This window comes from uncultured Pseudokineococcus sp., assembly GCF_947499845.1.
Taxonomy (GTDB): domain Bacteria; phylum Actinomycetota; class Actinomycetes; order Actinomycetales; family Quadrisphaeraceae; genus Pseudokineococcus.
Window position 1 is genome coordinate 1 of the sequence record NZ_CANMPM010000002.1, and the last position, 57671, is coordinate 57671.

The following is a 57671-nucleotide window of genomic DNA, read 5'->3' on the forward strand; positions in this document are numbered from 1 at the left end:
GCCATGCTCCGCAACGCCACCCTCTACGAGCCCCGCCCCGCCCGCGCGGCTTGACCAACCTCATAGGGACACCCCCCCCCCCGGGGCGGTAGGGCGGGAGGGCGGGAGGGCCCGCCGGCCCGGCGCCTAGGCTCGGCGCATGGCGCGTGACGACTCCCCCGCGGCCGCCGGCGCGACGGCGGGCGACCTCTCGGACCTCCCGGCGCCCTCGACCCTCGGGTACGAGCAGGCGCGCGACGAGCTCGTGCGCGTGGTCGCGGCCCTCGAGGCGGGCGGCACGCCGCTGGAGCGCTCGCTGGCCCTGTGGGAGCGCGGCGAGGCCCTCGCCTCGCGCTGCGAGGAGCACCTGGACGGCGCCCGCCGCCGCCTGGACGAGGCGACCGCCGCCGACGCCGACCGGGGCTGACCGCCGCTCCCGGCGCGGGCAGCCCGGACGCGGCCCGCAGGGCCCCGGCCGTCAGCCGGCCGGCGCGGCCTGCACGGCCGCGGCCAGCTCCACCAGCTCGGGGAACTCCGCCGTGCCGAGCACGGCGGTGGTGGTGCCGCCCTCCTCGCGCACGAGCGCCCGCCGCGGCGGGTCGGACCGGCGCTCGGGCGCGGCCGAGAAGACGCGCCACTCCCGGCCGTCGACGTCCTGCACGCCCTCCTCGGTGCCGGCGGAGGTGACGTCGCGCACCCACCGCTCGGTGGCCGAGCCCGCGACGCGCAGGCCCGCGTACTCCTCCGACGGCGTCACCCAGCCGACGACCCACGTGGTGACGCCGTCGGGCCCGCTGTCCACGCGCGCGGCGTTGGGCGTCCAGCCGTCCGGGACGGCGGGCACGGGCACCGGGAAGTCGACGCGCTGCTGGGCCCCGGCGGCGGCGCCGGCGACGTCGACCGGCGGCTGCTCGACCGCCTGGGGGCGGGGCAGGAAGAGGAGCACGACCGCGACGCAGGCGAGGATGACGCCGAGCGAGATGACCATGTCCCGCGCCGTCTGCCGGGGTCGGGGGCGGCGGGGCGGCGGCTGGGGCGGGCGCTCCGTCGACGCGGCGACGGGCCGCCCGGGCTCGGGCGCGGCGGTGCTCACGCTCCCCATCATCCCCCGGCGTCGCGGCGCCCGACCCTCGCCCCCGGTGGTCGCGAGGAGCGGCCGCCGCCCGCCGTCCGACGTGGCGCACCTCTCCCCGCGGGCGCCGGTCCCGCGCTCCCCCCGCCGCTAGGCTCGCGCCGCCGGCGGCCGCCCCTCCTCGGGGACCGCCCGCGCCCACCCGCCGCGACGACGGAGGCCCCGTGACGCAGAGCTCGCTGCCCGCCTCGCTGGTCGTGGACCAGCACTCCCCCGACCGCAACCTCGGCCTCGAGCTCGTCCGGGTCACCGAGGCGGCCGCCATGGCGGCGGGCCGCTGGGTGGGCCGCGGGGACAAGGACCGCGCCGACGGCGCCGCCGTCAACGCCATGCGCCGCTTCATCAGCACCGTGGCGATGCAGGGCACCGTCGTCATCGGCGAGGGCGAGAAGGACGAGGCGCCCATGCTCTTCAACGGGGAGCAGGTGGGCGACGGGACGGGCGCCGAGTGCGACGTCGCGGTCGACCCCATCGACGGCACGCGCCTGACCGCGCAGGGCATGCCCAACGCGGTCGCGGTGCTCGCCGTCGCCGAGCGCGGGGCGATGTACGACCCGAGCGCCGTCTTCTACATGGACAAGCTCGCCACCGGCCCGGAGGCGGCGGACGTCGTCGACATCCGCCTGCCGGCGGCCGAGAACATCCGGCTCGTCGCCCGCGCGAAGGGGCTGCGCCCCGAGGACGTCACGGTCGTCGTCCTCGACCGCCCCCGCCACCGCGCCCTGCTCGACGAGGTCCGCGACGCCGGCGCCCGCGTGCACCTCATCGCCGACGGCGACGTCGCCGGCGCCATCATGGCGGCGCGCGGCGGCACGGGCATCGACCTCATGCTCGGGATCGGCGGCACGCCGGAGGGCATCATCGCGGCCTGCGCGCTCAAGGCCCTCGGCGGCTCGCTGCAGGGGCGGCTGTGGCCGACGGACGACGTGGAGCGCCAGCGGGCGGTCGACGCCGGGCACGACCTCGACCGGGTCCTCACGACCGACGACCTCGTCCGCGGGGACAACTGCTACTTCGTCGCCACCGGCATCACCGACGGCGAGCTCGTCAAGGGCGTGCGCTACTCCCCCGGCGTCGTGCGGACGCAGAGCCTCGTCGTGCGCTCGAAGTCGGGCACCGTGCGCGTCGTCGAGAGCGAGCACCAGGTGGCCAAGCTGCAGGCCTACGAGGCCGACCTCGGCCGGCCGCGCTCCGCGGAGCGGGCGGCGGAGCCCGCGGAGCCCCGGGCGTGAGCGCGGCGGACGGGCGCGCGGCGCTGGTCGTCGGCGAGGCCCTCGTCGACGTGGTCCACCGCGAGGACGGCGCCGGCGGGGCGACGACCCGCGAGCACCCGGGCGGCAGCCCGGCCAACGTCGCCCTCGGCCTGGCCCGGCTCCAGCGGCGCGCGACCCTCCTCACGCGCCTCGTCGACGACGAGCGCGGCCGCACCGTCCTCGCGCACCTGCGCGGCTCGGGCGTCGAGCTCGCCGCCCCGCTGCTGCCCGCGGAGGGCGGCGCCCGCACGTCGACGGCGCAGGCGCACCTCGACGCGGACGGCGGCGCGCAGTACGAGTTCGACCTCGAGTGGTCGCTGCCGGAGGAGGTCCTCGCCGACGTCCTGGCCGCCGGCGAGCGCCCGCTGGTCGTCTGCACCGGGTCGCTCGGCACGGCCCTCGAGCCCGGGGCGGCGCAGGTCTCGCGCCTGCTCGACGCCCTGCGGCCCACGACGACCGTCGTGTACGACCCCAACCTGAGGCCGAGCATCATCGGCACCGCGGAGGCGGCCCGCCCCGGCGTCGAGGCCCTCGTCGCGACGGCGGACGTCGTCAAGCTGAGCGCCGAGGACGCCGAGTGGCTGTTCCCGGACCGCGCCCCGGAGGAGACCGTCCGCTCCTGGCTGGGCCTCGGGCCGTCCGTCGTCGTCCTCACCCGCGGCGGGGACGGCGCGCTGGCGGTCTGCGCGGCCGGCGAGGTGGACGAGCCGGGCCGCCGGGTCGAAGTGGCCGACACCGTCGGGGCGGGCGACTCCTTCACCGGCGGCCTCGTCGACGCCCTGTGGTCGGCCGGCCTGCTCGGCGCCGAGCGCCGCGGCGCCCTCGCCGGGGTCGACCTCGAGGTGCTGCGGGGGTGCGTGGCCGCGGCCACGGACGTCTCCGCCGTCACGGTCTCCCGCCCCGGCGCCGACCCGCCCACGCGCGCGGAGCTGGAGCGCCGCTGACGCCGCCGCCCGCGCCGGGAGGCGCGCGCGGCGGCGACGGCTCGGCGGTCAGGCGGGGGCGCCCTCCCTGGTGTGCTCGCGCGAGCGCTCCAGCGCCTGGCGCCGGACCTCCTCCGTGTCGGCCTGGATGGCGCGCGCCCGCTCCTCGTCCCGGGTGAGGCTCAGCCCCGAGGACGGGTCGAAGAGGTGCAGGCTCGCCGGGTCGAACCAGAGGCGGGCCCGGTCGCCGTCGCGCACGCGGCTGCGGGCGTCGAGGGTGACGACCATCTGGTGGCGCATGCTCTCGCCGTCGAGCTCCTTGTCGAGCTCGGCGAGCTTGGCGGCGACCCGCTCGTCCGGGCTGAAGGGCACGTAGGCGTAGAGCTCGTTGCCGAGCCACTCGGTGACGTCCACGTCGACCTCGAAGGTCGTGCCCCGCTCGCGGCGCGGTCCCTCGAGGGTCTCGGCGTCCTCCACGTGCTCGGGGCGCAGGCCGGCGATGAGGAACTCCGAGCCCTCCGCCCGGCGGGCGACGTCCGGGCTGATCTCGACGTCCCCGAAGGGCAGCGAGAGCGTCGTCCCCGACAGCTGCGCGGGCAGGAAGTTCATCGGCGGAGAGCCGATGAAGCCCGCGACGAAGAGGTTGACCGGCTCCTCGTAGAGCTCGCGGGGGCTCGCCACCTGCTGCAGCTCGCCCTTGCGCAGGACGGCGACCCGGTCGCCGAGCGTCATCGCCTCGGTCTGGTCGTGGGTGACGTAGACCGTCGTCGTCCCGAGGCGGCGCTGCATGCGCGCGATCTCGGTCCGCATCTGGCCGCGCAGCTTGGCGTCGAGGTTGGACAGCGGCTCGTCGAAGAGGAAGGCGTCGGCCTGCCGGACGATCGCCCGCCCCATCGCCACGCGCTGGCGCTGGCCGCCCGAGAGGTTGGCGGGCTTGCGCTCGAGGTGGTCGCGCAGCTCGAGCAGGTCGGCGGCGTCCTGCACGCGCCGGTCCACCTCCTCGTCGGAGTGCTTGCCCTTCGCCAGCCGCAGCGGGAAGGCGATGTTCTCGTAGACCGACAGGTGCGGGTAGAGCGCGTAGTTCTGGAAGACCATCGCGAGGTTGCGGTCGCGGGGGGCCTTGTCGTTGACGCGCTTCCCGCCGATGGTGAGGTCGCCGTCGGTGATGTCCTCCAGGCCGACGATCATCCGCAGGAGCGTGGACTTCCCGCAGCCGGACGGGCCGACGAGGATGACGAACTCACCGTCCTTGATGTCGAGGCTGACGTCGTTGACGGCCGGGAAGCCGTCGCCGTACTTCTTGACGATGTGGTCGAGGGTGATGGTGGCCATGGCGCTCTCCTTGTCGGTCTGCGGTCGCGGGCCGGGGCGCTCAGCCCTTGACGGCGCCGTTGGTGAGGCCGGCGACGATCCGGCGCTGGAAGACCAGGACGATGATGACGACGGGGATGGTGACGACGACGGCCGCGGCCGACGTCGCCCCCGTGGGCTCCTCGAACTGCGAGGCGCCCGTGAAGAAGGCCAGGGCGGCGGGGACGGGCCGGGACGCGTCGGTCGACGTCAGCGAGATGCCGAAGACGAAGTCGTTCCAGGCCAGGAAGAAGGCGATGATCGCCGTGGTGAAGACGCCGGGGACGGCCAGCGGGACGATGACCTTGGTGAAGGCCTGCCAGGTCGTGGCGCCGTCCACCTGCGCGGCCTGCTCCATGTCCCAGGGGATCTCGCGGAAGAAGGCCGACAGCGTCCAGATGGCCAGCGGCAGCGTGACGGCGAGGTAGGGGATGATGAGCCCCGGCCAGGTGTCGTAGAGCCCGACCGTCCGCCAGATGTTGAAGAGGGGCGTGACGATGGAGATGACGGGGAAGATCGCCACCGCGAGCGCCGTCGTCAGCAGGAGCTTCTTGCCCGGGAACTGCAGCCGCGAGACGGCGTAGGCCGTGAGCGTGGCGAGCACCACCGCGATGAGGGTGGCGATGAGGGCGATGCCGATGGAGTTCCGCAGCGCCGGGAGGAAGAGGTCGGAGGCGTCGCCGGTGATGATGAGCCGGTAGTTCTCCCACGTGACCTCGCCCGGGAGGAAGCGGTTCTCGGTGAGGCCGGCGTTCGTCTTGAGGGACAGCGAGAGGATCCAGGCCACGGGGAACAGGGCGTAGACGACGATCGCCGCCCCCGCCACGTACCAGAGCACCTTCTCCCGGGTCGACATGCGCGCACCCACGGTCACTCCCCCCTCTGCCGGGACAGGTCCACCTTGAACACCTTGACGAAGAGCACGGCGATGAGGACGACCAGGAGGAACAGGAGGACGGAGATCGCCGAGCCGAGCCCGACCTCCTGGCGCTGGATGGTCTGGCGGTAGGCCAGGAAGGCCAGCGTCTCAGTCCCGTTCGTGCCGGCCGTCATGATGAAGACGTTGTCGAAGATGCGGACGGCGTCCAGCGTGCGGAAGAGCAGCGCCACCATGATGGCGGCCTTCATGTTCGGGAGGGTGACCTTCCGCAGCCGCTCCCAGAAGGTGGCCCCGTCGACCCGGGCCGCCTCCTGCAGGTCCTCGGGGACCTGCGCGAGGCCCGCCAGCAGGAGCAGCGAGATGAAGGGCGTCGTCTTCCAGATCTCCGAGAGCATGATGACGACGAGGGAGCTGCCCCGCTCCGCGAACCAGTTGAAGTCCTCGCCCACGAAGGGCAGCCACTGGTTGACGAAGCCGGAGTTGAGGTCGAACGCGTAGAACCAGGCGAACGCCGAGACGACGGTGATGATGGCGTACGGGATGAGGATCGCCGTCCGCAGCACGGGTCGCAGCGTGGTGATCGCGCGGTGCATCACCATCGCCAGCGCGAAGCCGATGACGAGCTCCACCGCCACCGTGATGACCGTGATGTACGCCGTCGTGGTGAAGGCCCGCCACCACAGCGGGTCGGTGAGGATGGTCGTGTAGTTCTGCAGCCCGATGAACGCCCTCTGGTCCGGCGCGGTGAGCCGGTAGCTGAAGAGGGAGTCGTAGACGGCCAGCAGCATGGGGTAGGCGACGACGCCGATCATCACGAGGAAGGCGGGCGCGACGAGCAGCAGCCCGAGGTTGCGCTCCCCCCTGGCGCGGTCCGTCAGCGGCTGCCGGCCGCCCGCGCGCCGCGCCCGGCCCTCCTGCCGGCCCGTGGGCCGCGGGTCGACCGCGTCGCGCCCGTCGCCCGTCGCGTCCGCCCCGGCGCGGGAGGCGCCGCTCGTCGTGGGCCTCGTGGCGCTCACAGCAGGGCCTCCCCGCGCAGGACCTCGGTGATGAGCTCGGCGGACCGCTCCGGCGTGGTCTCCGGGTCCGCGGTCTCGGGGCGCCAGGTGCGCTGGATGCCCGTCGAGACGACGTCGTAGAAGGGCGTCTGCGGCCGGGGCGCGGCGAGCTGCGTCGACTCCTGGATGGTGGGCGCCATCGGGTAGTCCTCCAGCAGGCTCTCGTCGTCGAAGGCCGCCGCGTTCGACGGCGGGTTGCCGTTGCTGAGGAAGTAGTACGTCTGGTTCTCCACCGACGCGATGCACTGCGCCGCCTCGTAGGCGAGGTCGGGGTCGTCCGTGAAGGCGCCCACGCCGAGGTTGATGCCGCCGTAGGGGGTCGCCGGCTCGACGTCGGCGTCGACGCGCGGGTAGAGGGTCCAGCCGTAGTCGTCGAGGACCGACTGCTCGAGGCTGCCCTGCTCGACGAGCGTCTGGCCGCGAGCCCAGACGTACGGCCAGTTGACCATGAAGCCGCCGGCGTCGGACTCGAAGAGCGCGGCGCTGGCGTCCTCGTCGGCCGTCGACAGCTGCGGGCCGCCGACGCCGGCGTCGGCGATGCGCTGCATGATCGCCGCGGCCTCGCGGCCCTCCGGGCTGTCGAGGTCGACCTCGATCTCGGCCGCCGGCGCCTCCGGGTTGGCCAGGACGTCGCCGCCCTGGGAGACGACGAGGGCGTTGACCCAGACCGTCATCGACTCGGCGGCGCGCCCCTGCACGCCGACGGTCGTCCCCGTCTGCTCGGCCGCGTCGATGATCTCGTCCCAGGTGACCGGGCCGCTCATGTCGAGCCCTGCCTCCTCCGCCACCGACTGGCGGTACCAGAGCAGCTGGGTGTTGGCCCAGAAGGGCACCGTCACCAGCTCGTCGGCGTAGGTGGCCCCGGCGAGCGCGCCGTCGAGGACGCCCTCGCTGACGGCGTCGGCCACCTCCGGCGGCATCGGCGCGAAGAACCCGGCCTCGCTGAACTCCGGGATGAAGGGCGGGTCGAGGCTCATGATGTCGACCGAGGAGTCCCCGGCGACGAGGCGCCGCACGAGCTGCTCGCGCTGGCCCTGCGGGTTGTTCGGCAGGATCTGCACGTTGAGGGCGAAGCGCCCCTGGTTCTCCTCGGTGCAGCGGCGCGCGATCTCCTGCTGACCGCCGGAGTCCGGGTTGATGTACCAGTTGAGGACGGGGGTGCCGTCGGCGGTGACCTCCTCGCCCTCGGAGCCGCACGACGCGAGCAGCGCCGCCGCGACGACGACCGCCGCCGGGGCCGCTGCCCCGGCGCTCCCCGGGAGGCGACGCCGCCGGCGTCTCCCCGTGCGCGCGCTGCCGGACGGGTCTCGCGGACGTGGGCCCACGGCGGTCTCCTTCGTCGTCGAAGAGGATGCGTGGGCGAAGCGTGCCCCCACCCCGGACCCCCCGCCACCGGGAGATCGCCGACATGTCGGACGCGTCACCCCGGCGGCCGCCCGGCAGCGGTCACCGGCCGCGGCACGGCACGATGTCGGCCATGACGGACGACACCCCGACGACACCCGCCGGCAGCGCAGCCCCCGAGGGCTTCCGGGTCGAGCACGACACCATGGGCGAGGTCCTCGTCCCCGCCGACGCCCTCTACCGGGCGCAGACCCAGCGCGCGGTCGAGAACTTCCCCATCAGCGGGACGACGCTCTCGCGCGTCCACGTCGAGGCCCTCGCCCGGATCAAGAAGGCCGCGGCGCAGGCCAACGCCGAGCTCGGCGTCCTCGACCAGGACGTCGCCGACGCGATCGCCGCCGCCGCGGACGAGGTCGCCTCCGGCGCCCACGACGACCAGTTCCCCGTCGACGTCTTCCAGACGGGCTCCGGCACGTCGTCGAACATGAACACCAACGAGGTCCTCGCGACGCTGGCGACCCGCCGCCTCGGCCGCGACGTGCACCCCAACGACCACGTCAACGCCTCGCAGTCCTCCAACGACGTCTTCCCCACCTCGGTGCACGTGGCCGCGACGTCCGGCGTCGTCCACCAGCTGCTGCCCGCCCTCGAGCACCTCGCGGACGCCCTGCAGCGCAAGGCCGACGCCTGGGCCGGCGTCGTCAAGGCCGGTCGCACCCACCTCATGGACGCCACGCCCGTGACGCTCGGGCAGGAGTTCGGCGGCTACGCCCAGCAGGTGCGCTACGGCGCCGAGCGCGTGCGGGCCGCCCTCCCGCGCACGGCCGAGGTCCCCCTCGGCGGCACGGCCACCGGCACCGGCATCAACACGCCCGCGGGCTTCCCCCAGCGCGTCATCGAGCTGCTGGCGCAGGACACGGGCCTCCCCGTCACCGAGGCGCCCGACCACTTCGAGGCGCAGGGCGCGCGCGACGGCCTCGTCGAGCTGTCGGGCGCGCTGCGCTCGGTCGCGGTGAGCCTCACCAAGGTCTGCAACGACCTACGGTGGATGGGCTCGGGGCCGAACACCGGCCTCGGCGAGCTCCGCATCCCCGACCTGCAGCCGGGCAGCTCCATCATGCCGGGCAAGGTGAACCCCGTCGTCCCCGAGGCCGTGCTCATGGTCTGCGCCCAGGTCGTCGGCAACGACGCCGCGACGGCGTGGGCGGGCGCGAGCGGCTCCTTCGAGCTCAACGTCGCCATCCCCGTCATGGCGCGCAACGTGCTCGAGTCCGTCGTCCTGCTCGCCAACGGCTCGCGGATCCTCGCCGACCGCACGGTCGAGGGGCTCGAGGCCGACGAGGAGCGCGCCCGCGCCCTCGCCGAGTCCTCGCCGTCCATCGTCACGCCGCTCAACCGCGTCATCGGCTACGAGGCGGCCGCGAAGGTCGCCAAGCACGCCGTGGCCCACGGCGTCACGGTGCGCGAGGCCGTCGTCGCCCTCGGCTTCGTCGAGCGCGGCGAGGTCACCGAGGACCAGCTCGACAGCGCCCTCGACGTCCTCGCCATGACGCGGCCGCCGCAGCGCTGACGCGCCCGACGCACGAGGGGCCGCCACCTGCGTCGCAGGTGGCGGCCCCTCGTACGTCACCCCTCAGGCGGACTTCGTAGCCTTCTTCCGCCGGACGAGGCCCCTCACACGGACTTCGTAGCCCTCTTCCGCCGGACGAGGCCCCTCACACGGACTTCGTAGCCTTCTTCCGCCGGACGAGGCCCTCCACGCGGAGTTCGTGGCCTTCTTCCGCTACGGGGCTCAGTACCAGTTCGTGGCCTGGCTGTGGCTCCAGGCGCTGCACGGGGTGCCGTAGACGTCGGCGATGTACTGCAGGCCCCACGTGATCTGCGTGACCGGGTTGGTCTCCCAGTCGGCGCCGGCGCTCGCCATCTTGCTGCCGGGCAGGGCCTGCGGGATGCCGTAGGCGCTCGACGTCGGGTTGTCGGCGTCGAACTGCCAGCCGCTCTCCTTCGTCCAGAGCTGGTCCAGGCACGACATCTGGTCCGAGCTCCAGCCGCGGTCGGCGACCATCGAGGCGGCCACGCCGCGGGGGTCGCGCTGCGCGCTGCGGCTCGCCGCCGCGGCCTCCGCCTCGCGCTCCGCCCGGGCCTCCTCGGCCGCGCGGGCGGCGGCCTCCTCGTCGGCGCGGCGCTGGGCCTCCTCGGCCGCGGCGCGCTCGGCGGCCTCGCGCTCCGCCGCCTCGCGGGCGGCCGCCTCCTCGGCCGCGCGACGGGCGGCCTCGGCCTCCTGGGCGGCCCGCACCTGCGCGCGGTGCTCCGACGCCTCGGCCCGCTCCGCGCGCAGCTCACCGGGACCGTCGTCCGGGAGGTCGAGTGCGGCGTCCGCCGACGCGGGCGCCAGCAGGGGCGTGCTCGACCCCTCCGCGGTCGTCGCCGGGCTCGAGGCGGTGACGGCGCCCGTGCCCGCGGCGACGACCCCGCCGGCGAGGAGCACGGCGGTCGTGACGCGCCCGACGCGGCTGAGCAGGGCGCTGCGGGCGCTGCCCGCCGCGCGGGCGGCGGCGTGCCGGGCGGGCCCCCTCCGCACGGCGGGGCGGGCGGTGGGGTGAGCGGAGGTGCGTGCGGTCGGGCGGCGTCGCTGCCACGGTGCTCGGTCGGTCTGGCGGTGGCGGCCCACGGTGCGGACGACCTCTCCTCGGGCGCACCCGACGGGCGCGCGGAGGAGCCACCGTGCATCACGGAACGGTCACGGGTCAAAACACGCGGCGCTACCGGCGCGCGCCTGTGCTCCCGCTGTGCTACCCGCCGTGACGACGGCGGTCGCCCCGCGGCCCGGACGGCGGGCCCGCCGGCGCCTCCGCGTCACCGCTCGTGACGACGGGGCGGCCGCCGCCCGCGCCGGCCTCAGGGCTCGAGCCCCTCCAGCAGCTCGGTGACGAGCGCGGCCACGGGCGAGCGCTCCGAGCGGGTGAGGGTCACGTGCGCGAAGAGCGGGTGCCCCTTGAGCTTCTCGATGACCGCGGCGACGCCGTCGTGCCGGCCCACGTGGAGGTTGTCGCGCTGCGCGACGTCGTGGGTGAGGACCACGCGGCTGCCCTGCCCGATGCGCGACAGGACGGTGAGCAGCACGCCGCGCTCGAGGGACTGCGCCTCGTCGACGACGACGAAGGCGTCGTGGAGGCTGCGGCCGCGGATGTGGGTGAGCGGCAGCACCTCGAGCAGGTCGCGGGCCATGACCTCCTCCACGACCTCGGGGCTGACGAGCGCCCCGAGGGTGTCGAAGACGGCCTGCGCCCAGGGCCCCATCTTCTCCGCCTCGGTGCCCGGCAGGTAGCCGAGGTCCTGGCCGCCGACGGCGTACAGGGGCCGGAAGACGACGACCTTCTTCTGCGTCCGGCGCTCGAGCACCGCCTCGAGGCCCGCGCACAGGGCCAGGGCGGACTTGCCCGTCCCCGCCCGCCCGCCGAGGCTGACGATGCCGAGGTCGGGGTCCAGCAGCAGGTCGACGGCGACCCGCTGCTCGGCGCTGCGGCCGCGGACGCCGAAGACCTCGCGGTCGCCCCGGACGAGCCGCACGGACTTGTCCGCCGCCACCCGCCCCAGCGCCGACCCGCGCGGGCTGAGGAGGACGAGGCCCGTGTGGACGGGCATCTCGGCGGCCCGGGGGTCCTCCAGCCGCTCCTCGCCGTAGAGCTGCGCCATCGCCGCCTCGTCGAGCTCGAGCTCGGCGAGGCCCGTCCACCCCGAGTCCACGGCGGCGTCGGCGCGGTACTCCTCGGCGGGGAGCCCGAGGGCCGACGCCTTGACCCGCATGGGGGTGTCCTTGCTGACGACGACGACGTCGCGCCCCTCGGCCGACAGGTTGCGCGCGACGGCGAGCACCCGGGAGTCGTTGTCGCCGAGGCGCAGCCCGGCCGGCAGGGAGGTCGGGTCGACGTGGTTGAGCTCGACGTGCAGCGTGCCGCCGTCCGCGCCCACGGGCACCGGCCCGTCGAGGCGGCCGTGGCGGGCGCGCAGGTCGTCGAGGAGCCGCAGGGCGGTGCGCGCGAAGTAGCCGACCTCCGGGTGGTGGCGCTTGGCCTCGAGCTCGACGACGACGACGAGCGGCAGCACGACCTCGTGCTCGGCGAAGCGCAGCATCGCGTGCGGGTCCGAGAGGAGGACGGAGGTGTCGAGGACGTACGTGCGCGCGGGGGTGGTGGCCACGAGGTGCTCCTCACCCGCCCGCGCGCAGCCGCGCGGGCGGCTACTCGACGGGCTGGGCCGGTGGGGCGAGCCGTGCCGCGAGCGCTCCCCCGGCCCCGCGGCGGGCGGGCGCGGCGGCGGCCGGCTCCCCGTCCACGGGTGCTGCTGGGGCGTGCGCCACGTCCGACCTCCCGGGGCGACGGGTCGGTCCGCCGCCGTCCCCGACGCTAGACCGCAGGGCCCGCCGCGCCGGGGAGCGCCCGGGCGCGTCGCGCGGACGGGTGAGCGGCGCGCGCGACGCCCGTGTCGGGTGAGGACGACGAGGCTCGTGGGACGGCGAGATCCCTCAGGCGACGAGGGGGCCCCGGGGACGACGAGGCTCCTCAGGCGACGGTGCGGAGGACGCGGCGCCGGTCGTCGACGGGGGTCAGGAGCCGTAGCGGCGCTCGCGCGCGGCGTAGGCGCGCAGGGCGCGCAGCAGGTCCACGCGCCGGAAGGCGGGCCAGAGGGCCTCGCAGAAGTAGAACTCGCTGTGCGCGCTCTGCCAGAGGAGGAAGCCGGAGAGCCGCTGCTCGCCGGAGGTGCGGATGACGAGGTCCGGGTCGGGCTGGCCCTTGGTGTAGAGGTGCTCGGCGATGTGGTCGACGGTGACGACCTCCGCCAGCTCCTCCACGGTGCGTCCGGCCGCCGCCTCCTCGCGGAGCAGCGAGCGCACGGCGTCGGCGATCTCCTGGCGGCCGCCGTAGCCGATGGCGACGTTGACGTGCAGGCCGCCGTCGTCGCGCGTCGAGGCCGCCGCCGCGGCGAGCCGCTCGGCCGTCTCCGGGGGCAGCAGGTGGAGGGCGCCGATGGGGTGCACGCGCCAGCGGCCGGTGGCGACGAGGCCGAGGACGGCGTCCTCGATGATGCCGAGGAGCTCGGAGACCTCGTCCGGGTCGCGCCGGAGGTTGTCGGTCGAGAGCAGGTAGAGCGTGACGACGCGGACGCCCGCGTCCTCGCACCAGCCGAGGAAGTCGATGATCTTGTCGGCCCCGCGGCGGTGGCCCGCGTGCGCGGCGAGCCCCGACTGGCGCGCCCAGCGGCGGTTGCCGTCGAGGATGACCCCCACGTGGTGGGGGCTCTCCGGGCTGCGGCCGACGGACGCCACGAGGCGTCGCTCGTAGGCCCGGTAGAGGAGGTCACGCAGGGCCACGCACCGCACGCTACTCCGGCGCCGCCCGGCGCTCCTCGCCGACGGCGGACGCCCGCCCCGGGCACGTCTACGCTCGTCCGGTCGTCCTGCGGGGAGGGCGGGTGCGACAGCACGGGCGGACGCCGGCGGCGCCCGCCGACGCGGGTGCGGAGGAGGCCACGTGGACCAGGCGCGCAGCGGCAGCGGCCGCGGAGGTGCCCCGGCGGCGCCCGACCCCGGCGACGACGGGGCGCTGCGCTCCGCGGACCCGGGCCGCCCCGAGGAGGTGCGGACGGCGCCCACCGCCGGCGACGGCGGGCGGCGCGGGCCGGGCGGCGCCGTCAAGCCCCTGCTGCGGGGCTGGCTGCACCTCGGCATGTTCCCGCTCGTCCTCGCCGCGGGGATCGTGGCCGTCAGCCTCGCGCCGACGACCGAGAGCCGCTGGGCGATGGCGGTCTTCGGGCTCACCGCGGCGATGCTCTTCGGCGTCAGCGCGCTCTACCACCGCGGACGCTGGTCGCCGCGCACGCAGGTGCTGCTCAAGCGGTTCGACCACTCGAACATCTTCCTCATCATCGCGGGCACCTACACGCCCTTCGCCGTGCTGCTCCTGCAGCCCGGACCCCAGCGCGTCCTCCTGCTCGTGGCCTGGATCGCCGCCCTCGTCGGCATCGCGTTCCGCATCTTCTGGGTGGGCGCGCCGCGCTGGCTCTACGTGCCCGCCTACGTCGCCATGGGCTGGGTCGCCGTGGCCTTCCTCCCGCAGTTCCTCGAGGGGGGCGGGCCCGCCGTGCTCGTCCTCGTCGTCGTCGGGGGCCTGCTCTACACCGCCGGCGCGCTCGTCTACGGCCTCAAGCGGCCCGACCCGAGCCCGCGCTACTTCGGCTTCCACGAGATCTTCCACGCGCTCACCGTCGTGGCCTTCGTCTGCCACTACGTCGCGGCCTCGCTCGCGCTCTACAGCGGGGACCTCCCGACGTCCTGACGCCGGACCGGGGCGGTGCCGCGCCGTCCCGGCGCGGAGCCGCGGCCCCTCCGCCCGCGCCCCGCAGGCCATGTGTGGCCATGTCGCCCCTGCGGGGGACGTCGGCGGGGCGACATGGCCACACATCGCCCCTGGCCCACGCCCCGACGGCGACATGGCCACACGTCGCCCCCCGCAGGGGGCGCGGTCAGCGGCGGGCGCCGACGGCGGCGGCGAGCACCGCGGGGTCGGTGGTGGGGGCGTCGCAGACGTGCCCCCGGCACACGTAGGCGGTGGCGCGACCGCCCGCGAGCCCCCGGCCGCGCAGCAGCGGGGGCTGGTCGGCCCCCGGCCGTCCCCGCGTGACGACGAGCCCGGGCGCCGTCCCCGCGAGGGCGGTGCGGTGCAGCTCGTCGGCGGCGGCGCGCCCCTCGGGGTCGTCGGCCGCGGAGGTGCCCACGACGGCGACCTCGCGCGGCCCGTCCACCAGGGCCTCCGCGACGGCGAGGGCCCACCCCGCGAAGCGCGGCGCGGTGGCGGCGAGCGCTCCCGCGGGCGCCAGGGCGCGCTCGGCCGCGGCGCGGAACGCGTCGGAGCCCGTGAGGGCGGACACCGCGAGCAGCGCCCCCGCCGCGGCGCTCGTGCCCGAGGGCGCCGCGCCGTCCGTGGGGTCCGCAGCGTGGCCGAGGCGGGCGAGCACGGCGTCGTCGGACGACGCCGGGACGTCGGCGAGCGCGCCGTCGTCGCCCGCGTGCTCGGCGAGGACCTCGGCGCACAGGGCCTCGGCCGTCTCCGCCCAGGCCGGGTCGCCGGTCGCGGCGTGGAGGGCCAGCAGCCCCTCGGCGAGGTCGCCGAGGTCCTCCAGGACGGCGCGCGAGGGTCCGGCCCGACCGTCGCGGGAGGTGCGCCGCCAGCGGCCGTCGTCGTCGAGGTGCACGGCGAGCAGGAGGTCGGCGCAGCGGACGGCCGCCGCCAGGAGGTCGGGGCGCTCGAGGAGCACCCCCGCCTCGGCCAGCGCGGCCACCGCCAGCCCGTCCCACGCGAGGACGACCTTGTCGTCGCGCCCCGGCTGCGGGCGCTGCGCGCGGGCGGCCCGGAGCCGCGCCCGCACGTCGGTCCACCGCGCGGCCTCGGCGGGGTCGACCCAGGGGTCGCGCACGAGCCGCGCGGTGGAGGTGCCGTGCTCGAAGGTGCCCTCGGGCGTGACGCCGAGCAGCTCGGCGGCCCAGGCGCCGTCGTCCTCGCCGAGGACGTCGACGAGCTGCGACGGCGTCCAGACGTACGTGGCGCCCTCGACGCCGCCCCTGCTCCCGTCGGGCCGCTCGACCGTCGTGTCGGCGTCCAGGGAGGAGGCGAGGCCGCCCTCGGGCGTGCGCAGCGCCGCGAGCATCCAGTCGCAGATCTCCGCGGCCACGCGCGCTCCGGTCGGCTCGCCCGTGAGGCGCCACCAGTGCAGGTAGGCGCGGGCCAGCTGGGCGTTGTCGTAGAGCATCTTCTCGAAGTGCGGCACGACCCAGCCGGCGTCGACGGCGTAGCGGGCGAAGCCGCCCGCGACCTGGTCGTACGTCCCCGAGCGCGCCATCGCCGTCAGCGTGCGACCGGCGAGGCCGAGCGCCTCCCCGGCGGTGGGCGCCCCGCTCGCGGCGTGCCGCAGGAGCCACAGGCAGGCCGCCGACGGCGGGAACTTCGGGGCGCCGCCGAAGCCCCCGTGCGCCCGGTCCTCCTCCGCGGCCAGCGCGCGGACGGCGGCCTGCAGGGCCGCCGCGTCGGGCGGGGCGCCGTCCGCGGTCGCCGCGGCGCGGGCGCGCTCGGCCAGCGCGCTCGTGATCCGGGCGCTCTGGCCGACGACCTCCTCGCGCCGGTCGGTCCACGCCTGCGTGACGGCGTCCAGCAGCTGGCGGAAGCTCGGCAGCTGCGGGTGGGGGCGCGGCGGGTAGTACGTGCCGGCGTGGAAGGGCTCCCCGTCCGGCGTGCAGAGGACGGTCATCGGCCAGCCGCCCTGGCCCGTCAGCGCCGTCGTGGCGCGCATGAGGGCGGCGTCGACGTCGGGGCGCTCCTCACGGTCGACCTTGACGGCGACGAAGCCCTCGGCGAGCTGGCGCCCCACCTCCGGGTCCTCGAAGGACTCGTGCGCCATGACGTGGCACCAGTGGCACGCCGCGTACCCGACGGAGACGAGGACGGGGACGTCGCGCCGCCGCGCCTCGGCGAACGCCTCCGGCCCCCACTCCCACCAGTCGACGGGATTGTCCGCGTGCTGCAGCAGGTAGGGGCTCGTCGAGGCGGCCAGGCGGTTCGGCACGCCGTCGATGCTCCCCCACCCGGTGCGCGAGCGCACGGGCGCCCGTCTCGCCCGTCCTCGTCCGTTCTGCCCCCGCACCCGGCGCTCCTCTGCGACGCTCCTCTCCATGGGGGGAGACCTGTGCGCCGCGGGGGCGGCGTGAGCACCGGCGTGCCGCCGCGCCCGGGGGCCGAGGGCACCGACGGTGCCGCGGCTGGGCCCGGCGCGCGGCCGTCCGTCGAGCGCGCTCCGTCCGTCGCCGGCTCCGTCCCCCTCGGCGGCCGGTGGTGGGCGCGCTCCCTGGGCACGGCGGCCCTCCTGCTCGCCGCCTGCCTGCTCGGCCGGCACCTGCGTCCGGAGGGCACGCTCTTCTCCCTCCTGTGGCCCGCGGCCGGGCTGGCCGTGTGGTGGTTCGCCGCCCGCCGCCCCGCACGGGTGCGGGCCCTGGACGCCGGCCTGCTCCTCGCGGTCGTGTGGCTCGCCCACGTGGTGACCGGTTCGTCGCCCGCCCTCGCGGGGGTGAACCTCGTCCACGGGCTCGTCGGGGCCCGGGCGCTGCGGTGGTGCTGCCGCCTGCCCGCGGACGGCCGGCTGGGGCTCGCGCGGCCCGGCCGACTGCTGGCCGCCTCGGCCGTCGCGGGCGGGGCCAGCGGGCTGCTCAGCACCGCGGTCGGCGCCGCCATCGGTCTCGACGTCCTGAGCACGCTCGTCCAGATCAGCCTGCGCAACACCGCGGGGACCTTCCTCGTCCTGGTCCTCGTCCTGGCCCTCGAGCGCCCGGGCGGGGTCCGCGAGCTCGTCAGCGGTCCGCGCCTCGGGGAGTGGGCCGTCCTCGTCGCCGTCGGCGTCCTCACCTACCTCGCCGCCTTCGCGTGGCTGCCGCAGCTCCCGCTCGCCTTCTCCGTCTTCCCGATGCTCGCGTGGTCCGGCTCGCGCATGGGGCTCCCCCGGACCGCCGTCCTCTCCGTGCTGCTCGACGTCCTCGCGGTGGCCGTGGCCGTCCTCGGCGACGGCGTCTTCTTCGCCGGGCTCTCGACGCTGACGGCGCGGGCGGCCGTCGTGCAGCTCTTCCTCGTCCTCACCGTCCTCGTCAGCGTCCTGCTCGCGACCAGCCAGGAGGAGCGGGGCCGTGCCGTCGCCTCGCTCGCGCAGGCCCGTGCGGCGCTCGCCGCGTCCATCGACGCCGCCCTCATCGGCAACGGCGTCCTCGTCGTCGGCGGCGCGGCCGCCGGGCGCCTGCTGCACCCCAACCCCGCCCTCCAGCGCCTCCTCGGGGTCCCCGCCCAGGACCCCGGCGCGGACGGCGCAGCGGCGCCGGCCGTCTCCTGGTTCGCCCACCTGCGGCCGGAGGACCTCGCCACCGTGCGACAGGTGCTCGAGGAGGTCACGGCGACGACGCGGGACACCTGGACCGGGGAGCTCGCCCACGTGCGGGCGGACTCCTCCCTCGTCTGGGCGCAGGTGCACCTGTCCGCCCTCCCGTCACCGGTGGCCCCCGGCCTCCTCGCGGGCGCCGGCGACCGCGTCGCCCTCCCGGCTCCGGGGGCGCCGCACGAGCGCGTCGTCGTCGCCCAGTTCCTCGACGTCACGGCCCGCAAGGACGCCGAGGCGCAGCTGGTCCACCTCGCCCTCCACGACGAGCTCACGGGCCTGCCGAACCGGGTGCTCCTGCGCGACCACGTCGCGCTGGCGCTCGCCGCGGCCCGGCGCTCCGGCGCCCTCGTCGCGCTCGTCTTCCTCGACCTCGACGACTTCAAGTCCGTCAACGACTCCCTCGGCCACGAGGCCGGCGACCGCGTCCTGCGGGTGACGGCGCAGCGCCTCGGCGAGGCCGTCCGCGCGAGCGACACGGTCGCCCGCATCGGCGGAGACGAGTTCGTCGTGTGCTGCCCCGAGGTCGACAGCGCCCAGCACGCCGAGGAGGTCGCGGCGCGCCTGCTCGAGGCGGTCGGCCGTCCCGTCCTCCTCGACGGCCGGCTCGTCGCCGTCGGCGCGAGCGCCGGCCTCACCGTGTCCGGGGCGGGCGACGACGCCGGCGAGCTGCTGCGGCGCAGCGACACCGCGATGTACGCCGCCAAGCGCTCCGGGCGCGGGCGGACCGCCGTCTTCGACCGCTCGCTCGAGGCCCGCGCCGACCGCCTCGTCACCCTCACCGCGGAGCTGCGGGAGGCGCTCGTCCTCGACCAGTTCGTCGTCCACTACCAGCCGGTCGTCGACCTCGCGGACGGCGCGGTCACCGGCTGCGAGGCCCTCGTGCGCTGGCGGCACCCCGTGCGGGGCCTGCTGCCGCCGGGCGACTGGCTCGACGTCGCCGAGGGCAGCGACGTCGTCGTCCGCATGGGCGAGCAGGTCCTGCGCCGCGCGACCGCCGACCTGGCGGAGGTCGCGCGGACGGACCGGCCCCTGAAGCTGCACGTCAACGTCAGCGGGCGCCAGCTGGCCGCCGCGGGGCTCGTGGACGCGGTGGCCGGCGCCCTGGAGGCCAGCGGCCTCCCGCCGCACCTCGTCGTCGTCGAGCTCACCGAGACGCACCTGCTCGAGGTGCACGGCAGCCTCCTCGCCGACCTCTCCGCGCTGCACCGCCTGGGCGTCGAGGTGTCCGTCGACGACTTCGGCACGGGCTTCAGCTCGCTCGCCCAGCTCGTGCAGCTGCCCGTCGACGGGGTGAAGGTCGACCGCAGCTTGGTCGCGGGGGCGACCACCGACGACCGGGCGCTCGCGGTGGTCCGCGGCGTCCTCGGCATGGCCGAGGCGCTGGGGCTGGGCGTCGTCGCCGAGGGCGTCGAGGAGCCCGCCCAGGCCGACCTCCTGCGCCGCATGGGATGCCCGAGCGCGCAGGGCTACCTCTGGTCCCCGCCCGTGGACCTGGCGACCTTCCGGGGCCTGCTGCGCGAGCCGCTGGGACCGCCCGCCCGCACGGGCGCCTGACGTGCCCCCCGGCTCCCCCGTCGTCCCGCCGGCGCGCCCGCGCGGGAGGCGCACCGGCGCGTCGCCCGTCCGGTCGCGCGCCCGGGCGGCGGGGGCCGTAGCGTCTGCCCCGGCACCCGACGCGCGCTACCGTGCGCAGCCGGGGGGTCGGCCCGACCGGCCCGCCCCCGACCGAGCGAGCGACGTGCTGGAGGTCCCCGTGGCACAGGCCCTCAGGGCGAGCACCCGCCCGCCCGGCGGCTTCGCCGAGGTCACCACCTGGGAGCTGTCCACCTCGGACGACCTGGCGCGCATCCGGCGGTCCCTGCACGCGGAGCTCCTGGGTCGCGGCGAGGAGGACTCGGCCGGGCTCGGCGACCTGCAGGACCGCGTCGTGCTCGTCGTCAGCGAGCTGGCCACGAACGCCCTGCGCCACGGCGCCCCGCCCAGCTCGGTCCGCCTCCTCGTGGACGACGCGCGCGCCCTCGTCGTCGACGTCACCGACGCCGCCGCGGGCGCCTCGCCCGAGCTCGCGGCCGCCCGGGCCCTCGGGGAGGGCGGCTTCGGCATGCACCTCGCGGCCCGGCTGGCCGACGGCGTGGGCTGGTACACCGACGCCGAGCTCAAGCACGTGTGGGCGCGCTTCGCCTTCGACGGCCCGGACACCGACGCCCGGGCCGCCACCGCCGTCCCGGCGGTCTGACACCGCCGCCGCACCCGCGGTCCGCCCGGCCACCGGCCCGGGCGCGCTCGCGCTGCGTGCCCCGCCGCAGCGCCGGCGGCTACCCGCCGAGCCCCGCCATCCGCAGCCGCACGGCGCGGGCCGCCCCGGCGGCCTCGTCGAGCGCGGCGAGGCGCTCGTCGCCCTCCGGGAGCCCGCCCGGGCCGACGCCCGCGGCCCACTCGAGGAGCCGGTCGGCGAGGGCCGGGTTGAGCGCCAGCACCGGGCCGTGCAGGTAGGTGCCGACGACGCGGCCCGCGACGACCCCGTCGACCGAGGCCTCCCCCACCCCGTTGCCGGTGCCGCGCAGCACGCGCCCCAGGGGCACCGCGCCGTCGTCGAGGGCCGTGCGCCCGCCGTGGTTCTCGAAGCCGAGCAGCGGGGGCAGGCCCAGGCTCGGGTCGGCCTCGACGACGACCTCGCCGACGGCGCGCCGCTCGGCGGGCAGCGGCTCGACGGTGCGGCAGGGCAGCAGCGACAGCCCCGGGACGGAGCCGTCGACGTCGCGGAAGGCGCTGCCGAGGACCTGCATCCCGGCGCAGACGGCGAGCACGGCGCCGCCGGCGTCGACCGCGCGCGCCATCCGGTCCTCCTGCGCGAGCAGGCGGGCGACGTGCCGCTGCGGCCCGTCCTCCCCGCCGCCGAGCAGGTAGACGTCGGCCTGCGGCAGCCCCTCGCTGCCGACCACCTCGACGACCTCGGCGTCCATGCCCCGGGCGCGGGCCCGGGCGGCGAGGACGGCGGCGTTGCCGCCGTCGCCGTAGGTGCCGAGCAGCTCGGGGTAGAGGACGGCCACGCGCACCGCCGAGGGCCCGGCGCTCACCGCGCCGCCTCCGTCGCCGCGATGGCGCGCAGCTGCTGGAACGCCGTGTAGTTGCCGACCACGTCGACCTCCTCCGCCGGGGGCCCGCCCCGCTCGGGCCCGCTGCCGGGCGCCCCGAGGGCGCGGGCGGCGCGCAGCGCGTCGCGCAGGCCCGGCACCCGCTCGTGCTCGACGCCGGCGACGACGAGCCGCAGCGACAGGTCGGCCGCCCGCTCCCCCGCCACGACGACCCGGCGGCCGGCGAGGCGCTCGAAGGGCACGTCGTAGATCCACGAGGTGTCGCGGCCGTCGGCCCCCTGCGCGTTGATGGCGAGGACGAGGGGCCGGTCGCTCGTGCCCATGACGTCGAAGTTCTCCACCCAGCCGGCCGGGTTCTTCGCCAGGAGGAGCCAGAAGCGCACGCCCTCGGCGCGCAGCCAGGCGTAGCGACCCGCCACGTCACCGACGTCGGCCATGGCCGCGAGCGCGGCGCCGAGCCCGACGCCGAGCTCGCCCGCCGCGGCGGCCGCCATGACGGCGTTGCGCCGGTTCGCCTGGCCGGGCAGGGCCAGGCGCACGGGGTGCCCGCCGGGCCCGGGAGTCGCAGCGCCCTGTGCCGTCGGGGCGCCCCCGGCGGGGGCGCCGACCTCGCGGGCGACGTCGCCCTCGAGGACGAGCGAGGGCGTCGGGCGGGCGAGCCCGCAGCTGCGGCAGCGCCAGCCGCCGGAGGGCGCGGCGTCACCGGGCACCGCGCCGGCGGGGGCGGCTTCCACGGCGGCCGTGGCCTCGCGCTCGTCGTCGGGGTCGCCCGGCAGCGTGAGCAGCTGCTCGCAGCGCGGGCAGCTGCGCGCGTCGGCCGTCCACGACGCGCCGACCGAGACCCACACGACGCGGGGGGCCGACGACGCCGCCCAGACGACGAGGGGGTCGTCGGCGTTCGCCACGACGACGCCGCGGCCGCCGGCCGCGCCGAGCCCCGCGAGCGCCGTGCGCCACCCCGCGGCGAGCTGCCGCGTCTCGGCGGTGCGGTCGAGCTGGTCGCGGGAGAGGTTCATGAGGAGGACGACGCGGGGCGCCAGCTCGGGCAGGAGCCCGGCGAGGTGCATCTCGTCGACCTCGAGGACGGCGTCGCCCGGCCCGCTCGTCAGGGCCGTGACGATGCCTGCGCGCATGTTGGCGCCGCCGCCGTTGCTGACGACCGCGCGGGGCGCGCCGTCCCCTGCGGCGAGGGCCGCCGTCAGCAGGCGGGTGGTCGTCGTCTTGCCGTTGGTCGCCGAGACGACGGCGGCCACGCGCTCCCCGGCCAGCTCGTGCACGGCGCGCGGGGCGAGGCGGAGCACGACGCGACCGGCGACGACCTCACCGGCGCCGCGGCCCAGCAGTCGCGACGCCGCCCCCGCCGCGGCCCCCGCCGCGCGGGCGGCGCGGGTGCGCAGCCCCGCGCGCGAGGCCGGCCGCACCGGCGCTGGGCGGCCCGCCGGGGGCGCCGCCGGCGAGTCGGAGGTGCCCGGCGCGGGCGCGCCGACGGGCAGCGCCTCGCGCGGCGCACCCCCGCTCGACGCCTCCCCCGAGGCGCCGGGCTCCGGCGCCGAGGAGCCGGCGCCGCTCACGGCGCGCCCCCGCCGGGGCGGCCGGGGTCTGGGCGGTCGGGGTCGGGGCGGTCGGGGTCGCGACGGTCGGCCCCCCCGGGCGCCGGGCCGTCGTCCCCGCCGCCGCGCCGGCGCTCGTCCTCGGCGGCCTCGTCCTGGCGACGGCGGTGCTCCATGCGGCGCAGACGGCTCACCATGTTGACGAGGAGGAGGACCACGGCGAGGACCACGAGGAAGGTCCAGATGAAGCCCTCGGTGCCGGGGCCCACCGAGGACGGCGCCGGGCCCTCACCGGGCGCGGGGGTGGGCGGTGAGCCCCCGAGGCCCACGACCGGGGCGACGAGCAGGGCCCCGACCGGCGTCGCGGCCCCCGCCACGAGCCAGGTCGCGGCCCAGCTCACGCGGCGGACCCCGGCGCGGGCGCCGTCCCGCCGACGACGTCGCGCACGCCCGCGAACAGGTCGTCCTCCGGCGTGGCCGTGCCGACGGCGCTGCGGGCGAGCTCGAACTCCTCGGTGGGCCACAGCTCCGCCTGCTGCTGGCGGGGCACGCGGAAGAAGAAGCCGCCCGGGTCGATCTGCGTGGCGTGGGCCAGCAGCGCGCGGTCGCGCGCCTCGAAGTGCTCGGCGCAGCGGATGCGGGCGTCGATGCGCCGCTCGGGGCGGTCGGAGCGCTGCTCGAGCCACTCGGCGAAGGGCGACTCCCCGCCGGACTCGACGATCGCCCGGTGGAAGACCTCGATGCGCTCCCGGCTGAAACCGCCGTTGTAGTACAGCTTGAGCGGCTGCCACGGCTCGCCGCCGGGGAAGCGCTCGAGGTCGGCGGCGCCCTCGAAGGCGGCGACGGAGACCTTGTGGCACATGACGTGGTCGGGGTGCGGGTAGCCGCCGTTCTCGTCGTACGTCGTCATGACGTGCGGGCGGAACTCGCGGACGACGCGCACGAGGGCGGCGGCGGCCGTCTCGACGTCCTCCAGGCCGAAGCACCCCGGGGGCAGCGGCGGCAGCGGGTCGCCCTCGGGCAGGCCGGAGTCGACGAAGCCGAGCCAGCGGTGGCGCACGCCGAGGGCCTGGGCCGCGGCCGCCATCTCGTGGCGGCGCACCTCGGCCATGTCGCGCAGCACGTGCGGGTCGCCGGCGAGGTTGGGGTTGAGGATGTCGCCGCGCTCGCCACCGGTGCAGCTGACGACCATGACCTCGACGCCCTCGGCCACGTACTTCGCCGAGGTGGCCGCGCCCTTGCTCGACTCGTCGTCGGGGTGGGCGTGCACGGCCATGAGGCGCAGGGGCCCGCCGTCCGCCCGCAGGGCCGCCGTCGCGGCGTCCCCCAGCTCCACGTCGGCGGGTCGCGGCGCCTGCCGCGCGTGCGCCTCGGGCCCGCCCTCGCGGGTGGCCACGCCGTTCTCTGACACCTGGGCTCCTCCTCGTCGTCGCCGTCGGCGACACTGGGTGTGCGCCGCGGGGTGGACGAGGAGCCATTCTGGACGACGCGGGCGGCGCTGCGGTGCAGCCCCCCGCCGAGCCGGGCAGGAGCGGCGCGCGACGGGACGACGACGGAGGCGGGGACGGCGGTGGCGAGCACGGCGGGGAGCGGTGGCGCAGGCTCGCGCACGGCGCGCCTGGATGAGCGCTACGGGCGGCGCGCGCCCTCGCCCCGACGGCGCCGCGCCCGAGTCCTCGTCGCGGCGGTCGGCGGCGCGGCCGTCCTGGCGTGGGCGGCCTGGGCCGGCCCCGCGCTGCTGCTGGGCGAGGGCGTCTCGACGCAGGTCGTCGGCTTCTCCGCCCCCACGGCGACGGCGGTGGAGCTCGACTTCCAGGTGACCATGGACCCGGGCCGCACGGCGCGGTGCGACCTGCGCGCGCTGGCCGAGGACTTCACGACGGTCGGCTGGCAGACCGTCGACGTCGGTCCGTCCGACGGCGACGTCGTCCGGCGGTCGGTCGAGATCCGCACCCAGCAGCCCGCCGTCAGCGCCGAGGTCATGGGCTGCGAGCTGCTCGCCGACGGCTGAGCCCCCCGTCGCCGCACGGCCCCGCGCCCCCATCGGCTAGCATCTCGCCTTCGCGGTGCTGCGGAGCGCGCCCGCGACGGCCGCTCCCGGCACCGGTCCGGCACCGGGGCCGGACCGAGCAGCCGCCCCGGGGACCGCACCGCAGGGGACGCTGGTCCCAGGGGCCGCCGGGCCCCGGGGGACGGGGCCACCGGACCGCACCAGCAGCACCGCACCACGAGCACGACCACGTCGAGACCAGGGCGTCGCGCACCGCGCACCGCCCTCCCGCACCCCGCCCGCGCACCGCGGGCGGCGCACCGAAGGAGGTCCTCCGTGACCGACATGACGCAGACGCCCGCGCCCGCGCCGGCCGACGGCCAGCGCGAGCCCGCGTGGCTCACGCAGGAGGCCTACGACCGCCTCAAGGGTGAGCTGGACCACCTCACCGGGCCCGCCCGCCAGGAGATCGCCCAGCGCATCGAGGCCGCCCGCGAGGAGGGCGACCTCAAGGAGAACGGCGGCTACCACGCCGCCAAGGAGGAGCAGGGCAAGCAGGAGGGCCGCATCCGCCAGCTCACCGCCCTGCTCCGCGACGCACGCGTGGGCGAGGCGCCGCAGGACTCCGGGCGCGTCCAGCCCGGCATGGTCGTCGTCGCCGAGGTGGCGGGCCGCGAGATGCGCTTCCTCTTCGGCTCCCGCGAGGTCGCCGAGGGCGCCGACATGGACGTCTACAGCCCCACCTCCCCGCTCGGCGAGGCCATCTCCGGCCTGTCCGCCGGCGACGAGACGACGTACACGGCCCCCAACGGGCGCTCGATCCCCGTGAAGGTCGTCTCCGCGAAGCCCTTCTCCGGCTGACGCCCGCGCCGCGCGGTCGCGCGGCACGGACCGCGCACGACGACGGCCCGGCACCCCTCGGGGTGCCGGGCCGTCGTCGTGCCGGGCGGGCGTCAGCGGGCGGCCGCCCGCTGGTACTGCCGGACGGTGAGCGGCACGAAGATCGCGAGCAGCACCAGGCCCCACAGGAGCGTGTAGAGCACGGGGTTCTGCAGCGCCCAGGCCGTCGGCTCCGGGGTGCCGGCGGGGAGGTTGCCGAAGAGCTCGCGCACCGCCTGCGTCACCGCGGAGACGGGGTTCCACTCCGCGAAGGCCCGCAGAGCGCTAGGGAAGCTCTCCAGCGGCACGAACGTGTTGGCGATGAACGTCAGCGGGAAGATGACGATGAAGGTCACGTTGTTGAAGACCTCCGGCGTCCGGACGAGCAGGCCGAGGAAGGCCATGATCCAGCTGACGCAGTACGCGAAGAAGAGCAGCAGGACGTAGCCGAGCAGCGCCTCCCCCACCGACGTCGAGATGCGCCACCCGACCACCAGACCGGTGATCGTCATGATCACGACGGTGAGCAGGTTGTTGACGACGTCGGCCGTGGTGCGGCCCACGAGCACGGCGGACGACGCCATGGGCAGCGACCGGAAGCGGTCGATGATCCCGGACTTGAGGTCCTGGGCCATGCTCGAGCCGGTGATGGTGGCCCCGAAGATGACGGTCTGGGCGAAGATCCCGGCGATGAGGTACTCGCGGTAGGCCGCCGGGTCGGGCTGCGCGCCTCCCGCGCCGGGCAGCGCGATGGCGCCGCCGAAGACGTAGGCGAAGAGCAGCACGAACATGATCGGCGAGACGATCGACCCGACGAGAAGGTCGGGCACCCGCTTGATGCGGATGAGGTTGCGCCGGGCGACCGTCCAGCCGTCGCCGAGCGCCTGGCCGAGGCCGCCCGCGGGCGGCGGCTCGAGGCGGCGACCGGTGCCCGCGGCACCGCTCGTGGGCTGCCCCGTGGTCGTGGTGCTCATCGTGCGTGCTCCCCTCGTCGGCGACCGCCTCGTCGGCGCTTCCCGCCGCCGTCCTCCGGCGCCGGCTCCCCTGCGTCGTCGGCCTCCTCCGCGGCCCGGCCCGTCAGCGTGAGGAACACGTCATCGAGGGTGGGCCGGCGCACGCCGGCGTCGAGCACCTCGGCGCCGCTCTCGCGCAGGTCGCCCAGCACGGCGACGAGCGTGGCCGTGCCGCCGCTCGCGGGCGCGGACAACGAGCGCGTCTGCTCGTCGACGGCGACCTCGCTCGCCCCGGCGCGCTCGAGCGCGGCGCGGGCCGCGCCGACGTCCTCGGCGCTCGCCAGCGTGATCTCCACGCGCTCGCCGCCGACCTGCGCCTTGAGCTCGTCGGCGGTGCCCTCGGCGATGACGCGGCCGTGGTCGATGACGGCGATCGAGTCGGCGAGCCGGTCCGCCTCCTCGAGGTACTGCGTCGTCAGCAGCAGCGTCGTCCCGCCGGACACGAGCTCGGAGATGACCTCCCACATGCCGAGGCGGCTGCGGGGGTCGAGGCCCGTGGTCGGCTCGTCGAGGAAGAGCACCTCGGGCTCGGCGACGAGGGCGCCCGCCAGGTCGAGGCGGCGGCGCATGCCGCCCGAGTAGGTCTTCACCGGCCGGGACCCGGCGTCGGTGAGGTCGAAGCGCTCGAGCAGCTCGCGGGCGCGGGCCCGGCTCGGCCCGCGGCCGAGGTGGTAGAGGTCGCCCACCATCTGCAGGTTCTCGGTGCCGGTGAGCTGCTCGTCGACGGCGGCGTACTGGCCCGAGACGCCGATGCGCCGCCGCACGCCGGCCGGGTCGGCCAGGACGTCGACGCCCGCGACGCTCGCCCGGCCCTCGTCGGGGCGCAGCAGCGTCGTGAGCACGCGCACGGCCGTCGTCTTGCCCGCGCCGTTGGGCCCGAGCACGCCGAGGACGCTCCCGCGCGGCACGGAGAGGCTGAGCCCGTCGAGGGCCGTGACGCTGCCGTACCGCTTGACGAGGCCCTCGGCGACGACGGGGTGGTCCTGCGTGCTGCCGCGGGTGCCGCCCGTCGCCCCGGTGCGCGAGCGCGCCGCGGGCTCGGGCGTGGTCGCCGATGTGGTCATGGGCGGACCGTAGCCAGGAGGTCCGACACCCGCTGCGGCCGGGGACCGGCCCGTCCGCACCGCGCCGTCCCCGCCAGGTCGTCCTCGTGCACGTCCGCCTCCTCCCGTGCGGCGGTCGCTCGACCGCTGCACGTCCTCCGACCGCGCGCAGCCGCTGGACTCATCGGTCGGCGCCCGGCGACGGGACGGCGCGGTGGCGGTCAGGCGACGGGACGGCGCGGGTGGCGGTCAGGCGACGGGCCGCACCCCGGAGGCGGCGAGCGCGGCCAGAACCGCGGTCGCGTGGTCGTGCCCCTTGGTCTCGAGCTGCAGGCCGATCTCGACCTCGTCGACGGCGAGGGCCGCCGTCGTGCGGGTGTGGAAGACCTCGAGGACGTTGGCGTCCGCCTCGGCGAGGACCGCGAGCACGCCGGACAGCGCGCCGGGGCGGTCCGGCACCCGCACCCGGCACCCGAGGTAGCGCCCCGCGGCCGCCATGCCGTGGCGGATGACGCGCATGAGCAGCAGCGGGTCGATGTTGCCGCCCGAGAGCACGACGGCGACGGGCGGCTCGAAGGCCTCCGGCGCCTCGAGGAGCGCGGCCGCCGCCGCCGCGCCGGCGGGCTCGACGACGAGCTTGCTGCGCTCGAGGAGCATCAGCAGCGCCCGCGAGAGCGACTCCTCGGCGACCGTGACGACGTCGTCGACGAGCTCGCGCACGAGCCCGAAGGGGACGTCTCCGGGCCGGCCGACGGCGATGCCGTCCGCCATCGTCGCCATCCGGGCGAGCGCCCGCGGCTCGCCGGCGTCGAGCGAGGCGGGCCAGGCTGCCGCGCCCTCCGCCTGCGCCGCGACGACCCGCACGTGCGGCGCGATCGCCTTCACCGCCGTCGCGATGCCCGCGACGAGCCCGCCTCCGCCCGTGCAGACGACGACCGTGCGGACGTCGGGCGCCTGCTCGAGCAGCTCGAGGCCCACCGTCCCCTGCCCGGCGACGATGTCGGCGTGGTCGAAGGGGTGGATGAGCACCGCCCCGGTCTCCCGCTCGTGCGCCAGGGCGTGCACGAGGGCCTCGTCGACCGTCGTGCCCGCCTGGTGCACCTCGGCGCCGTACCGGCGGGTGGCCTCGACCTTGGGGATGGGCGCGCCGACGGGCATCCAGATCGTCGAGCGGATGCCGAGCAGCCGCGCCGCCAGCGCCACGCCCTGGGCGTGGTTGCCGGCGCTCGCGGCGACGACCCCGCGCTCCCGCTCGGCCTCCGACAGGCGCGACATCCGCGTGTAGGCACCGCGGATCTTGAACGAGCCCGCGTGCTGGAGGTTCTCGCACTTGAGCAGCACCGGGCCGCCCACCAGCTCCGACAGCGCGGCGCTCGGCTCGAGCGGCGTGCGCCGGACGACGCCGTCGAGCAGGGCGTCCGCGGCCCGGACGTCGTCGAGGGTGACGGCGGGCAGCTGCTCGGCCCGACCGCCCGGTCCCGTGCTCGTCCCGGGGCTCGTCCGGGGGCTCACCGCGGCGCCGGGGCGGCGCCCTCGAGCGCCCGGTCGAGGTCGGCGAGCAGGTCCTCGACCTCCTCCAGGCCCACCGAGAGGCGCACGAGGTCGGCGGGCACCTCGAGCGGGGAGCCGGCGGCGCTGGCGTGGGTCATGCGGGCGGGGTGCTCGACCAGGGACTCGACGCCGCCGAGCGACTCGGCGAGCGTGAAGACGCGCGTGCGCCCGCACATCGCGACCGCGGCCGCCTCGTCGGCGAGCCGCACGGAGACCATGCCGCCGAAGCGCCGCATCTGGCGGGCGGCGACGTCGTGGCCCGGGTGGTCGGCCAGCCCCGGGTAGAGCACCTCGCGGACGGCGGGGTGCTCGCGCAGGTGGGCGGCCACGCGCTCGGCGCTGTCGCAGTGGCGCTCCATGCGCACGGCGAGGGTCTTGAGGCCGCGCAGCACGAGCCACGCGTCGAAGGGGCCGGCGACGGCGCCCATGGCGTTCTGGTGGAAGGCGAGCAGCTCGGCCAGCGGCTCCCCGCCGCGCGCCGTCGCCTCCCCGACGACGAGCGCGCCGCCCACGACGTCGGAGTGCCCGCCGCAGTACTTCGTCGTCGAGTGGACGACGACGTCGGCGCCGAGGGACAGCGGCTGCTGCAGGTACGGCGTCGCGAAGGTGCTGTCGACGGCGAGCAGGGCCCCGCGCTCGTGCGCCGTGCGGGCCAGCGCGGCGACGTCGGCGACGCCGAGGAGGGGGTTGGTCGGCGTCTCGCACCAGACGAGGCGCGTGCGGTCGGTCATGGCCGCGGCGACGGCCGCCGGGTCGGACAGGTCGGCCGCGGTGTGCTCGACGCCCCACCGGGCCGCCACCTTCGCGAAGAGGCGGAAGGTGCCGCCGTAGGCGTCGTCGGGGATGACGACGTGGTCGCCGGGCTCGAGCACGGCCCGCAGGAGCGCGTCCTCGGCGGCCAGGCCCGAGGCGAAGGCGAAGCCCGCCGTGCCGCCCTCGAGCGCCGCGAGGCACTCCTGCAGCGCGTCGCGGGTCGGGTTGGCCGACCGCGAGTACTCGTAGCCGGCGCGCAGGCCGCCGACGCCGTCCTGGGCGTACGTCGTCGCCACGTGGACGGCGGGGACGACCGCGCCCGTCCGCGGGTCGGGCTCCGACCCCGCGTGGATGGCGCGGGTGGCGAAGCCCGACGCCGACCAGTCCTGGGGGCCGGCCGCGGGCGGGGCGTGGCCCGGCTCCGCGGTCTCGTCGTCCGGCTGGTGCGCGTCGTCGGGGACCTGGCTCACGACGGGGACGCTACCCGCCGGTGCTCCCGGGCGCGGGCGCCGTCGTCGCGGGGGTCCGCCGTCCGACAGCCGCACCGGCCCCGGGCATGGACAGCCGCGGAAGGAGGAGCCCGACGACGGGGCCGATGCCCAGGGCGTAGGCGAGGGTGCCGACGCCGACCGTGCCGCCGAGGGCCCAGCCGACGGCCACGACCGCCACCTCGAGCGCCCCGCGGACGAGGCCGACCGGGAGCCCGGTGCGCGCCGCGAGCCCGGTCATGAGCCCGTCGCGGGGGCCGGGGCCGAGGGCGACGCCGACGTAGAGCGCCGTCGCGGCGCCGTTGAGGACGACCCCGACGACGACGAGGACGACGGCGACCGGCCACGACCCCGCCGGGGGCAGCACGGCCAGGCCCACCTCGATCGCCAGGGCCACGAGGACGACGTTGCCGACCGTGCCCACGCCTGGGCGCACGCGCAGCGGCACCCAGAGGAGGAGGACGACGGCGCCCGCGAGGAGCACGACGAGGCCGAAGGCCCAGCCGGTGCGCAGGGCGACGCCCTGGTGCAGCACGTCCCACGGCGCCCCGCCCCAGCCGGCCCGCAGGAGCATCGCGAGCGCCAGCCCGAAGAGGAGCTGGCCGACGACGAGGCGCACCAGCCGGTGCGGCAACGACCAGGCCGGGGCCGCAGCAGGGGTGGTGGCCGCAGCAGAGGCCGGGACGCCGCGGCGACCGGTCGCGCGTCGGGCCGCCCGACCGGTGCGGGGGCTCATCGGGGGGCTCGGCGCGGGCTCAGCGCGGGCCCGGCCCGGCGAACGCGCGGTCGCCGCGGGCGCGGTGCTGCCAGTGCAGCCCCTCGCCGGAGGTGTGGGCGGAGCCGTAGCCGTCGGCGCGCAGGTCGCGGACGAGGCCGACGACGGCGGCGACGAGGAGGACGGCGAGCAGGGCGGTGAGGACGACGAGGGCCATGCGCCCATGGTGCTCCTCGAGTGGCTGGCGCAGGGCAGGCCAATCCGGCGAGGGTGGCCTGCTCCTGAGCCGGCGCACCGCCCTCGCGGCCCTCGCGAGGAGCGCACCGCCCCCGTCCCACGGCGAACCGGCGACGACTCGCCCTGACGCCCTCCCTCCCGAGGGCGGACGAACGACGACTCGCCCTCCCCGCACCGCCTGCAGGGCGAACAGGCGACGACTCGCCCCCCGCAGCCCCGGTGCAGGGCGAACAGGTGACGACTCGCCCTCGAGACACCGTCGGAGGGAGGCCGCGGCACCCCCGCGCCCTGGCCGCGTCCGCGAGGTGGCCTGCTCACCGCGGGCCACCGGGGGGTTCGGTCGTGCGACGCTGGCCCGATGAGCGCGAGCAGCGGCGCGGCGCCCCACGACGTCCCGGCGGCGCGCCGCTCGGCCGAGCGGCTGGCCGCGCTCGTCGGTCGCGCGACGCTGCACCCCCCGGTCGCGGCGACCCTGGCCGTCGCCCTGCGCGGCCTCGTCGCGGACGGGCGCCTGCCGGTCGGGGGGCGGCTGCCCGCGGAGCGCGAGCTGGCCGCGGCCCTCGGCGTCAGCCGGGTCACCGTCACCTCCGCCTACGCGCGGCTGCGCGAGAGCGGCTGGGCCGCCTCGCGGCGCGGGGCGGGCACGTGGACGAGCGTCCCCGACCGCAGCGGCGTCGTCGCCGCCTTCGTCCCCGGCAGCCCCCGCGACGGCACCGTGGACCTCACGTACGCCTCCCCCGCCGGGCCGCCCGAGGTGGCCGACGCCTACGCGGCGGCGCTCGAGGCGCTGCCCCGCATGCTCCCCGGCCACGGGTACGTGGCCGGTGGCCTCGCCGACCTGCGGGCGCGCGTCGCCGAGCGGATGACCGCCCGCGGCCTGCCGACGACGGCCGAGCAGGTGCTCGTCACCACCGGGGCCAGCGCCGCCATCTCGGGCGCGCTGCGCGCCGTCGCCGGACCTCCTCTCTCCGCGGGTCGGGGCGGGGCCCCCGGGGCCCGCGTCCTCGTCGAGCACCCGACGTGGCCCAACGCCCTCGACCTCCTCGGCGAGCTGGGCGCCGTCGCCGTCCCGGTGCCGCGCGACCCGCGGGCGCCCGACGGCGCGGGCGGCTTCCCCGCGGCGCTGCACCGCGCGGCGCGCGAGACGGCGCCGGCGATGGCCTACCTCGTGCCCGACTTCGCCAACCCCACGGGCGCCGTCCTCACCCCCGAGGAGCGGCAGCGCGTGGTGGCGTCGATGGAGCAGCGCGGCGTCGTCGTGCTCGCGGACGAGACGCTCGCCGACCTGGCCCTCGAGCCGGACGACGACCCGTCGTCCCGGCCGCCGCTGGCCGCGTCCGCCCGGCCGGGCGCGGTGCTCACGGCCGGCTCGCTGAGCAAGTCCGTGTGGGCGGGCCTGCGGGTGGGATGGCTGCGCGGCGAGCCGTCCGTCCTCGCCCGGGTGGCGGCGAGCGCGTCGCGCGACCACGGCGCCCTGCCCGTGGTCGACCAGCTGGCGGCGTGCGTGCTCCTCGACGGGCTGGACGCCGGGCTCGTCGAGCGGCGCGCCCGCCTGCGGGAGCAGCGCGACGCCCTCGTCGGGGCCCTGCGCGACCGGTTCCCGGCGTGGGACGTGCCCCTCCCCGCGGGCGGGCTGTCGCTGTGGTGCCGGCTGCCGCGCGGGACGTCGTCGTCCGCCGTCACCGACGCCGCCGAGCGGCACGGGCTCTTCCTCGCCACGGGCTCGCGCTTCGGCACGGGCCACGCCTTCGACGACCACCTGCGGCTGCCCTTCACCCAGCCGGTGCCGGTGCTGCTCGACGCCGTCGACCGGCTGGCGCGCGCCGTCGCGGACGCCGAGCGCGCCTGGGGCGCCCCGACGACGACGCGGACCGGCGCGCTCATGGGCTGAGCGGCCTCCTGCCCGACGTCCTGGCCGTCGGGGCGGGGGCGTCCGGGGCGGGCGGGGGAAGGACGAGGGCGCTGGCGGCGTTGTGCGGGGCAGACCGGGAGGGGTGCGAGCCCCACCCGACCGACGACCCGCGAGGAGGACCCGTGGCCCTGTTCGGGACCCGCACGAAGACGACGATGGTCGAGCGCGACCAGGCCCTGCCGGGCCGCGAGCACCGCCCGTACCACGTGCCCACCACGCACGCGGTGCTCGGGACCCCGCTGGAGGGTCCGTGGCCGGAGGGCACCCAGCGGCTGTACGTGGCGATGGGCTGCTTCTGGGGCGCCGAGCGCCTCTTCTGGGGCATGGACGGCGTCGTCACCACCGCCGTCGGGTACATGGGCGGCTTCACGCCCCACCCGACGTACGAGGAGACCTGCACCGCGCGGACCGGTCACACCGAGACGGTGATGGTCGCCTACGACCCGGCCGTCACGGACGCCGAGACGCTGCTGCGCACGTTCTGGGAGGAGCACGACCCCACCCAGGGCGCCCGCCAGGGCAACGACGTCGGCACCCAGTACCGCTCGGCCGTGTACTGGACGACGGAGGAGCAGGGCGAGGTCGTCCGCGCCTCGCGCGACGCCTTCGCCGCCGAGCTCGAGCGCTTCCGCCTCGGCCCCGTCACCACCGAGCTGCGCCCGGCGTCCGAGGCGGGTCCGTTCTTCCACGCCGAGGACTACCACCAGCAGTACCTGCACAAGGTGCCGAACGGCTACTGCGGCCTCGCCGGCACGGGCGTCAGCTGCCCGGCGGGCATCCTTCCCGCCGACGGCGCGGCCCCCGCGGAGGCCGCCCGCTGACGCGGTCCGTGACGTGACGGAGCCCCGGTGACCAGCTGGTCACCGGGGCTCCGTCGTGTCCGGACGCCCGCCCCCTGACGGCGACGTGTGGCCATGTCGCCCTCGCAGGGCCTCGCTCGGGGCGACGTGTGGCCATGTCGCCCCGTCCGCCGTCGCCGAGGACGACGTGTGGCCATGTCGCCCCGCGGGACGTGGCTCTGGGGGCGACATGGCCACACATCGCCCCCAGGGGCGAGACAGGCGCTGACGACGGGCCTGCGGCCCGGCGTCACTCCTCGGCGTTCGGCACCGCGTCGCGGTCGAAGCTCTGCGGACCGTGGTCGCCCTGCCCGGCGTCCTCGCGGACGAGCTCCTGCTCGCGCTCGGCGCGGTGGTCGAGCACCTCCTCGGCGAGGTCGGGCTCCTTGCCGTGCTCCTGGCGGTCCTTGACCGCGGGCACCTCGGGCTGGATCGGGTCGGGGGCGTAGCTGGGGTCCGTCGAGCTCGTCATGCGACGACGCTACGACCGCCCCCACCGCCCGGCACGGCGAGCACCGGGGACGGGCGCGCGTCAGCCCGCGACGTGCGCCAGCAGGTCCGCGCGCGTGACGACGCCGGCCGGGCTGCCGTCGACGACGACGAGCAGCGCGTCGGACTCCTGGAGCGCCGCCCGCGCCGCCGAGGCCGGCTCCGTGCCGCCGATGCGCGGCAGCGCCGGGGACATGTGCGCCGACACGGGGTCGGTCAGCTGCGCCGCGCCGGAGAAGACGGCGTCGAGCAGGTCGCGCTCGCTCACCGCGCCGACGACCTCCCCGATGACGACCGGCGGCTCGGAGGTGACGACCGGCATCTGCGAGACGCCGTACTCGTGGAGGATCCCCACGGCGTCGCGGACGGTCTCGGCGGGGTGGGTGTGCACGAGGGCCGGGAGGTCGCCGGACTTGGCGCGCAGCACGTCGGCGACCGTCGTCGTGCCGGCGGACGGCGACGTCGCGGAGCCCGTGTCGTCGGTCGAGAAGCCGTAGCTCCGCATCCACCGGTCGTCGAAGATCTTCGCGAGGTAGCCGCGGCCGGAGTCGGGCAGGAGGACGACGACGACGTCGTCCGGGCCGAGCTCGCGCGCCACCTCGAGGGCGCCGACGACGGCCATGCCGCAGGAGCCGCCGACGAGCAGGCCCTCCTCGCGGGCCAGGCGCCGGGTCATGGCGAAGGCCTCGGCGTCGGAGACGGCGACGATGCGGTCGGGCACGCTCGGGTCGTAGGCGCGCGGCCACATGTCCTCGCCCACGCCCTCGACGAGGTAGGGCCGACCGCTGCCGCCGGAGTACACCGAGCCGACGGGGTCGACGCCGACGACCGCCACGGGGCCGCCGTCGCGGTCGGCCGAGACATCCTTGAGGTACCGGCCGGTGCCCGTGATGGTGCCGCCCGTGCCGACGCCGGCGACGAAGTGGGTGAGGCGCCCGTCGGTGTCGGACCAGATCTCGGGCCCGGTGGTCTCGTAGTGGCTGCGCGGGCCGTTGGGGTTGGAGTACTGGTCGGGCTTCCATCCGCCGGGCAGCTCGCGCGCCAGCCGGTCGCTCACCGAGTAGTAGGACTCGGGGTGGTCGGGCTCGACGGCCGTGGGGCAGACGACGACCTCGGCGCCGTAGGCCCGCAGCACCGCCCGCTTCTCCTCGCCGACCTTGTCGGGGCACACGAAGACGCAGGAGTACCCGCGCTGCTGCGCCACGAGCGCGAGCCCCACGCCGGTGTTTCCGGAGGTCGGCTCGACGATGGTGCCGCCCGGCTGCAGCTCCCCCGACGCCTCGGCGGCGTCGACCATCCGCACGGCGATGCGGTCCTTCACCGACCCGCCGGGGTTGAGGTACTCCACCTTGGCGAGCACGGTCGCCGAGATCCCCTCCGTGACGGCGTTGAGGCGGACGAGCGGCGTGCCGCCCACGAGGTCGACGATCGTCTCGGCGTAGCGCACCGCCCGATCCTCGCACCCCGTCCGCACCCGGGTGTCCTCGCGGGCGGCGCGCAGGCGCCGCCGGCGCACGGCGAGGACCCCGGGGAGGACGTCGGCGAGGGCCCCGACGAGCGAGCCGACCGACGGCGGGACCGCCGCAGGACCGCCACATCTCGGCCACGGACCCGCCGCGGTCACCGGGCTACGTTCGATCGGTGCCCCCAGAGGAGAGCCGGCCGCGGGCCCCGCGAGCGCCCGACGACGCCCCGCACGCCCCCGCCCCGACGGCCGGCGGCGGCGCCCCGGCGCGGGCCGCCGACGTCCTCGTCGTCGAGGACGAGCCGGTGCTCGCCGAGGCCGTGCGGGCCCGGCTCGTGGCCGAGGGGATGGCCGCGCGGGTGGTGGGCGACGGGCCGTCGGCGCTCGGGGCCGCGGCCGCGCAGCCACCGGACCTCGTCGTGCTCGACCTCATGCTGCCGGGCCTCGACGGGCTCGAGGTGTGCCGGCGGCTGCAGGCCCGGCGGCCGGTGCCCGTCCTCATGCTCACCGCCCGGGCCGACGAGGCCGACCGCGTCATCGGCCTCGGGGTGGGCGCCGACGACTACCTGGCCAAGCCCTTCGGCATGCGCGAGCTCGTGGCCCGCGTGCGGGCGCTGCTGCGCCGCGTCGAGCGGGCCCGCGAGCTGGCGGCGGGGGACGCGCCCGCTCCCGACCGGGACGACGTCCTGCGCCTCGGCGCGCTCGTCGTCGACCGCGCGGCCCGCCGCGTCGCCCGGGACGGCCGCGAGGTGCACCTCACGCCCACGGAGTTCGACCTCCTCGTCCACCTCGGCGAGCAGCCCGGCCGGGTGCTCACCCGCGAGCAGCTGATGGCCTCGGTGTGGGACTGGGCGGACGCGTCCGGCACCCGCGCCGTCGACAGCCAGGTCAAGACGCTGCGGCGCAAGCTCGGCGCGGACGTCGTCCGGACCGTCCACGGCGTCGGCTACGCCCTGGAGGTGCCGCGTGCCTGACGTGCGCCCCGTCGACCACCACCCCGTCGACCGGCGCCCCCGGGACCGGCGCTCCGGACCGCACCGCCCGCTCGACCTGCGCCCGCTGGACCGGCTGACGTCGATCAAGGTCAAGCTCGGCGTCCTCGTCGCGGCCTCCTGCGCCGCCGCGTCGTTCGCGACGTGGGTCGGCCTCGCCGTCCTGGAGTGGTGGCCTCGCTACGCCCTCCCGGTCGCCGTCCTCCTCGCGCTGGGCGTGACCCAGGTCCTCGCCCACGGGATGACCTCGCCGCTGCGGGAGCTCACGGCCGCGGCCCGGGCGATGGCCCGGGGCGACCACGCCCGGCGCGTGACCGCCACGAGCCGCGACGAGGTCGGCGAGGCGGCCCGCGCCTTCACCCACATGGCGCGCCAGCTCGAGCAGGTGGACGCCGAGCGGCGCGAGCTCGTCGCCAACGTCAGCCACGAGCTGAGGACGCCCGTCGCCGCGCTGCGGGCCGTGCTCGAGAACGCCGTCGACGGCGTGGCGCCGGCCGGCCCGGACGCCCTGCGCCCGGCCCTCGCCCAGGTCGAGCGGCTGGGCGACCTCGTCGACGAGCTGCTCGACCTCTCCCGCGTGGACGCCGGGGCGGTGCCGCTGCACCGCGAGCCCGTGCGCCTCGCCGACCTCGTCGGCGCCGCCGTCGACGGCGCGCGCCTCGCCGGGCGCGACGTCACCTACGAGGTGCGCGTCGAGCCGGCCGACGCGCAAGTGCTGGCCGACCCGGCGCGCCTGCACCAGGTCGTCGCCAACCTCCTCGACAACGCCGCGCGGCACAGCCCGCCCGGCGGGGTCGTCACCGTGACCGCGGCGGTCCGCGACGGCGGGGCCCGCCTGTCCGTCCTCGACCAGGGCCCCGGCATCCCGCCGTCCGAGCGCGAGCGGGTCCTCGAGCGCTTCGCGCGGGGCAGCTCGGCGAGCGCCCGCGACGGGGGCACCGGCCTCGGGCTCGCCATCGCCCGCTGGGCCGTCGAGCTCCACGGCGGCCGGCTCACGGTCGCCGACGCGCCCAGGGGGTGCCGGCTCGACGTCGACCTCCCGGCGGCCGCGCCCGCCCGCGGAGGCGCCGCGTGAGCGCGGCGTCCCCCGACGAACGGGCCGACGTCCTCGTCGTCGGCGCCGGGCTCGCGGGCCTCGCCACCGCGACGGGCCTGGCGCGGCGCGGTCACGACGTCGTCCTCGCCGACCGGCGCCCGGCCCTCGACGGCGTCGTGCGCACCACCGGCATCTTCGTGCGGCGCACGCTCGACGACTTCCCGCTGCCGCCCGAGCACCTCGGTCCGGCGATCCGCCGCGTCGTCCTCCACCCGCCCGGCCCGGGGCGCCCGCTCGACCTCGTCAGCGACCGCGACGAGTACCGCGTCGGCGACATGGGCCCGCTCTACCGGGCCTCGGCCCGGGCGGCGGTCGCGGCGGGCGTGCGCCTCGAGCTCGGCGCGCGCTACGCGGGCCGTGACGGGGGCGCCTGCGTCCTCGAGGGCCGCGAGGGGCGGCGCGCCGTCCGCGCGCGCTTCCTCGTGGGCGCCGACGGCGCCCGCTCCGCCGTCGCGCGCGACCTCGGGCTGGACCGCAACCGGCACCTGCTCGTCGGGGCCGAGGAGGTCCGCGCCGTCCCCGACCGCGGGCTGCCGCCGACGTTCCACTGCGTCGTCGACCCCTCGGTGGCGCCGGGCTACCTGGCGTGGGTCGTCGACGACGGCCACCACGCGCACGTGGGCGTCGCCGGGTACGCCGACCGCTTCCCCGGGGGGATGCGCCGCAGCCTCGAGCGCTTCAAGCGCTCGCTGCCCGCCCTGCTCGGCGCGGACGCGGGCGTGTGGACCGAGGACACGTGGGCCGGGGAGGCGCGGGTCGACGAGGCGCCGGGGGCGGTCGAGCGTCGGGGTGGGCCCATCCCGGTGGGCGGCCTCCTGCGGCGCATCGCGGGCCCGGACGGCCTGCTCGTCGGCGACGCCGCGGGCGCCGTCTCCCCGCTGACCGCCGGGGGCCTGGACCCGTGCCTGCGCCAGGCGGCGCAGGCGGTCGACGTCCTCGACGCGGCCCTCCGCGGCGAGGGGCCGCAGGCCCTGCACCGCTACGACGGGGCGGCGCTGCGGCGCGCCTTCCGCGGGCGGATGCTCCTGCGCCACGGGCTCGCGCAGGTCCGCTCCCCCGCCCTCGTGCGCGCCGGCTTCCCGCTGCTGCGGACGCCGCCCGGCCGGGCCGCCGCCCGGGCCGTCCTCTTCGGCGACCGCTCGTTCCCCGACGCCCCCGCCGAGCGCGCCTCCCCGCCCGGCGCCACATCATAGCCTCGCGGACGACGGCACGGACGAGCTCGGAGGGCGACGCATGGCGGACGGCGGCAGCACGGCGCGGCGGGTCGGCGCGGTCACCGCGGCGTACGCGGCCGGGCTCGTCGCCCTCGGCGGCGCCGCGGTGGGCGTCGTCCTCGTCGAGGCGCGGCTGGCGCGGCGCTGGGTCGGGCGGCCCTTCGGCTCCGAGGGGCCCGACGCCGACGGCGTCTACGGCGCGGGCCCCGGGCGGGTCCTCGTCCTCGGCGTCCTCGGCGACTCGAGCGCGGACGGCCTCGGCGCGCAGACGCCCGCGCAGACCCCGGGCGCCATCGTCGCGACGGGCCTCGCCGCCGTGTCCGGGCGGCGCGTGCGGCTCCTCAACCGCGCCGTCGTCGGCGCCGGCTCCGCCGACCTCGACGCGCAGGCCGGCCGGCTGCTCGACGAGGTGCCCGCGCCGGACGTCGTGCTCGTCATGGTCGGCGCGAACGACGTCACGCACCGCGTCCGGCCGGCCGACGCCGCCCGCCACCTGTCCCGCGCCGTCGCGCGACTGCGGGCGGCGGGCGCCGAGGTCGTCGTCGGCACCTGCCCAGACCTGGGCGTCGTCGAGCCCGTGGCCCAGCCCTTGCGAGCCATCGCCCGCCGGTGGGCCCGCGACCTCGCCGCGGCCCAGACCGTCGCCGTCGTCGAGGCGGGCGGCCGGTCCGTCTCGCTGGGAGACCTGCTCGGGCCCGAGTTCTCCGCGGCTCCGGCGGAGATGTTCAGCGCCGACCGCTTCCACCCCTCCCCCGCGGGCTACGCGCGCGCGGCGGCGGTGCTCCTGCCCGCGGTCTGCGCCTCGCTGGGGCTGTGGCCCGAGCCGCCGTCGGCGGGGCGGGAGGAGCGCGTCGTCCCCGTCGCCGAGGCCGCGGCGGCCGCCGCGGAGTCGCCCGGCACCGAGGTCGAGGGCGCGCACCGCGACGGGGCCGCCCGCGGCCCGCTCGGCGCCTGGGCGCGGCTGCGCCGTCGCGCCGACCGCTGAGGGCCCCGTCTCCGCGGAGGTGACGCCTCCTTCATCCCCGAGGAGCCCGTCTCGGCGAAGGTGACGCCTCCTTCACCGCTGAAGGCCCCGTCTCCGCGGAGGTGACGCCTCCTTCACGCCCGAGAGCGCGCCGCGGGCGTCAGAGGGCGCGGCGCAGGGCGACGAGGCGGTCGTGCAGGTCGACGACGGCGGCGTCGCCACCGCGCGCGTCCGCCGCGGCGAGGACGTCGCCCGCGAGGACGGCGAGCTGGTCGCCCAGGGCGTGGGCCCCGAGCTCGGGCACGGCGCGCCGGGGCTCGCCCTCAAGGTCGGCGCTGGCGTCGGCGAGGTGCTGCAGCACGGGGCGGACGACGTCGACGGGCCGGGCGGCCGCGCCGGAGCCGACCGCCTCGGCGCCCACGGGCCCAGCGACCGCAGACGTACCGGGCGCAGCCGCACCGCCCTCAGACGCACCGGGGCCCGGCCGCACGAGGCGGCCGGGCCCGAGGGCGGCGATCCGGTCGAGGCATCGGCGCAGCTCGCGCCGCGCCTCCTCGACGGGGGTGTCGCCGGTGCTCACGCGGAGCGCGTCACTCGCTACCGCGGAGGATGGCGAGCAGGCGCAGCATCTCGACGTACAGCCAGACGAGCGTCGTCACGAGGCCGAAGGCCGCCTTCCACGCGAACTGCTGCGGGAGGCCGTTCTTGACGCCCTGCTCGATGAAGTCGAAGTCGAGGATGAGCATGAAGGACGCCAGGCCGACGCCGATGAGGCTGAAGAGCCAGCCGAGCGGGCTCGTGTAGATGCTCGAACCGGTGAAGACGGCGACGAGCAGGTTCACGACGACGACGGCCAGGTAGCCCATGACCGCGATGCTCATGAACTTGACGAACTTCGGCGTCGCGCGCACGAGCTTCGTCTTGTACGCGACGAGCATCGCCGCGAAGGCGCCGAGGGTGCCGAGGACCGCCGCGGGCACGATGCCCTGCCACAGCGTCTCGTAGACCTGGCTGATGGCCCCCAGGGCGATGCCCATGAGCACCGCGTAGGCCATCATCACGCCGGGCCGGATCTTCTTGCTGAGGTTGGCCCAGATCCCGAGCCCGACGGCCACGAGCATCGCCGGGAAGACGAAGCCGAGGCCCGCGCCGGCCGGCGTGAGGACCCAGGTGGCCGCGGCGGCCACGATCAGGACGCCGAAGAGCGCGCCCGTGCGGACGACGACGTCGTCGTAGGTCATGCGCCCGCGCTGGGCGGCGCCCGCCGACGGCTGCGCGTACATGTCCTGCAGCTGCTGCGGCGTCATGTCCTGCGTGGAGCCCGAGCCGCCCCACGTCGGCGCCTGGCCGCGGCCCCGGCGGTCGGTGTCGAAGGTGGCGTAGCCGCCCTGCGAGAACGCCCTGTCGTTCTTGAAGGCGGGGTTGCTGCTCTGCATGGGACTCCTCATCCGCGTGCGTGGTGGGCGGTGCTCGAGCCGGGACGGCGGAGCCGTCGTGCTCACCCCGTGCAACGCCGCGGGGCGCCGGGGAGTTCCACAGGCCGCGCCCAGCCGCCCGGTCGGGCGCACCCGGTGTCCAGCGGGACCCGGGCGCTGCCGGCACGCACCCCCGGCGGGACTCGAACCCGCACTGCAGCGCTTTTAAGGCGCCTGCCTCTGCCGTTGGGCTACGGGGGCCGGTGGGCCGTCCCCGCGCCGCGGCGCGAGCCCCGGGCGACCCCCGGCGCCGACCCTAGCCGCGCCCGCCGCGGCGGCCGGGTCGCCGTCGCGCGCCGCTACGCCGGGACGGGGAGCTCGTAGACGACCCCGGTGAGCCGCTCGCTCTCGGCCCACAGCCGCTGGGCGTCGGCGACGCTCTCCGCCCGGTCGGACCGACCGACGCGGACGGGCGCGCCCCGCATCTCCCCGCGGCCGTCGGGGCCGAGGTAGTCCCCTCCGTCCACCGCCGGGTCGGTCCCCGCGCGCAGCAGCGGCAGGGCGCCCGCCGCGTCGCTCTGCGCGAAGAGGCGGTTGGCCAGGCCCATGACGGCCCGGGCCCCCGGCACGCGGACGCCGCTCGTGGCGCCCGCCTGCAGGTTGGTCGCCGACCACCCGGGGTGGCCGGCCACCGCGGTCGCCCGCGCCCCGGACGCGGCGAGGCGCCGCTGCAGCTCGGCCGTGAAGAGCAGGTTCGCCAGCTTGCTCTGCCCGTAGGCGCCGAACCGCGAGTACGAGCGCTCGCCCATGAGGTCGTCGAAGTCCATGCGCCCGGACCGGTGGGCCTGGCTGCTCGTGCTGACGACGCGGGCGGCCGGCGCGGCGAGCAGGGCCGGGAGCACCTGGCCCACCAGCGCGAAGTGCCCGAGGTGGTTGGTGCCCAGCTGCAGCTCGAAGCCGTCGCTCGTCTCCCGGCGCGGCACGGCCATGACGCCCGCGTTGGCGAAGAGGAGGTCGAGCCGGTCGTCCGTGCGCGAGCGGACGTCCTCGGCCGCCGCGCGCACCGCGGCGAGCGAGCCGAGGTCGACGTCGACGAGCTCGACGGTCGCCAGCGGCGCCGCACCGCGCACGCGCGCGACCGCCGCCTCGCCGCGCGCCCGGTCGCGCGCGCCCATGAGCACGCGGGCGCCGTGCTGGGCCAGGGCCCGGCACACGTGCAGCCCGAGGCCGCTGTTGGCGCCGGTGACGAGCGCCGTCCGCCCGCTCAGGTCGGGGATGTCGCGCTCGGTCCAGCCCATGGCCGTCCTCCCTCTCGCCGTGGCGCGCCGGGACCCGGGCGCCGGTCAGCCTCCACCCTCGCCGCGGGCCAGGTCCCGCGCGCGCTGGACGACGGCGTCGAGCATCGGCTCGGTGAGCCGGCCGGTCGCGGTGTTCTGCTGGCTCACGTGGTAGCTGCCGAGGAGCACGACGGGCGCCCCGCCGGGCCGGTCGAGCTCCGCCTCGGCGCCGTGGCCGAACACCGGCGCCGGGCGCGGCACGCCCCAGCCCCGCCGCCGGGCGAGCCCGAGCGCGGACTGCCAGGCGAAGCCGCCGAGCGCGAGCACGACGGCGAGGTCGGGCAGCAGGTCGACCTCGCGGTCCAGCCAGGGCGCGCACGTGTCCCGCTCGACCGGCAGCGGGGCGTTGTCGGGCGGCGCGCACCGGACGGCGGCCGCGACGCGGGCGCCGGGGGCGACGAGGCCGTCGTCGCGCCCGGTGCTCGTCGGCTGGTTGACCAGGCCGGCGCGGTGCAGCGCGGCGAAGATCCAGTCCCCCGACCGGTCGCCGGTGAAGACGCGCCCGGTGCGGTTGCCGCCGTGGGCGGCGGGCGCGAGGCCGAGGACGAGCAGGCGCGACGCGGGCTCGCCGAAGCCGGGCACCGGCCGCCCCCAGTACTCATCGTCGCGGTAGGCGCGGCGGCGGGTCCGGGCCACCTCCTCGCGCCAGGCGACGAGCCGCGGGCAGGCACGGCAGTCGGCGACGCGGGCGTCGAGGTCGGCCACGTCGCGGGCGGCCCGGGCCCGGCGGACGACGCCGGCTGCGGTGGTGGCCGCGGGCGGCCGGCGCGGTGCGCCGTCGACGGGCGCCGCGCCCGCGGTCGGGCCGGGCGTCACGCGAGGGACAGGGCGATGCCGTCGAGGATGTCGTGCTCGCTCGTGACGACGGAGCGCACGTCCGCGACGTCGGCGACCCGCTCGACGACCCGCGCCCACACGAGCGCCCCGGCGCCGATGACGTCGACGCGGCCGGGGTGCATGTAGGGCAGCGCGGCGCGCTGGTCCCGGCTCATGGCGAGCAGCTCCTCGCAGGCCGCGAGGACCTCGGGCACCGGCAGCACCGCGCCGTGGAGGCGCTCGGGGTCGTAGCGCGGCAGGCGCAGGGCGTGGGCGGTGACGGTCGTGACGGTGCCGGCGACGCCCACGAGCGCCCCCGCGGCCTCGAGCGGCACCGCCGCGGCGACGCGGTCGAGGGCGGCGTCGACGTCGGCGCGCGCCGCCGCCACCTGCTCGGCGGTCGGCGGGTCGTCGTGCAGGTGGCGCTCGGTCATCCGGACGCAGCCGACGTCGACCGACAGGGCCGCCGGCGCCGCGCCCGCCGCGGTCGCGTCGGGGTCGCCGAGGACGACCTCCGTCGAGCCGCCGCCCAGGTCGACGACGCAGTACGGCGAGGCGAGCGTGACGCCGTCCGGCCCCCGCGGCGGCACGCCCGTGGCCGCCCCGCGGAAGGACAGCGCGGCCTCCTCCGCGCCCGGGACGACCTCGGGCTCGACGCCCAGGGCCTCGCGGACGCCGTCGACGAACACCTGGGCGTTGGACGCGTCCCGGCTGGCGGACGTCGCGACGAAGCGGGTGCGCTCGGCGCCCAGCTCGCGCACGAGCGCGGCGTAGTCCCGGGTCGCCGCGAGGGTGCGCTCGAGCGCGGCGTCGGACAGCCGCCCCATCGCGTCGACGCCCTCGCCGAGACGGACCACGCGCATCTCGCGGTGGACGTCGACGAGCGGCTGCCCCGCGACCGTCGCCTCCCCCGGGGCCGGGAGGTCGGCGACGAGGAGCCGGATGGAGTTGGTGCCGCAGTCGATGGCCGCCACGCGCGTCATGGCGCCCACCCTGGCAGCCCCCGGCGCCCGCCCGCGCGCTGCCGTCCGGGCGGTGGAGGTGACACCCCCTCCACCCGGTGCCCGCTCTCGACGTGAAGCAGACGCCTCCTTCACCCCCCAGCCCCCTCCCCGCGCGAAGGTGACGCCCCCTTCACCCCTCAGGCCCCTCCCCGCGCGAAGGTGACGCCCCCTTCACCCCCCAGGCGCCTCCGCCGGTCAAGGGGGCGTCACCTTCACCGGGGGTCCGGCGACCGGGCGAAGGGCCGCACCGGGTGGCACGCTCGGACGGGTGACCTCCCCCACCCTCCAGCCCGCGTCGCGCCGCCGGGGCGACGACGTCGACGTCGTCGTCGTGGGGGCGGGGCCCAACGGGCTCGCCGCCGCCGTCGTCTGTGCGCGGGCGGGGCTGTCGGTCGAGGTCGTCGAGGCCGCCGACCAGATCGGCGGCGGGGCCCGCACCCAGGAGCTGACGCTGCCCGGCTTCCGCCACGACGTCTGCTCGGCCGTGCACCCGATGGCCGTCGCCTCGCCGTTCTTCGAGGCCTTCGACCTCACCGCGCACGGGGTCGAGATGCTCCAGCCCGACGTGCCCTACGCCCAGCCGCTCGACGGCGGCCGCGCCGGGGTCGCCTTCCGCGACCTCGAGCGCACCGTCGAGGGCCTCGGGGTGGACGGCCCCGCCTGGCGCTCGCTCGTCGGCCGGCTGTCCGAGACGTGGCGCGGGACCGCCGACGTCGCGCTCAGCGACTTCCGCTCGCTGCCCCGCCACCCGCTGCAGGCGGCGTCCTTCGCGGCCGCCGTCCTCGAGCAGGGCACGCCCGCCTGGGACCTGCGCTTCCGCGAGGACGTCGCCCCCGCGCTCCTCACGGGCGTGTGCAGCCACGCCATCGCCCCGCCGCGCCGCCTGGCCCCGGCCGCGGGCGGCCTGTGGCTCGCGAGCCTCGCGCACGCCCGCGGCTGGCCCATCCCCCGCGGCGGCTCCCAGTCGATGGTGGACGCGATGGCCGACGACGTCCGCGCCCGCGGCGGCGTCATCCGCACCGGGGAGCGCGTGACGTCGCTCGGCCAGCTGCCCCGCGCGCGGGCCGTGCTCCTCGACGTCGCGCCGCAGGGGCTGCTCGACATCGCGGGCGACCAGCTGCCCCCGCGCTACCGGGGCTGGCTCGAGCGCTGGCACTACGGCGGTGGCGTCTGCAAGGTCGACTACGCCCTGTCCGGCCCCGTGCCGTGGGAGGCCGAGCACCTCGACCGCGCCGGCACGGTGCACCTCGGCGGCACGCGCCCGGAGATGCAGGCGGCCGAGCGGGCCGTCGTCGCGGGCCGCCACGCCGAGCGCCCCGTCGTCCTCGTCTCCCAGCCCGACGTCGTCGACGACACCCGCACCCCGGACGAGCGCCGGACGCTGTGGACGTACGCGCACGTCCCCAACGGCTCGCCGCGGGACATGAGCGACGAGGTGAGCGCCCAGCTCGAGCGCTTCGCCCCCGGGTTCCGCGACCTCGTGCTCGCCACCGACGTGCTGCCCGCCTCGGGCCAGCAGGACCGCGAGCCGAACAACGTGGGCGGCGACATCGCCACCGGCGCGGTGACGCCGTGGCAGCTGCTCATGCGGCCCGTGCCGCGGTGGGATCCCTACCGGACGCCGCTCACCGGCGTGTACCTGGCGTCGGCGTCCGTGCCGCCGGGCCCGGCCGTGCACGGGATGGGGGGCGTCCACGCCGCCGGCCGCGTGCTGCGCCAGCGCTTCGGACGACGGGTCGACCCGCTCGACGTCGTCCGCGGCGCCGCCTGACGCCCGCCCGGAGTGCCGAGCCGCACCGGTTCGGGCGGTCAGCGGGGCTCGTCGGGCTCCGCCGGCTCCCACGGCCTCGGGGCCTCCGCCCTCGAGGGCGCCGGCCCGAGACACTGCCGCAGCAGCTGGTCCGCACCGCTGGCGAGGCGGTGGACGCCCCGGGCGAGGAGCAGGACACCGACCAGTCCGACGACCAGCACGAGGAGGAAGAACCAGACCTTCCCGTGCAGCACCCACGTGGCGATGGCCGCGGCCACGGACAGGCCGACGAGCACGACGCCGGCCGCCAGGTCGTCCGCCGAGGCGCTGGGGTGGTCACGAGGGGGCGTGGTGACGGGCAGCGGTTGTCCGTCCGGGCCGAGGCGGTCGGGGGCGGGGCGCAGGAGGGGCACGAGCGGACCTTGCCAGGCCGCAGGCGCGCGCGGGGGCGGATCAGCCTCAGGAGGCCGGCGGCACCTCGACGCAGCACCCGCGGGCGCCCCAGTCGGGCAGCATCGCCAGCGCCTCGTCGCCGAGCGGCGTCACGCCGGGGCCGGCGGCGAGGGCGTGCGCCACGAGGACGTGGAGGCACTTCACGCGCGTCGGCATCCCGCCCGCGGACACCCCGTCGACCTCGGGGACGTCGCCGAGCTCGGCGCGGCGGCGCAGGTAGTCCTCGTGGGCGCGCGCGTGCCCCGCGGCGAGCTCCGGGTCGTCCGCCAGGCGCTCGGTCATGTCGCGCATGACGCCGTCGGCCTCGAGGGTGCCGATGGCCGACGCCGCCCGCGGGCACGTCAGGTAGTACGTCGTCGGGAAGGGGGTGCCGTCGGGCAGCCGCGGCGCCGTCCGCACCACGTCCGCGAGCCCGCACGAGCACCGGTGGGCCACGCCGACGGCGCCGCGGGGCGCCCGCCCGAGCTGGGCGGCCACCACGGCCGCGTCCTCGGGCGCGAGCCCGCCCCCGGCGTCGGTCTCGTCGCTCACCGACCGGCCGCCTCGCGGCCGGCCTCGCCGACGGAGTCCCACAGCACCCCGAACCACGGCCGGTCCGCGGAGGCGCGGACGCCGTCGGCGGCCGCCTCGCGGGGGTCGCGCGCGGCCTGCCGGCTGGGCGGGACGCCGACGACCCGGTAGGGCACGTCGCCCGGCATGACGAGCGCGAGGCGCTGGCGGGCCTGCCTCTCGACGTACGCCGGGTCCTGCCATCGCTGCACCTGCTGCTCGAGGTCCGCGACGTCGGCCTCCGTGGCGGCGAGCTCGGCGCGCGCGTCGGCGATCTCGGCGCGCTGGCTGATGGTCGCGTGCAGGTAGGGCGCCAGCGCGGCGACGACGACGAGCAGCAGCACCGCCAGGGCCGCCGCACGGCGCGTGAGGCCCCGGGGCGCCGGCAGCGAGTCGGCCGCGCGCGCTCGGCGTCGCGGCTCGGGGGCGGGCGCCGCGCCCGCCGCGCGGGCCCGGGCGGACGCCGGCAGGCCCGCCGGGGTCCGGGACGGCAGGTGGAGCCCGCCGTCGCCGGCCGGCCGCCGCGCCGGCGCGGCCCCCGAGCGGCGCACGCCGTCCGTGGCGCTGCTCGCGCCGGCGGCGTCGTCCGCGGAGCCGTGCGCGTCGGCCGAGGGAGCCCCGGCCCGCCCCGCCCGCGGCGCCACCGGTCGCCGTGCGCCTGCCATGCGTGCCCTCCGCCCGTCGTGCTGCCCGTCGCCCGCGTCCGGGTCCTGCTGCTGGTGCTCGCGTCCGTGCTCTCGTCCGTGCTTCCGTCCGGGCGCCGGTCCCGTCCGGTGGTGCTCGCCCTCCCCGCGGCGCGCGCCGCGGGGAGGGACGCCCTCAGCCCCGCGAGGGGCCGGGGGCGGGGGCGGCGGTCAGCCCTTCCAGCGCGGGAAGGCGCCGCGGCCGGCGTAGCGCGCGGCCTCGTCGAGCTCCTCCTCGATGCGCAGGAGCTGGTTGTACTTGGCGACGCGCTCCGAGCGCGCCGGGGCGCCCGTCTTGATCTGCCCGCAGTCGGTGGCGACGGCGAGGTCGGCGATCGTCGTGTCCTCGGTCTCGCCCGAGCGGTGGCTCATCATCGCCCGGTAGCCGCTGCGGTGGGCGAGCGCCACGGCGTCGAGGGTCTCGGTGAGCGTGCCGATCTGGTTCACCTTGACGAGGAGCGCGTTGGCGGCGCCGCCGTCGATGCCCCGCTGGAGGCGCTCGGGGTTGGTGACGAACAGGTCGTCGCCGACGAGCTGCACGCGCTGGCCGAGGGCCGCCGTCAGCGACGCCCAGCCCTCCCAGTCGTCCTCGTCGAGCGGGTCCTCGATCGAGACGAGCGGGTAGGCGTCGACGAGCTCGGTGTAGTACGCCGCCATCTGCTCGGCCGTGCGGTCCTGGCCCTCGAAGCGGTAGGTGCCGCCCTCGTGGAACTCGGTGGCCGCGACGTCGAGCGCCAGCGCGACGTCGGAGCCGAGCGTGAGCCCCGCCTTCTCGACGGCGGTGGCGATGAGGTCGAGCGCCTCGCGGTTGCTCGGCAGGTCGGGGGCGAAGCCGCCCTCGTCGCCCAGGCCCGTCGACAGGCCGCGCTGCTTCAGCACCGACTTCAGGGCGTGGTAGACCTCCGCGCCCCAGCGCAGCGACTCGCGGAAGGTCGGCGCGCCGATCGGCGCGATCATGAACTCCTGGACGTCGACGCCGGAGTCGGCGTGGGCGCCGCCGTTGACGATGTTCATCATCGGCACGGGCAGCACGTGCGCGTTGGGGCCGCCGACGTAGCGGAACAGCGGCAGCGACGCGGACTCGGCGGCGGCGCGCGCGACGGCGAGCGAGACGCCGAGGACGGCGTTGGCGCCGAGCGAGGACTTGTTGGGGGTGCCGTCGAGCTCGAGCATCGCCGCGTCGACGAGCCGCTGCTCGGACGCGTCGAGGCCCACGAGCTCGGGGCCGATGGTGTCGAGGACGGCGTCGACGGCGCCCTGGACGCCCTTGCCGCCGTAGCGGGCGTCGTCGCCGTCACGGCGCTCGGTCGCCTCGAAGGCGCCAGTCGATGCCCCCGACGGCACCGCCGCGCGGGCGAGGACGCCGTCGTCGAGGGCGACCTCCACCTCGACGGTGGGGTTGCCTCGGCTGTCGAGGATCTCGCGTGCTCCGACGGCCTCGATGCTGGCCACGACGTCTCCTGGGGGCTCGGTGGTCGGGTGGTCGGTGGTGCCGTCCGGCGGGGGCGACCCCGCAGGGTCGGCCCCGGGACGACCGCTGCCGACCCGTCGCGGCGAGCCTATCGGCGCCGCGGGGGCGCGCCGGGGACCTCGTCCGGCGTGGGGTCCGAAGCGGTGCAGGAGCCGCGGCGCGGCGCGTACCCGCCGTCCTCCAGCCCCGCGTGGCGCTCGAAGCGGCTGCGCCGGGGGTCGGCCCCGGTGAGCGCGGCCTCCAGGCCGTACAGCGCCGGCATGAGGAGCGGGCCGAGGACGGCCCACTGGTCCGCGTGGCGCGCCTCGTGGCGGCGCCGCTCCGGCCCGCCGAGGCCGCCGTGGAGCCAGACGCTGCCCACCGTCGTGCCGCCGCGGGCGTACCCGCGGCGCATGCCGCCGCACTCGACGAAGAGGTCGCGCCCGACCACCGGGCGCCCGCCGTGCGCGACGCCCCAGGCGAGCGCCGCCGCGGTGGGCACGAGGTTGAGGTAGGCGCGCGCCAGCCACCAGGCGCGCGTGCGGCGGCGCTCCCGAGGGCGCCCGCCGATGACCCTGCCGATGACCGGGCCGGGAGCGCTCACGCCGGACCGGCCGCCTCGGCGCCGCGGGCGCGCTCCTCGAGGCGACGCACCGCGGCGCGCAGCGCCGTCTCGGGGTCGACGCCGGGGGTCTCGCGCGCGGCGTCGGCCACCACCGCGAGCAGCCGGTCCCCCAGCTCCGCCTCGGCGTCGCGATGCTGCTCCTGCCCCTGCTCGGGCGCAGCCGAGCCGCCGGTCCCGCCGGGCACCAGCGCGTCGACGTCGAGCCCGGCCCGCCGGGCGCGGCCCAGCAGCTTCGCGGCCCGCGCGAGCGCCGGCAGCGCCGCGGGGACGCCGTCCATCGCGCTCGCGCGGCCCTTCTCGAGGCGCTTGCGCGCCTCCCAGCCGGCCTCGACGTCAGCGGCGCTCAGCGCGTCGTCCACGCCCACGCCCGACTCCGGGTCGCCGAAGACGTGCGGGTGCCGGTGCACGAGCTTGGCGACGATGCCGGCGGCCACGTCGTCGACGTCGAACCGCTCGCCCACGGGCGCCTCCTGCGCCACGCGGGCGTGGAAGACGACCTGGAGGAGCAGGTCGCCGAGCTCCTCGCGCAGGTGCTCGGACGACCCCGACTCGATGGCCTCGACGACCTCGTAGGCCTCCTCCAGCGCGTACGGCGCGAGGGAGGCATGGGTCTGCTCGGCGTCCCACGGGCAGCCGCCCGGCGAGCGCAGGCGGTCCATGACGGCGACGAGCTCGAGCAGCCGCGCGCCCGGCACGCCGTCGGCCGACGCGCCGTCGCTCGACGCCGTCACGGCACCTCCGCCGGACGCCGCTCGCGGGAGGCGAGCGCCGGCAGGCCGTGGCGGCGGCGCACCTGCATCCACACGAGGGGCGCGACGAGCGCCACGACCACGAGGACGACGCCGGTCGTGACCGTCGGCACGCCGAGCAGCTTGAGCGCCGAGGCGAGCAGGACGAAGGCGAGCGCCCGCCGCACGATCCCGCCGGGCGCCCGCGAGGACAGCCGGGCCCCCACGTAGACGCCGGGGACGCTGCCGAGCAGCAGCGACGTGGTGAGGTCGAGCTGGAAGTCGCCGAAGAGGACGTGCCCGAGGGCCGCGGACACGACGAGCGGCACCGCCTGCACGAGGTCGGTGCCGACCAGGGAGCTGGCCTTGAGCGCCGGGTAGAGCGCCATGAGCGCGATGATGATGAGCGAGCCGGAGCCGACGGAGGTCATCCCGACGACGACGCCGCCGACCATGCCGACCGCGACCGTCGGCAGCTTCCGGACGACGACCTCGGGGCGGTCCTGCGGCAGCGGCGCCGCCCGCCCGTCGCGCTTGCGGGCCCGCTCGGCGAGGCGCACGTAGGCCCGCACGACGAGCCCGGTGGCCGCGACGAGGAGCGCGACGCCGAGCGCCACCTGGATGACGTCCTGGACCTCCTGCCCGTCCCCCAGCGCCCGGGCGATGAGCACTCCGACGAACGCCATGGGCACCGACCCGACGCAGAGCCACTTCACGAGCTGGAGGTTCACGGTGCCCCGCCGCAGGTGGACCACCGAGCCGACGGGCTTCATGACCGCTGAGGCGACGAGGTCGCTGGAGACGGCCGTCAGCGGCGGGATGCCGAAGAAGAGCACGAGCACGGGCGTCATGAGGGCGCCCCCGCCCATGCCCGTCAGGCCCACGACGATGCCGATGAAGAACGTCGCCGCGACGAGCAGCGGGTCGATGTCCACGAGCGGCCTCCTCCGGGTCCCCACCGGGCCCGGCGGGTCTCGCCGGGCCCGGTGGGTCCGACTGGTGCGACCGGCACTGTAGGGAACCGGCGTCCGGGCGTGGGACCGTTCGGGGCGGGAGCGCCCCGCTCGGCTCAGCCGACGCCCGCGGCCACCTTGCCCGCCGCGCCGACGTCCTCCCCGACGACCGCGTCGAGCAGGTCGGCCGCCCAGTCGAGCAGCGCCGTCCCCTGCAGCGGCTTGCCGCCGATGCGCGCCGTCCTCGGCATGGGCACGAGCACCGACCGCACGGCGGGCTTGACCAGCGACCCCGGGTAGAGCCGTCGCAGCCGCAGGGTCTGGCTGTCGCCCAGCTCCATCGGCGCAAAGCGGACGTTGGTGCCCTGGGCGCTGACCTCGGTGACGCCAGCCGCCCGGGCCCGCACGCGGAAGCGGGCGACGGCGAGGAGGTTCTCGACCGCCTGGCCGCCCGTGGCCTCCGACGGGTCGCCGTAGCGGTCGACGAGCTCGTCGCGGACCTCCTGCACCGCCTCGAGCGTCTCGGCGACGGCGAGCTTGCGGTAGGCCTCGAGCCGCAGTCGCTCGTGCGGCACGTACTCGTGCGGCAGGTGCGCGTCGACGGGGAGCTCGACCTTGATCTCGGCGGGCGGCTTGCCGGCGCCGTCGCCGCGGAAGTCCGCGACGGCCTCGCCGACGAGCCGGATGTAGAGGTCGAAGCCGACGCCCGCGATGTGGCCCGACTGCTCGCCGCCGAGCAGGTTGCCCGCGCCGCGGATCTCGAGGTCTTTCATGGCGACCTGCATGCCGGAGCCCAGGTCGGTGTTCTGGGCGATCGTCGTCAGCCGGTCGTTGGCCGTGTCGGTGAGCGGCCGGTCCGCCGGGTAGAGGAAGTAGGCGTACGCGCGCTCGCGCCCGCGGCCCACGCGCCCGCGCAGCTGGTGCAGCTGGGAGAGCCCGAAGCGCTCGGCGCGCTCGAGGATCAGCGTGTTGGCGTTGGAGATGTCGAGCCCGGTCTCGATGATCGTCGTGCAGACGAGCACGTCGAACTTCTTGGCGTAGAAGTCGAGGACGGCCTGCTCGAGCGCCTGCTCGCTCATCTTCCCGTGCGCGACGGCGATGCGGGCCTCGGGCACGAGCTCGCGCAGGTGCGAGGCGGCCCGGTCGATGGTCTCGGTCTTGTTGTGGACGTAGAAGACCTGGCCCTCGCGCAGCAGCTCGCGCCGGATCGCCGCGGTGACCTGCTTGTCGTCGTAGGCGCCGACGAAGGTGAGCACAGGATGGCGCTCCTCCGGCGGCGTCGCCAGCGTCGACATCTCCCGGATGCCCGTGACCGCCATCTCGAGCGTGCGCGGGATCGGCGTCGCGCTCATCGCGAGGACGTCGACGTCGGTGCGCAGCGCCTTCAGCGTCTCCTTGTGCTCGACGCCGAAGCGCTGCTCCTCGTCGACGATCACGAGGCCCAAGTCCTTGAACCGCACCTCGCTGCCGAGCAGCCGGTGGGTGCCGACGACGAGGTCGACCTTCCCGTCGGTGACGCCGGCGATCGTCTCCTTCGACTCGGCCGTCGAGGTGAAGCGCGACAGGGCCCTCACGGTCACGGGGAAGCCGGCGAAGCGCTCGGAGAAGGTCTCGAGGTGCTGCTGCACGAGCAGCGTCGTCGGCACGAGGACGGCGACCTGCTTGCCGTCCTGGATCGCCTTGAAGGCGGCGCGGACGGCGATCTCCGTCTTGCCGTAGCCGACGTCGCCGCAGATGAGCCGGTCCATGGGGACCGACTTCTCCATGTCGGCCTTGACCTCGTCGATGCACGAGAGCTGGTCGGGCGTCTCGACGTACGGGAAGGCGTCCTCGAGCTCGCGCTGCCACGGGGTGTCCGGCCCGAAGGCGTGGCCCGACGTCGCCATGCGCGCCGAGTACAGGCGCACGAGCTCGCCGGCGATCTCCTTGACCGCCTTGCGCGCGCGGCTCTTCGTCTTCGCCCAGTCGCCGCCGCCCATCTTGTTGAGCGGCGGGTCCTCCCCGCCCACGTAGCGGGTGACCTGGTCGAGGGTGTCCGTCGGCACGAACAGCCGGTCGCCCGGCTGGCCGCGCTTGCTCGGCGCGTACTCGATGACGAGGTACTCGCGCGTCGAGCCGCCCATCGTGCGCTGGATCATCTCGACGAAGCGCCCGACGCCGTGCTGCTCGTGCACCACCGGGTCGCCCGGGCGCAGCTGCAGGGGGTCGACCTGCTTCTTGCGGCGGCTCGGCAGCCGCTGCATGTCCTTCGTCGAGCTCGGGCCGCTGCGGCCGAGGACGTCGGCCTCGGTGAGGACGGCGAGGCGCAGGGGCTCGGCGACGAAGCCGGCTCCCCCGGCGCCCGTCGTCACGTGGACGACGCCCTCCTCGGGCGGCTCCTCGAGCGTCTGCACGCGCCGCGCCGGCACGTCGGCCTCGCGCAGCACCTCGGCCAGGCGGTCGGCGGAGCCGTGGCCCTCCGCGGTGACGACGACGCGCCAGCCGTCGCGGGCGTGGGCGCGGACGTCGTCGAGCGTCGTCGTCACGTCGCCGGAGAACGAGCGGGTGTCGCGCGCGCCGAGGCGCAGCTGGACGCCGCCGGTGTCGTCCTGCGTGCCCGAGAGGCCGGCGTCGGCGAGGCTCTCGTCGGCCCCGAAGGCCGTCAGGGACCACCACGGGTGGCCGGCCGCCGTCGCCGCGCCGCGCGCGACCGACAGCGGCAGGAAGCTCGCCGAGGACAGGTCGACCGGCGTCTGCGCCCCCGCGGCCGCGTTGGACCACGCCGCGGCGAGGAACTCCTGCGTCGTCGCGACGAGGTCGTGGGCGCGGGCCCGCACGCGCTCGGGGTCGAGGACGACGACGTGCGCACCCTCGGGCAGCAGGTCGGTGAGCGGCTGCATGCCGTCGACGAGGGCGGGGGCGAGGGACTCCATGCCCTCGACGGCCACGCCGGCGGCGATCTTGTCGAGCATGTCGGCGGCGCCGGGCAGCTGCTCCTTGAGGGCCAGCGCCCGGTCGCGCACCTCCTGGGTCAGGAGCACCTCGCGGCACGGCGGCGCCCACAGGCCCTCGGGGACGACGTCGAGGGAGCGCTGGTCGGCGACGGCGAAGGCGCGGACCTCCTCGACCTCGTCACCGAAGAGCTCCACGCGCAGCGGGTGGTCGCGCGTGGGCGGGAAGACGTCGACGATGCCGCCGCGGACGGCGAAGTCGCCGCGCCGCTCGACCATGTCGACGCGGCTGTAGGCCGCGCCGGCGAGGCGCTCGACGAGGTCGTCGAGGTCCACGACGTCGCCCGCCTGCAGCCGGACGGGGCGCAGGTCGCCGAGGCCGCGGACCACCGGCTGGAGCACGGCGCGCACGGGGGCGACGACGACCCGGACCGGCCCGTCGGGCGCCCCCTCGGGGCCGGGGTGCGCGAGCCGGCGGAAGACGGCCAGGCGCTTGCCGACGGTGTCGCTGCGCGGCGAGAGCCGCTCGTGCGGCAGCGTCTCCCACGAGGGCAGCTCGGCCACCTGCCCCTCGGGCAGGAAGCAGCGCAGCGACGCCGCCAGCTCCTCCGCGGCGCGGCCCGTGGCCGTGACGGCGAGCAGGGGCCGGCGCGCGGCCAGCTCGGCGACGACCGCCGGGCGGGTGCCCGCGGGGGCGGTGAGGTCGAGGACGTCGGTGACGCCCTCGGCGGCGGCGGACGTCGCGGAGGCGAGCGCGGGGTCGGCGCGCAGGACGTCGAGCAGGCCGGTGAGGCTCACGGGGCGGGGCTCCTCGGGGGGCGGGGCGGCAGCACGACCCCCGGGCGCCCACGAGCGCGGCGGGGATGGGCGGGAGACTCCTACGCTACGCCGGGCCCCGACCCCGCCGACGAGGGCGAGCGGGCGGCCCTAGCCCTCGACGTGCACGGTGACGCGGCCGATGTGACCGGGGAACTGGTCGACGTCGACGCCGCCCAAGCCCTTGGCGCCCACGCGCACGACGCTGTCGTTGCTGATCGACAGGCGCGCGGGGATCGCGGTCGAGCGCGCGACCTCACCGTCGACGAGCACCTCGAGACGGTCGCCGGTGCGGCGGCAGCCGAGCTCGTGCCACATGCCGTCGGCGACGGACTCGCGGGCGACGGCGCGGTAGGTCTTCGTCGTGCCCGTGCCGACGACCACGCAGCTCGGCTTCCCTGCTCGACCGTCCACCTGCATTTTGTACTGCCCGGCGCCGCCCCAGTTCCAGCCCTTCTGGACGACGTTGGCGCCGTCGCTCGTCCGCCAGGGCTCCAGGTGCACCTGCGCGGTGAGCGAGAAGTCCGCGCGACCGGGGTCGACATCCTCGCTCCCGGCGACCTCGACGAGGGCGCGCGGGCAGGCCTGCAACGCCGTCCGACAGACCTGCGCCAGCCGCAGGGCCGGGACACCGTCGACGGTGCGAGCGGTCACCGCGGCCCCGCGCGCCGTCCTGAGCGTGCCGGCCCCGCCCGCGCCGTCGTCCAGGACGGACCCGCCGGCGAGCCGCTCGGCGCTCACAGCCGCTGCGCCGAGGTCGACGTCGAAGCCGCGGCCCGGAGCCGCTTGCGCCGGGGCGGAGGAGAGCCCCAGACCACCGGCCAGCAGTGCCGCGGCGGCGGTCGCGCGGACGCGGGACCTGCTGCTGGACGTCATCGTGCGGCGCATGGCTCTCTCCTCCGGCGACCACCGTGGTCATGAAGGTCAGAGAGTAGGGCGAACCGGACGCCACCGCAGGGACTCCCCGACTACGCCGTTCGGAGGCTCCGCGCCGTCGCGGTCCGTGAAGACGCAGACGGGACGGCCACGCACTGCTTACCGTCTGTGCTCGAGACGCCGGCCGCGCCCCAGCAGGACCGCCGTCCGCTCGAGCTCGAGGAGCCCTCCGTGACCAGGAGTACCGCCACCACCCCTCACCGCACCGCCCGTCGGCGACGTCGCGCCGTCATGGCGTGCCTCGTCGGCGCGGTCCTCGCCGCCGCCGGCGCGATGCCGGCGTCCGCCGCGAACGCGCCGCAGGCCTCGGTCGTGAGCGAGGTGCCGGCCTCCTGGACCCCGCAGGTGGAGGACGGCGCCGTCGTCGCCCTCACCCAGATCGGGCGGACGGTCGTCGCCGGCGGCACCTTCACGTCCGTGCGCGAGGCCGGCAGCAGCACCTCGCTGCCCCGCAACGGGCTCTTCGCCTTCGACGCCCTCACGGGGAAGATCGACACCGCCTTCGACGCGAAGCTCGTGAACGGGTCGGTCAACTCGCTCGACAACGACGGCACCTCGATCTACGTCGGGGGGACCTTCGGCGGGGTCGCCGGGAAGACGACGCAGCGCCGCGTCGCCAAGCTGACGCCTGCGGGCGCCCTGGCCCCCGGCCAGCCGAAGACCCCCAACAGCGCCGTCAGCGAGGTCGTCGTCCGCGGCGGCCGCCTCTACGTCGGCGGCGCCTTCACCGCCGTGGGCACGACGCCGCGCAGCGCGCTGGCGGCCTACGACGCGACGACGGGCGCCCTGCTGCCCGACGTCGCCCTCGACTTCGCGGGTCAGTACAACGGCGGCACGACGACGATCAAGCGCTTCGACGTCGCCCCGGACGGACGGACGCTCGTGGCCGTCGGCAACTTCCTGACGGTCGGCGGCCTGCCGCGCGAGCAGGTCGTCGGTGTCGACCTCCCGGCCACCGGACCCGCGACGGTCAGCGCCTGGTCGACCGACCGCTTCTCGCGCGCGAAGAACTCCTCGTGCAGCCTCTCCTTCGACAGCTTCGTGCGTGACGTCGAC

At 77.1% G+C, this 57671-nt stretch carries 52 protein-coding genes and 1 tRNA gene (1 of these 53 running past the window's edge); 17 read left to right on the plus strand and 36 right to left on the minus strand.

Translation table 11 applies throughout. From position 1 onward, the window contains the following. Window positions 1-139: 139 nt before the first annotated feature. Window positions 140-406, plus strand: a complete 267-nt coding sequence (locus tag Q0789_RS02070) for an exodeoxyribonuclease VII small subunit (protein WP_298801632.1) — start codon at window positions 140-142, stop codon at window positions 404-406. A gap of 51 nt (window positions 407-457) precedes the next feature. On the opposite strand, the gene Q0789_RS02075 is transcribed toward Q0789_RS02070, so the two are convergent. Further along, a complete protein-coding gene (locus tag Q0789_RS02075) occupies window positions 458-1072 on the minus strand; it encodes a DUF4245 domain-containing protein (protein ID WP_298801634.1) in 615 nt (204 codons plus the stop codon). A 203-nt stretch (window positions 1073-1275) separates the two neighbouring features. Between Q0789_RS02075 and glpX the strand changes: the two genes are divergently transcribed. Next, window positions 1276-2343 carry a class II fructose-bisphosphatase gene (glpX, locus tag Q0789_RS02080; RefSeq protein ID WP_298801636.1) on the plus strand — a complete coding sequence of 356 codons (1068 nt, stop codon included), beginning with the start codon at window positions 1276-1278 and terminating at the stop codon, window positions 2341-2343. After that, window positions 2340-3308 carry a carbohydrate kinase gene (locus tag Q0789_RS02085; protein ID WP_298801638.1) on the plus strand — a complete coding sequence of 323 codons (969 nt, stop codon included), beginning with the start codon at window positions 2340-2342 and terminating at the stop codon, window positions 3306-3308. The genes glpX and Q0789_RS02085 overlap by 4 nt, the downstream gene beginning before the upstream one ends. Before the next feature lie 48 nt (window positions 3309-3356). On the opposite strand, the gene ugpC is transcribed toward Q0789_RS02085, so the two are convergent. The 4 genes from ugpC to Q0789_RS02105 form a co-directional block, all read right to left on the minus strand. Then, window positions 3357-4619, minus strand: a complete 1263-nt coding sequence (ugpC, locus tag Q0789_RS02090) for an ABC transporter ATP-binding protein (protein WP_298801640.1) — start codon at window positions 4617-4619, stop codon at window positions 3357-3359. A 40-nt stretch (window positions 4620-4659) separates the two neighbouring features. Then, complete coding sequence (locus Q0789_RS02095; RefSeq protein ID WP_298801642.1) at window positions 4660-5493, minus strand: carbohydrate ABC transporter permease; 834 nt, start codon at window positions 5491-5493, stop codon at window positions 4660-4662. 14 nt (window positions 5494-5507) lie between these two features. Next, window positions 5508-6395, minus strand: a complete 888-nt coding sequence (locus Q0789_RS02100) for a sugar ABC transporter permease (protein WP_366917606.1) — start codon at window positions 6393-6395, stop codon at window positions 5508-5510. 134 nt (window positions 6396-6529) lie between these two features. After that, window positions 6530-7897, minus strand: coding sequence for an extracellular solute-binding protein (locus tag Q0789_RS02105; protein ID WP_298801646.1), 1368 nt, complete (start codon window positions 7895-7897; stop codon window positions 6530-6532). Between the two features lie 152 nt (window positions 7898-8049). Here Q0789_RS02105 and Q0789_RS02110 point away from each other — a divergent pair, with 152 nt between their 5' ends. Continuing rightward, a complete protein-coding gene (locus Q0789_RS02110; RefSeq protein WP_298801648.1) occupies window positions 8050-9486 on the plus strand; it encodes an aspartate ammonia-lyase in 1437 nt (478 codons plus the stop codon). A 222-nt stretch (window positions 9487-9708) separates the two neighbouring features. On the opposite strand, the gene Q0789_RS02115 is transcribed toward Q0789_RS02110, so the two are convergent. From Q0789_RS02115 to Q0789_RS02125, 3 genes are all read right to left on the minus strand, one after another. Continuing rightward, a complete protein-coding gene (locus Q0789_RS02115) occupies window positions 9709-10497 on the minus strand; it encodes a hypothetical protein (protein WP_298801650.1) in 789 nt (262 codons plus the stop codon). Window positions 10498-10814: 317 nt separating this feature from the next. Next, window positions 10815-12116 (minus strand): PhoH family protein, encoded by a 1302-nt coding sequence (locus Q0789_RS02120; protein ID WP_298801652.1) that lies wholly within the window; start codon window positions 12114-12116, stop codon window positions 10815-10817. A gap of 406 nt (window positions 12117-12522) precedes the next feature. Further along, window positions 12523-13287, minus strand: a complete 765-nt coding sequence (locus Q0789_RS02125; RefSeq protein ID WP_298801654.1) for an isoprenyl transferase — start codon at window positions 13285-13287, stop codon at window positions 12523-12525. Window positions 13288-13552: 265 nt separating this feature from the next. On the opposite strand from Q0789_RS02125, the gene Q0789_RS02130 reads away from it, so the two are divergent. After that, complete coding sequence (locus Q0789_RS02130; protein ID WP_366917607.1) at window positions 13553-14251, plus strand: hemolysin III family protein; 699 nt, start codon at window positions 13553-13555, stop codon at window positions 14249-14251. 187 nt (window positions 14252-14438) lie between these two features. Here the strand turns inward: Q0789_RS02130 and Q0789_RS02135 are convergent, their stop codons facing one another. Continuing rightward, on the minus strand, window positions 14439-16532 hold the full coding sequence (locus Q0789_RS02135; protein WP_298801657.1) for a thioredoxin domain-containing protein: 2094 nt from the start codon (window positions 16530-16532) through the stop codon (window positions 14439-14441). 138 nt (window positions 16533-16670) lie between these two features. On the opposite strand from Q0789_RS02135, the gene Q0789_RS02140 reads away from it, so the two are divergent. Beyond that, complete coding sequence (locus tag Q0789_RS02140; RefSeq protein ID WP_298801658.1) at window positions 16671-19439, plus strand: EAL domain-containing protein; 2769 nt, start codon at window positions 16671-16673, stop codon at window positions 19437-19439. A 199-nt stretch (window positions 19440-19638) separates the two neighbouring features. Then, window positions 19639-20121 (plus strand): ATP-binding protein, encoded by a 483-nt coding sequence (locus Q0789_RS02145; protein WP_298801660.1) that lies wholly within the window; start codon window positions 19639-19641, stop codon window positions 20119-20121. 79 nt (window positions 20122-20200) lie between these two features. Here the strand turns inward: Q0789_RS02145 and Q0789_RS02150 are convergent, their stop codons facing one another. The 4 genes from Q0789_RS02150 to mca form a co-directional block, all read right to left on the minus strand. Then, window positions 20201-20962: a glutamine amidotransferase gene (locus Q0789_RS02150; protein ID WP_298801662.1), complete on the minus strand. Its 762-nt coding sequence runs from the start codon at window positions 20960-20962 to the stop codon at window positions 20201-20203. Then, window positions 20959-22401 (minus strand): DUF1727 domain-containing protein, encoded by a 1443-nt coding sequence (locus tag Q0789_RS02155; protein WP_366917608.1) that lies wholly within the window; start codon window positions 22399-22401, stop codon window positions 20959-20961. Before Q0789_RS02155 ends, Q0789_RS02150 begins: the two co-directional genes overlap by 4 nt. Before the next feature lie 146 nt (window positions 22402-22547). Further along, the gene (locus Q0789_RS02160; protein WP_298801666.1) at window positions 22548-22931 is read right to left on the minus strand and encodes a hypothetical protein; all 384 of its coding nucleotides are present in this window, start codon (window positions 22929-22931) and stop codon (window positions 22548-22550) included. Then, window positions 22928-23806 (minus strand): mycothiol conjugate amidase Mca, encoded by an 879-nt coding sequence (mca, locus tag Q0789_RS02165; RefSeq protein WP_366917609.1) that lies wholly within the window; start codon window positions 23804-23806, stop codon window positions 22928-22930. The genes Q0789_RS02160 and mca overlap by 4 nt, the downstream gene beginning before the upstream one ends. A gap of 186 nt (window positions 23807-23992) precedes the next feature. Here mca and Q0789_RS02170 point away from each other — a divergent pair, with 186 nt between their 5' ends. Together Q0789_RS02170 and greA are read left to right on the plus strand one after the other, a co-directional pair. After that, window positions 23993-24541, plus strand: coding sequence for a DUF4307 domain-containing protein (locus Q0789_RS02170; RefSeq protein WP_298801670.1), 549 nt, complete (start codon window positions 23993-23995; stop codon window positions 24539-24541). Window positions 24542-24865: 324 nt separating this feature from the next. Then, on the plus strand, window positions 24866-25381 hold the full coding sequence (gene greA, locus Q0789_RS02175) for a transcription elongation factor GreA (RefSeq protein ID WP_298802187.1): 516 nt from the start codon (window positions 24866-24868) through the stop codon (window positions 25379-25381). A gap of 92 nt (window positions 25382-25473) precedes the next feature. Here greA and Q0789_RS02180 read toward each other — a convergent pair whose 3' ends face one another. The 6 genes from Q0789_RS02180 to Q0789_RS02205 all read right to left on the minus strand — a co-directional run bounded on the left by Q0789_RS02180 (window position 25474) and on the right by Q0789_RS02205 (window position 31179). Then, window positions 25474-26373 (minus strand): ABC transporter permease, encoded by a 900-nt coding sequence (locus tag Q0789_RS02180; RefSeq protein WP_298801671.1) that lies wholly within the window; start codon window positions 26371-26373, stop codon window positions 25474-25476. Further along, on the minus strand, window positions 26370-27476 hold the full coding sequence (locus Q0789_RS02185; RefSeq protein ID WP_298801673.1) for an ATP-binding cassette domain-containing protein: 1107 nt from the start codon (window positions 27474-27476) through the stop codon (window positions 26370-26372). Before Q0789_RS02185 ends, Q0789_RS02180 begins: the two co-directional genes overlap by 4 nt. A 228-nt stretch (window positions 27477-27704) precedes the next feature. Then, complete coding sequence (gene ilvA / locus Q0789_RS02190; RefSeq protein WP_298801675.1) at window positions 27705-28967, minus strand: threonine ammonia-lyase; 1263 nt, start codon at window positions 28965-28967, stop codon at window positions 27705-27707. After that, on the minus strand, window positions 28964-30112 hold the full coding sequence (locus Q0789_RS02195) for a cystathionine gamma-synthase (RefSeq protein ID WP_366917610.1): 1149 nt from the start codon (window positions 30110-30112) through the stop codon (window positions 28964-28966). Before Q0789_RS02195 ends, ilvA begins: the two co-directional genes overlap by 4 nt. A 127-nt stretch (window positions 30113-30239) precedes the next feature. Continuing rightward, the gene (locus Q0789_RS02200; RefSeq protein ID WP_298801678.1) at window positions 30240-30983 is read right to left on the minus strand and encodes a hypothetical protein; all 744 of its coding nucleotides are present in this window, start codon (window positions 30981-30983) and stop codon (window positions 30240-30242) included. Between the two features lie 19 nt (window positions 30984-31002). After that, the gene (locus Q0789_RS02205; protein WP_298801680.1) at window positions 31003-31179 is read right to left on the minus strand and encodes a hypothetical protein; all 177 of its coding nucleotides are present in this window, start codon (window positions 31177-31179) and stop codon (window positions 31003-31005) included. 378 nt (window positions 31180-31557) lie between these two features. Between Q0789_RS02205 and Q0789_RS02210 the strand changes: the two genes are divergently transcribed. Next, the gene (locus tag Q0789_RS02210) at window positions 31558-33090 is read left to right on the plus strand and encodes a PLP-dependent aminotransferase family protein (protein WP_298801682.1); all 1533 of its coding nucleotides are present in this window, start codon (window positions 31558-31560) and stop codon (window positions 33088-33090) included. Window positions 33091-33266: 176 nt separating this feature from the next. Then, the gene (gene msrA, locus Q0789_RS02215; RefSeq protein ID WP_366917611.1) at window positions 33267-33932 is read left to right on the plus strand and encodes a peptide-methionine (S)-S-oxide reductase MsrA; all 666 of its coding nucleotides are present in this window, start codon (window positions 33267-33269) and stop codon (window positions 33930-33932) included. Between the two features lie 268 nt (window positions 33933-34200). Here the strand turns inward: msrA and Q0789_RS02220 are convergent, their stop codons facing one another. Together Q0789_RS02220 and Q0789_RS02225 are read right to left on the minus strand one after the other, a co-directional pair. Beyond that, on the minus strand, window positions 34201-34422 hold the full coding sequence (locus Q0789_RS02220; RefSeq protein WP_298801686.1) for a hypothetical protein: 222 nt from the start codon (window positions 34420-34422) through the stop codon (window positions 34201-34203). A gap of 60 nt (window positions 34423-34482) precedes the next feature. Then, window positions 34483-35886, minus strand: coding sequence for a cystathionine beta-synthase (locus tag Q0789_RS02225; protein ID WP_366917612.1), 1404 nt, complete (start codon window positions 35884-35886; stop codon window positions 34483-34485). A 194-nt stretch (window positions 35887-36080) separates the two neighbouring features. Between Q0789_RS02225 and Q0789_RS02230 the strand changes: the two genes are divergently transcribed. The 4 genes from Q0789_RS02230 (at window position 36081) to Q0789_RS02245 (ending at window position 40191) form a co-directional block, all read left to right on the plus strand. Then, window positions 36081-36878 carry a response regulator transcription factor gene (locus Q0789_RS02230; protein WP_298801690.1) on the plus strand — a complete coding sequence of 266 codons (798 nt, stop codon included), beginning with the start codon at window positions 36081-36083 and terminating at the stop codon, window positions 36876-36878. Between the two features lie 76 nt (window positions 36879-36954). After that, window positions 36955-37971: an ATP-binding protein gene (locus Q0789_RS02235; protein WP_366917613.1), complete on the plus strand. Its 1017-nt coding sequence runs from the start codon at window positions 36955-36957 to the stop codon at window positions 37969-37971. Beyond that, the gene (locus tag Q0789_RS02240) at window positions 37968-39185 is read left to right on the plus strand and encodes an NAD(P)/FAD-dependent oxidoreductase (RefSeq protein ID WP_298801694.1); all 1218 of its coding nucleotides are present in this window, start codon (window positions 37968-37970) and stop codon (window positions 39183-39185) included. The genes Q0789_RS02235 and Q0789_RS02240 overlap by 4 nt, the downstream gene beginning before the upstream one ends. A gap of 40 nt (window positions 39186-39225) precedes the next feature. After that, the gene (locus Q0789_RS02245) at window positions 39226-40191 is read left to right on the plus strand and encodes an SGNH/GDSL hydrolase family protein (protein ID WP_298801696.1); all 966 of its coding nucleotides are present in this window, start codon (window positions 39226-39228) and stop codon (window positions 40189-40191) included. 139 nt (window positions 40192-40330) lie between these two features. On the opposite strand, the gene Q0789_RS02250 is transcribed toward Q0789_RS02245, so the two are convergent. The 6 genes from Q0789_RS02250 to Q0789_RS02275 form a co-directional block, all read right to left on the minus strand. Next, window positions 40331-40591, minus strand: a complete 261-nt coding sequence (locus Q0789_RS02250; RefSeq protein ID WP_298801698.1) for a hypothetical protein — start codon at window positions 40589-40591, stop codon at window positions 40331-40333. A 169-nt stretch (window positions 40592-40760) separates the two neighbouring features. Further along, on the minus strand, window positions 40761-41606 hold the full coding sequence (locus Q0789_RS02255) for a Bax inhibitor-1/YccA family protein (RefSeq protein WP_298801701.1): 846 nt from the start codon (window positions 41604-41606) through the stop codon (window positions 40761-40763). A 167-nt stretch (window positions 41607-41773) separates the two neighbouring features. Then, window positions 41774-41846 (minus strand) — tRNA-Leu (locus Q0789_RS02260). 98 nt (window positions 41847-41944) lie between these two features. Next, window positions 41945-42883, minus strand: coding sequence for an oxidoreductase (locus Q0789_RS02265; protein ID WP_298801703.1), 939 nt, complete (start codon window positions 42881-42883; stop codon window positions 41945-41947). A gap of 45 nt (window positions 42884-42928) precedes the next feature. After that, a complete protein-coding gene (locus tag Q0789_RS02270) occupies window positions 42929-43738 on the minus strand; it encodes a uracil-DNA glycosylase (protein ID WP_298801705.1) in 810 nt (269 codons plus the stop codon). Further along, window positions 43735-44721 (minus strand): Ppx/GppA phosphatase family protein, encoded by a 987-nt coding sequence (locus tag Q0789_RS02275; RefSeq protein WP_298801707.1) that lies wholly within the window; start codon window positions 44719-44721, stop codon window positions 43735-43737. The genes Q0789_RS02270 and Q0789_RS02275 overlap by 4 nt, the downstream gene beginning before the upstream one ends. Before the next feature lie 289 nt (window positions 44722-45010). On the opposite strand from Q0789_RS02275, the gene Q0789_RS02280 reads away from it, so the two are divergent. Further along, window positions 45011-46513 carry an NAD(P)/FAD-dependent oxidoreductase gene (locus Q0789_RS02280; RefSeq protein WP_298801709.1) on the plus strand — a complete coding sequence of 501 codons (1503 nt, stop codon included), beginning with the start codon at window positions 45011-45013 and terminating at the stop codon, window positions 46511-46513. Window positions 46514-46551: 38 nt separating this feature from the next. Here Q0789_RS02280 and Q0789_RS02285 read toward each other — a convergent pair whose 3' ends face one another. From Q0789_RS02285 to Q0789_RS02325, 9 genes are all read right to left on the minus strand, one after another. Beyond that, complete coding sequence (locus tag Q0789_RS02285) at window positions 46552-46905, minus strand: hypothetical protein (protein ID WP_298801710.1); 354 nt, start codon at window positions 46903-46905, stop codon at window positions 46552-46554. A 46-nt stretch (window positions 46906-46951) separates the two neighbouring features. Further along, window positions 46952-47425 (minus strand): DUF501 domain-containing protein, encoded by a 474-nt coding sequence (locus Q0789_RS02290; protein ID WP_366917614.1) that lies wholly within the window; start codon window positions 47423-47425, stop codon window positions 46952-46954. 47 nt (window positions 47426-47472) lie between these two features. Further along, complete coding sequence (locus Q0789_RS02295; RefSeq protein ID WP_298801714.1) at window positions 47473-48159, minus strand: septum formation initiator family protein; 687 nt, start codon at window positions 48157-48159, stop codon at window positions 47473-47475. Between the two features lie 189 nt (window positions 48160-48348). Beyond that, window positions 48349-49629: a phosphopyruvate hydratase gene (gene eno, locus Q0789_RS02300; protein WP_171204319.1), complete on the minus strand. Its 1281-nt coding sequence runs from the start codon at window positions 49627-49629 to the stop codon at window positions 48349-48351. 107 nt (window positions 49630-49736) lie between these two features. Then, complete coding sequence (locus tag Q0789_RS02305; RefSeq protein ID WP_298801719.1) at window positions 49737-50231, minus strand: hypothetical protein; 495 nt, start codon at window positions 50229-50231, stop codon at window positions 49737-49739. Then, window positions 50228-50983, minus strand: a complete 756-nt coding sequence (locus Q0789_RS02310; RefSeq protein ID WP_298801721.1) for a MazG family protein — start codon at window positions 50981-50983, stop codon at window positions 50228-50230. The genes Q0789_RS02305 and Q0789_RS02310 overlap by 4 nt, the downstream gene beginning before the upstream one ends. Continuing rightward, entirely contained in the window at window positions 50980-51909 is a 930-nt protein-coding gene (locus Q0789_RS02315; protein ID WP_366917615.1) for a sulfite exporter TauE/SafE family protein, read from the minus strand. The genes Q0789_RS02310 and Q0789_RS02315 overlap by 4 nt, the downstream gene beginning before the upstream one ends. Window positions 51910-52049: 140 nt before the next feature. Then, window positions 52050-55661 carry a transcription-repair coupling factor gene (gene mfd, locus Q0789_RS02320; RefSeq protein WP_298801725.1) on the minus strand — a complete coding sequence of 1204 codons (3612 nt, stop codon included), beginning with the start codon at window positions 55659-55661 and terminating at the stop codon, window positions 52050-52052. A 129-nt stretch (window positions 55662-55790) separates the two neighbouring features. Next, window positions 55791-56567 carry a LamG-like jellyroll fold domain-containing protein gene (locus Q0789_RS02325; protein ID WP_298801726.1) on the minus strand — a complete coding sequence of 259 codons (777 nt, stop codon included), beginning with the start codon at window positions 56565-56567 and terminating at the stop codon, window positions 55791-55793. A 219-nt stretch (window positions 56568-56786) separates the two neighbouring features. On the opposite strand from Q0789_RS02325, the gene Q0789_RS02330 reads away from it, so the two are divergent. Then, window positions 56787-57671: the 5' end (the start) of a PKD domain-containing protein gene (locus Q0789_RS02330; RefSeq protein ID WP_298801728.1), read on the plus strand. The gene runs 2262 nt beyond the window's last position; only the first 885 of its 3147 coding nucleotides appear in the window; its start codon is at window positions 56787-56789; the stop codon falls past the right edge of the window.

Bases quoted from the DNA above. Each gene is read 5' to 3' on its own strand.
- Q0789_RS02185 (WP_298801673.1), bottom strand. From the start codon at position 27,476: ATGACCACATCGGCGACCACGCCCGAGCCCGCGGCGCGCTCGCGCACC.
- Q0789_RS02210 (WP_298801682.1), top strand. From the start codon at position 31,558: ATGAGCGCGAGCAGCGGCGCGGCGCCCCACGACGTCCCGGCGGCGCGC.
- Q0789_RS02220 (WP_298801686.1), bottom strand. From the start codon at position 34,422: ATGACGAGCTCGACGGACCCCAGCTACGCCCCCGACCCGATCCAGCCC.
- Q0789_RS02110 (WP_298801648.1), top strand. From the start codon at position 8,050: ATGACGGACGACACCCCGACGACACCCGCCGGCAGCGCAGCCCCCGAG.
- ugpC (WP_298801640.1), bottom strand. From the start codon at position 4,619: ATGGCCACCATCACCCTCGACCACATCGTCAAGAAGTACGGCGACGGC.
- Q0789_RS02325 (WP_298801726.1), bottom strand. From the start codon at position 56,567: ATGCGCCGCACGATGACGTCCAGCAGCAGGTCCCGCGTCCGCGCGACC.
- Q0789_RS02245 (WP_298801696.1), top strand. From the start codon at position 39,226: ATGGCGGACGGCGGCAGCACGGCGCGGCGGGTCGGCGCGGTCACCGCG.
- greA (WP_298802187.1), top strand. From the start codon at position 24,866: ATGACGCAGACGCCCGCGCCCGCGCCGGCCGACGGCCAGCGCGAGCCC.
- Q0789_RS02255 (WP_298801701.1), bottom strand. From the start codon at position 41,606: ATGCAGAGCAGCAACCCCGCCTTCAAGAACGACAGGGCGTTCTCGCAG.
- Q0789_RS02205 (WP_298801680.1), bottom strand. From the start codon at position 31,179: ATGGCCCTCGTCGTCCTCACCGCCCTGCTCGCCGTCCTCCTCGTCGCC.
- Q0789_RS02095 (WP_298801642.1), bottom strand. From the start codon at position 5,493: ATGTCGACCCGGGAGAAGGTGCTCTGGTACGTGGCGGGGGCGGCGATC.
- Q0789_RS02265 (WP_298801703.1), bottom strand. From the start codon at position 42,883: ATGGGCTGGACCGAGCGCGACATCCCCGACCTGAGCGGGCGGACGGCG.
- Q0789_RS02200 (WP_298801678.1), bottom strand. From the start codon at position 30,983: ATGAGCCCCCGCACCGGTCGGGCGGCCCGACGCGCGACCGGTCGCCGC.
- mca (WP_366917609.1), bottom strand. From the start codon at position 23,806: ATGGCCGTGCACGCCCACCCCGACGACGAGTCGAGCAAGGGCGCGGCC.
- Q0789_RS02070 (WP_298801632.1), top strand. From the start codon at position 140: ATGGCGCGTGACGACTCCCCCGCGGCCGCCGGCGCGACGGCGGGCGAC.
- Q0789_RS02180 (WP_298801671.1), bottom strand. From the start codon at position 26,373: ATGAGCACCACGACCACGGGGCAGCCCACGAGCGGTGCCGCGGGCACC.
- Q0789_RS02275 (WP_298801707.1), bottom strand. From the start codon at position 44,721: ATGACGCGCGTGGCGGCCATCGACTGCGGCACCAACTCCATCCGGCTC.
- msrA (WP_366917611.1), top strand. From the start codon at position 33,267: ATGGTCGAGCGCGACCAGGCCCTGCCGGGCCGCGAGCACCGCCCGTAC.
- Q0789_RS02295 (WP_298801714.1), bottom strand. From the start codon at position 48,159: ATGGCAGGCGCACGGCGACCGGTGGCGCCGCGGGCGGGGCGGGCCGGG.